50 protein-coding genes and 4 pseudogenes (1 of these 54 cut by a window edge) are annotated in these 57,671 nt (G+C 58.3%); 34 read left to right on the top strand and 20 right to left on the bottom strand.

Translation table 11 applies throughout. The features are described 5' to 3' along the window. The first annotated feature begins 6 nt into the window (after positions 1-6). Positions 7-936, top strand: a complete 930-nt coding sequence (locus tag GF108_RS19595; RefSeq protein ID WP_153670030.1) for a LysR family transcriptional regulator — start codon at positions 7-9, stop codon at positions 934-936. A 289-nt stretch (positions 937-1,225) separates the two neighbouring features. Continuing rightward, entirely contained in the window at positions 1,226-1,858 is a 633-nt protein-coding gene (locus tag GF108_RS19590; RefSeq protein WP_153670029.1) for a tyrosine-type recombinase/integrase, read from the top strand. 192 nt (positions 1,859-2,050) lie between these two features. Here GF108_RS19590 and GF108_RS19585 read toward each other — a convergent pair whose 3' ends face one another. The 3 genes from GF108_RS19585 to GF108_RS19575 all read right to left on the bottom strand — a co-directional run bounded on the left by GF108_RS19585 (position 2,051) and on the right by GF108_RS19575 (position 5,247). Further along, entirely contained in the window at positions 2,051-2,530 is a 480-nt protein-coding gene (locus GF108_RS19585) for a cupin domain-containing protein (protein ID WP_153670028.1), read from the bottom strand. A 47-nt stretch (positions 2,531-2,577) separates the two neighbouring features. Next, the gene (locus GF108_RS19580; RefSeq protein WP_153670027.1) at positions 2,578-3,807 is read right to left on the bottom strand and encodes a S9 family peptidase; all 1,230 of its coding nucleotides are present in this window, start codon (positions 3,805-3,807) and stop codon (positions 2,578-2,580) included. A gap of 93 nt (positions 3,808-3,900) precedes the next feature. Then, complete coding sequence (locus GF108_RS19575; protein WP_153670026.1) at positions 3,901-5,247, bottom strand: aspartate aminotransferase family protein; 1,347 nt, start codon at positions 5,245-5,247, stop codon at positions 3,901-3,903. 167 nt (positions 5,248-5,414) lie between these two features. Here GF108_RS19575 and GF108_RS19570 point away from each other — a divergent pair, with 167 nt between their 5' ends. From GF108_RS19570 to GF108_RS19545, 6 genes and pseudogenes are all read left to right on the top strand, one after another. Then, positions 5,415-6,080 (top strand): TetR family transcriptional regulator C-terminal domain-containing protein, encoded by a 666-nt coding sequence (locus GF108_RS19570; protein ID WP_153670025.1) that lies wholly within the window; start codon positions 5,415-5,417, stop codon positions 6,078-6,080. 187 nt (positions 6,081-6,267) lie between these two features. Further along, entirely contained in the window at positions 6,268-7,083 is an 816-nt protein-coding gene (locus GF108_RS19565; RefSeq protein ID WP_246664033.1) for a transporter substrate-binding domain-containing protein, read from the top strand. 1 nt (position 7,084) lies between these two features. Then, the gene (locus GF108_RS19560; protein ID WP_246664032.1) at positions 7,085-8,110 is read left to right on the top strand and encodes an amino acid ABC transporter permease; all 1,026 of its coding nucleotides are present in this window, start codon (positions 7,085-7,087) and stop codon (positions 8,108-8,110) included. A 22-nt stretch (positions 8,111-8,132) separates the two neighbouring features. After that, entirely contained in the window at positions 8,133-9,260 is a 1,128-nt protein-coding gene (locus GF108_RS19555) for an FAD-dependent oxidoreductase (protein ID WP_153670023.1), read from the top strand. 342 nt (positions 9,261-9,602) lie between these two features. Continuing rightward, positions 9,603-9,700, top strand: a pseudogene (locus tag GF108_RS22800) (integrase); the annotation flags it as partial. A gap of 924 nt (positions 9,701-10,624) precedes the next feature. Further along, positions 10,625-11,107: a hypothetical protein gene (locus tag GF108_RS19545; RefSeq protein ID WP_153670022.1), complete on the top strand. Its 483-nt coding sequence runs from the start codon at positions 10,625-10,627 to the stop codon at positions 11,105-11,107. Positions 11,108-11,887: 780 nt separating this feature from the next. Here the strand turns inward: GF108_RS19545 and GF108_RS19540 are convergent. Beyond that, on the bottom strand, positions 11,888-12,919 hold the full coding sequence (locus GF108_RS19540) for a hypothetical protein (protein ID WP_153670021.1): 1,032 nt from the start codon (positions 12,917-12,919) through the stop codon (positions 11,888-11,890). Between the two features lie 9 nt (positions 12,920-12,928). Continuing rightward, positions 12,929-13,312 carry a hypothetical protein gene (locus GF108_RS19535; RefSeq protein WP_172982669.1) on the bottom strand — a complete coding sequence of 128 codons (384 nt, stop codon included), beginning with the start codon at positions 13,310-13,312 and terminating at the stop codon, positions 12,929-12,931. Between the two features lie 301 nt (positions 13,313-13,613). Between GF108_RS19535 and mug the strand changes: the two genes are divergently transcribed. After that, on the top strand, positions 13,614-14,168 hold the full coding sequence (gene mug, locus GF108_RS19530; RefSeq protein ID WP_153670291.1) for a G/U mismatch-specific DNA glycosylase: 555 nt from the start codon (positions 13,614-13,616) through the stop codon (positions 14,166-14,168). Here the strand turns inward: mug and GF108_RS19525 are convergent. From GF108_RS19525 to GF108_RS19515, 3 genes are all read right to left on the bottom strand, one after another. Further along, the gene (locus GF108_RS19525) at positions 14,157-15,719 is read right to left on the bottom strand and encodes an MFS transporter (protein WP_153670019.1); all 1,563 of its coding nucleotides are present in this window, start codon (positions 15,717-15,719) and stop codon (positions 14,157-14,159) included. The two genes, mug and GF108_RS19525, sit on opposite strands and share 12 nt — an antisense overlap. An 18-nt stretch (positions 15,720-15,737) precedes the next feature. After that, the gene (locus tag GF108_RS19520) at positions 15,738-16,874 is read right to left on the bottom strand and encodes an HlyD family secretion protein (RefSeq protein WP_153670018.1); all 1,137 of its coding nucleotides are present in this window, start codon (positions 16,872-16,874) and stop codon (positions 15,738-15,740) included. A gap of 225 nt (positions 16,875-17,099) precedes the next feature. Beyond that, a complete protein-coding gene (locus tag GF108_RS19515; RefSeq protein WP_153670017.1) occupies positions 17,100-17,747 on the bottom strand; it encodes a TetR/AcrR family transcriptional regulator in 648 nt (215 codons plus the stop codon). A gap of 296 nt (positions 17,748-18,043) precedes the next feature. Between GF108_RS19515 and GF108_RS19510 the strand changes: the two genes are divergently transcribed. The 5 genes and pseudogenes from GF108_RS19510 to GF108_RS22555 all read left to right on the top strand — a co-directional run. After that, positions 18,044-19,804, top strand: coding sequence for an MOSC and FAD-binding oxidoreductase domain-containing protein (locus tag GF108_RS19510; protein ID WP_153670016.1), 1,761 nt, complete (start codon positions 18,044-18,046; stop codon positions 19,802-19,804). A gap of 50 nt (positions 19,805-19,854) precedes the next feature. Then, complete coding sequence (locus tag GF108_RS19505) at positions 19,855-20,451, top strand: redoxin domain-containing protein (RefSeq protein WP_153670290.1); 597 nt, start codon at positions 19,855-19,857, stop codon at positions 20,449-20,451. A gap of 67 nt (positions 20,452-20,518) precedes the next feature. Next, a complete protein-coding gene (locus tag GF108_RS19500) occupies positions 20,519-22,165 on the top strand; it encodes an acetolactate synthase large subunit (RefSeq protein WP_153670015.1) in 1,647 nt (548 codons plus the stop codon). Between the two features lie 35 nt (positions 22,166-22,200). Then, complete coding sequence (gene tehA / locus GF108_RS19495; RefSeq protein WP_153670014.1) at positions 22,201-23,184, top strand: dicarboxylate transporter/tellurite-resistance protein TehA; 984 nt, start codon at positions 22,201-22,203, stop codon at positions 23,182-23,184. A gap of 325 nt (positions 23,185-23,509) precedes the next feature. Beyond that, a pseudogene (locus tag GF108_RS22555) lies at positions 23,510-23,620 on the top strand (integrase); the annotation flags it as partial. Positions 23,621-23,793: 173 nt separating this feature from the next. Here the strand turns inward: GF108_RS22555 and GF108_RS22795 are convergent. After that, positions 23,794-24,416 (bottom strand): annotated as a pseudogene (locus GF108_RS22795) (class I SAM-dependent methyltransferase). Between the two features lie 218 nt (positions 24,417-24,634). Here GF108_RS22795 and GF108_RS19485 point away from each other — a divergent pair. Continuing rightward, positions 24,635-24,826, top strand: coding sequence for a DUF6494 family protein (locus tag GF108_RS19485; RefSeq protein WP_153670013.1), 192 nt, complete (start codon positions 24,635-24,637; stop codon positions 24,824-24,826). A gap of 271 nt (positions 24,827-25,097) precedes the next feature. Here GF108_RS19485 and GF108_RS19480 read toward each other — a convergent pair whose 3' ends face one another. Together GF108_RS19480 and GF108_RS19475 are read right to left on the bottom strand one after the other, a co-directional pair. After that, the gene (locus tag GF108_RS19480; protein WP_153670012.1) at positions 25,098-25,913 is read right to left on the bottom strand and encodes an oxidoreductase; all 816 of its coding nucleotides are present in this window, start codon (positions 25,911-25,913) and stop codon (positions 25,098-25,100) included. An 82-nt stretch (positions 25,914-25,995) separates the two neighbouring features. Further along, entirely contained in the window at positions 25,996-26,889 is an 894-nt protein-coding gene (locus GF108_RS19475) for an NAD(P)/FAD-dependent oxidoreductase (RefSeq protein ID WP_172982697.1), read from the bottom strand. A 219-nt stretch (positions 26,890-27,108) separates the two neighbouring features. On the opposite strand from GF108_RS19475, the gene GF108_RS19470 reads away from it, so the two are divergent. From GF108_RS19470 to metH, 10 genes and pseudogenes are all read left to right on the top strand, one after another. Continuing rightward, positions 27,109-27,756 (top strand): TetR/AcrR family transcriptional regulator, encoded by a 648-nt coding sequence (locus GF108_RS19470; protein WP_370462236.1) that lies wholly within the window; start codon positions 27,109-27,111, stop codon positions 27,754-27,756. Between the two features lie 34 nt (positions 27,757-27,790). Beyond that, positions 27,791-27,934 (top strand): annotated as a pseudogene (locus GF108_RS19465) (SAM-dependent methyltransferase); the annotation flags it as partial. A 251-nt stretch (positions 27,935-28,185) separates the two neighbouring features. Next, positions 28,186-29,202, top strand: a complete 1,017-nt coding sequence (locus GF108_RS19460; protein ID WP_153670288.1) for a LacI family DNA-binding transcriptional regulator — start codon at positions 28,186-28,188, stop codon at positions 29,200-29,202. A 26-nt stretch (positions 29,203-29,228) separates the two neighbouring features. Beyond that, positions 29,229-30,284, top strand: a complete 1,056-nt coding sequence (locus GF108_RS19455; protein ID WP_153670010.1) for a sugar phosphate isomerase/epimerase — start codon at positions 29,229-29,231, stop codon at positions 30,282-30,284. A 10-nt stretch (positions 30,285-30,294) separates the two neighbouring features. Then, entirely contained in the window at positions 30,295-31,467 is a 1,173-nt protein-coding gene (locus tag GF108_RS19450) for a Gfo/Idh/MocA family protein (protein WP_153670009.1), read from the top strand. A gap of 34 nt (positions 31,468-31,501) precedes the next feature. Then, positions 31,502-33,055, top strand: a complete 1,554-nt coding sequence (locus GF108_RS19445; RefSeq protein ID WP_153670008.1) for a sugar ABC transporter ATP-binding protein — start codon at positions 31,502-31,504, stop codon at positions 33,053-33,055. Beyond that, positions 33,052-34,065 carry an ABC transporter permease gene (locus tag GF108_RS19440; protein WP_027232300.1) on the top strand — a complete coding sequence of 338 codons (1,014 nt, stop codon included), beginning with the start codon at positions 33,052-33,054 and terminating at the stop codon, positions 34,063-34,065. The genes GF108_RS19445 and GF108_RS19440 overlap by 4 nt, the downstream gene beginning before the upstream one ends. Positions 34,066-34,176: 111 nt before the next feature. Beyond that, positions 34,177-35,121 (top strand): substrate-binding domain-containing protein, encoded by a 945-nt coding sequence (locus GF108_RS19435; RefSeq protein ID WP_027232299.1) that lies wholly within the window; start codon positions 34,177-34,179, stop codon positions 35,119-35,121. Positions 35,122-35,315: 194 nt separating this feature from the next. Next, positions 35,316-35,525, top strand: coding sequence for a hemin uptake protein HemP (gene hemP, locus GF108_RS19430; RefSeq protein WP_153670007.1), 210 nt, complete (start codon positions 35,316-35,318; stop codon positions 35,523-35,525). Positions 35,526-35,698: 173 nt separating this feature from the next. Continuing rightward, positions 35,699-39,487, top strand: a complete 3,789-nt coding sequence (gene metH, locus GF108_RS19425) for a methionine synthase (protein WP_153670006.1) — start codon at positions 35,699-35,701, stop codon at positions 39,485-39,487. Here metH and GF108_RS19420 read toward each other — a convergent pair. Beyond that, the gene (locus GF108_RS19420) at positions 39,472-40,296 is read right to left on the bottom strand and encodes a helix-turn-helix domain-containing protein (RefSeq protein ID WP_153670005.1); all 825 of its coding nucleotides are present in this window, start codon (positions 40,294-40,296) and stop codon (positions 39,472-39,474) included. The two genes, metH and GF108_RS19420, sit on opposite strands and share 16 nt — an antisense overlap. 128 nt (positions 40,297-40,424) lie before the next feature. Here GF108_RS19420 and GF108_RS19415 point away from each other — a divergent pair, with 128 nt between their 5' ends. The 3 genes from GF108_RS19415 to GF108_RS19405 all read left to right on the top strand — a co-directional run bounded on the left by GF108_RS19415 (position 40,425) and on the right by GF108_RS19405 (position 43,522). Continuing rightward, positions 40,425-41,639 (top strand): MFS transporter, encoded by a 1,215-nt coding sequence (locus GF108_RS19415; protein WP_153670004.1) that lies wholly within the window; start codon positions 40,425-40,427, stop codon positions 41,637-41,639. Positions 41,640-41,837: 198 nt separating this feature from the next. After that, positions 41,838-42,764, top strand: coding sequence for an ABC transporter ATP-binding protein (locus GF108_RS19410; RefSeq protein ID WP_153670003.1), 927 nt, complete (start codon positions 41,838-41,840; stop codon positions 42,762-42,764). Then, positions 42,761-43,522, top strand: a complete 762-nt coding sequence (locus GF108_RS19405; protein WP_027232293.1) for an ABC transporter permease — start codon at positions 42,761-42,763, stop codon at positions 43,520-43,522. Before GF108_RS19410 ends, GF108_RS19405 begins: the two co-directional genes overlap by 4 nt. On the opposite strand, the gene GF108_RS19400 is transcribed toward GF108_RS19405, so the two are convergent. The 3 genes from GF108_RS19400 to GF108_RS19390 are packed head-to-tail and all read right to left on the bottom strand — an operon-like array spanning position 43,519 to position 44,729. Next, a complete protein-coding gene (locus GF108_RS19400; protein ID WP_370462235.1) occupies positions 43,519-43,962 on the bottom strand; it encodes a TA system VapC family ribonuclease toxin in 444 nt (147 codons plus the stop codon). The genes GF108_RS19405 and GF108_RS19400 overlap by 4 nt on opposite strands. Beyond that, positions 43,959-44,189, bottom strand: a complete 231-nt coding sequence (locus tag GF108_RS19395) for a CopG family transcriptional regulator (protein ID WP_153670002.1) — start codon at positions 44,187-44,189, stop codon at positions 43,959-43,961. Before GF108_RS19395 ends, GF108_RS19400 begins: the two co-directional genes overlap by 4 nt. A gap of 21 nt (positions 44,190-44,210) precedes the next feature. Next, positions 44,211-44,729, bottom strand: coding sequence for a MarR family winged helix-turn-helix transcriptional regulator (locus GF108_RS19390; protein ID WP_153670001.1), 519 nt, complete (start codon positions 44,727-44,729; stop codon positions 44,211-44,213). A 73-nt stretch (positions 44,730-44,802) separates the two neighbouring features. Between GF108_RS19390 and hmgA the strand changes: the two genes are divergently transcribed. From hmgA to maiA, 3 genes are read left to right on the top strand one after another with little or no spacing between them, the layout of a single operon-like run. Next, a complete protein-coding gene (gene hmgA / locus GF108_RS19385; protein WP_153670000.1) occupies positions 44,803-46,131 on the top strand; it encodes a homogentisate 1,2-dioxygenase in 1,329 nt (442 codons plus the stop codon). Beyond that, the gene (locus GF108_RS19380) at positions 46,132-47,145 is read left to right on the top strand and encodes a fumarylacetoacetate hydrolase family protein (RefSeq protein WP_153669999.1); all 1,014 of its coding nucleotides are present in this window, start codon (positions 46,132-46,134) and stop codon (positions 47,143-47,145) included. Next, positions 47,135-47,788 carry a maleylacetoacetate isomerase gene (gene maiA, locus GF108_RS19375; protein ID WP_153669998.1) on the top strand — a complete coding sequence of 218 codons (654 nt, stop codon included), beginning with the start codon at positions 47,135-47,137 and terminating at the stop codon, positions 47,786-47,788. Before GF108_RS19380 ends, maiA begins: the two co-directional genes overlap by 11 nt. Positions 47,789-47,877: 89 nt before the next feature. Here maiA and hppD read toward each other — a convergent pair whose 3' ends face one another. Continuing rightward, positions 47,878-48,990 carry a 4-hydroxyphenylpyruvate dioxygenase gene (gene hppD, locus GF108_RS19370; RefSeq protein WP_153669997.1) on the bottom strand — a complete coding sequence of 371 codons (1,113 nt, stop codon included), beginning with the start codon at positions 48,988-48,990 and terminating at the stop codon, positions 47,878-47,880. 120 nt (positions 48,991-49,110) lie between these two features. On the opposite strand from hppD, the gene GF108_RS19365 reads away from it, so the two are divergent. After that, on the top strand, positions 49,111-49,572 hold the full coding sequence (locus tag GF108_RS19365) for an Lrp/AsnC family transcriptional regulator (protein ID WP_153669996.1): 462 nt from the start codon (positions 49,111-49,113) through the stop codon (positions 49,570-49,572). Here the strand turns inward: GF108_RS19365 and pdeM are convergent. Both pdeM and GF108_RS19355 read right to left on the bottom strand, forming a co-directional pair. Then, complete coding sequence (pdeM, locus tag GF108_RS19360) at positions 49,569-50,285, bottom strand: ligase-associated DNA damage response endonuclease PdeM (RefSeq protein ID WP_091951168.1); 717 nt, start codon at positions 50,283-50,285, stop codon at positions 49,569-49,571. The genes GF108_RS19365 and pdeM overlap by 4 nt on opposite strands. Then, positions 50,282-52,753 carry a ligase-associated DNA damage response DEXH box helicase gene (locus GF108_RS19355; protein ID WP_153670285.1) on the bottom strand — a complete coding sequence of 824 codons (2,472 nt, stop codon included), beginning with the start codon at positions 52,751-52,753 and terminating at the stop codon, positions 50,282-50,284. The genes pdeM and GF108_RS19355 overlap by 4 nt, the downstream gene beginning before the upstream one ends. Positions 52,754-53,070: 317 nt before the next feature. Here GF108_RS19355 and GF108_RS19350 point away from each other — a divergent pair, with 317 nt between their 5' ends. Both GF108_RS19350 and GF108_RS19345 read left to right on the top strand, forming a co-directional pair. Beyond that, positions 53,071-54,084 (top strand): ligase-associated DNA damage response exonuclease, encoded by a 1,014-nt coding sequence (locus GF108_RS19350; RefSeq protein WP_153669995.1) that lies wholly within the window; start codon positions 53,071-53,073, stop codon positions 54,082-54,084. Beyond that, positions 54,084-55,709 (top strand): cisplatin damage response ATP-dependent DNA ligase, encoded by a 1,626-nt coding sequence (locus GF108_RS19345; protein ID WP_153669994.1) that lies wholly within the window; start codon positions 54,084-54,086, stop codon positions 55,707-55,709. Before GF108_RS19350 ends, GF108_RS19345 begins: the two co-directional genes overlap by 1 nt. 4 nt (positions 55,710-55,713) lie before the next feature. On the opposite strand, the gene GF108_RS19340 is transcribed toward GF108_RS19345, so the two are convergent. Both GF108_RS19340 and GF108_RS19335 read right to left on the bottom strand, forming a co-directional pair. After that, on the bottom strand, positions 55,714-56,508 hold the full coding sequence (locus GF108_RS19340; RefSeq protein WP_153669993.1) for a DUF1295 domain-containing protein: 795 nt from the start codon (positions 56,506-56,508) through the stop codon (positions 55,714-55,716). Between the two features lie 143 nt (positions 56,509-56,651). Beyond that, on the bottom strand, positions 56,652-57,671 hold the 3' portion of the coding sequence (locus tag GF108_RS19335) for a TIGR02281 family clan AA aspartic protease (RefSeq protein ID WP_153669992.1). 165 nt of this gene lie beyond the right edge of the window; only the last 1,020 of its 1,185 coding nucleotides appear in the window; its start codon lies off the right edge, out of view; the stop codon is at positions 56,652-56,654.

The raw sequence follows: 57,671 nt of genomic DNA, 5'->3' as shown, positions 1-57,671 counted from the left end.
TGGACCATGATCGACTGGGATGACGTTCGCTACTTTCTTGCCGCCGCGCGTGGCGGCTCAGTGCGGGCTGCCGCCAAGAGCCTGGGAGTCAACCACTCGACCGTGCTTCGACGCATTGGTCAGCTCGAGGAGCATCTCGGGGCGCAAATGTTCGAAAAGTTGCCTTCGGGCTACCGCCTGACAGCCGCGGGCGAGGAGGTTCTCGAGTTCGCGAATCAGATGGAAGCCTCGTCGTACCATCTGGAAACGCGCGTCTTCGGGCGCGATCAGAGCGTACGCGGGCTTCTGCGTGTAACAATGCCTCCTTTCCTTGCGACACACCTGCTCATGCCGGATATCGCAGACTTTGCGCGTCTGCATCCGGACATCGAGATGGAGATCATATCGACCGGCGAGGTCGTGAATCTGACCAACCGGGAGGCGGATGTGGCGATCCGGATGGTCTCCGATCGCAAGACCCTGCCGCTCAATCTTCATGGCTTGAAAGGTCCGGATCTGCTCGCGGCTGTTTATATGTCCCGCGATAGACTGGCCGCGTGGCGTGCGGGTGCGCCGGATCCAGTCCGGCCCATCGTCATCGGCGGTCAGGCTGTTCCGGGCTGGGTCGACCAAGGCGAGTTTCGCGCGACAGGGGTTCCGTTCAGGACGCCGGACGCCGACGCCCAGATCGCTGCGGCAAGGCGCGGGATCGGTATGACCAAACTGCCCTGTTTCGTCGGAGATGCTGATCACCTGCTGGCGAGAGTTCCGGGCATCGATCTGAAATCTCCCGCCACGATCTGGCTTCTCACGCAGGGGGAGACACGCAAGACGAAGCGCGTGCGGCTTTTCACAGAGTTCATATCCCACCGACTCGCCGCGTACGCTCCGCTCCTCGCCGGGCGCGGACCATATCGCGCGGCTGACGTCCCGTGCCAAACGCCACTAATGAGCTAGGGAAACTGCTGTTGGAGATCTGCATTCCAAGGCGAACGGGCCGCGGAGTGGCCGCTTTCCATGAAATCGAAACGCACATGGTCCGCTCCCGGGTTTCAACAGCCCAAGAAGGGCTTGGATGGAATCCTGACGACCAAGTCGGGTGGCGCCGCTTCATAAGTGAGGCTGTGGGCTATTGGATGTCCGCTTCCTCGGTCAACCTTCCCCGATAGCGAACAGTCCGCAACCGGCCCCAACAGTGTTCTCATGAGTTGTTCTTGCGGCCAATGTTGGTCGAAGGAGAACAAAAATGGGCATTGCACAATATGATCCTAAGGCACTAGGACGTCCGGCATGGAACGCTGGCCAAAAGGTTGGCGTCAAGAAGCCGCTTAAACAGCGCCAGATTTGGGCGATCCGCTTCTTCCTCGACAGGGAGGGACGCATGAGAGATCGCGCCTTGTTTGATCTCGCGATCGACAGCAAGCTTCGTGGCTGCGATCTCGTTAAAATGAAGACGGGAACCCTCGTGACAGGAACGGAAATTCGAACCCGAGCCATGGTCGTTCAGCAAAAGACTGGCCGTCCGGTCCAGTTTGAAATCACGGCGGAGGTGAGGGCGAGCTTACTTGCATGGCTGGAGCGGCGAGGTGGAACTGTTGACGATTATGCCTTTCCCAGTCGAGTAGACCATGCAGATCATCTGAGCACTCGCCAATATGCCCGATTGGTCGACGAATGGGTGACCGCTATTGGTCTGCGACGCGAAGACTACGGCACGCACTCGCTTCGGCGCACCAAGGCCGCAATGATCTACAAGGCGACAGGCAATCTTCGCGCTATTCAAGTCCTGTTGGGGCACACCAAGATCGAAAACACGGTCAGGTACCTTGGTGTGGACATCGAGGATGCACTGGAGCTAGCGGAGCACACTGAGATCTGAGCGCGTGCGGCCCCGCTCACTGTGGGGCTGCACGTATTAATGGAATGTTTCCAATTTGAACGTTTGCAATTGAGCGGCTACGCGCCTTCGATGCAGACATTGTAACAAAATTGCAGAATGCCAAAAGCGGACGATCGAAAACATACCAGAAACTGACTCCTGTCAGAACCAAAGCGACTTGGGATCTAAAGCCTAAGTCGGTATGTCGGTAGGCTTCAGCGGTGCCCCAAGGAATTCCATCCCCCATTGCGCGCCGAAGCGGTTCAGCGCGGCCTTGTCGGGTATTCTGGTCGCCATGACTAACCCTAGCTCAGTAAAAAACGCGGCTGCATCCAAGGCAGGTGTGATGAGAACGTACTGCCGTGCCGGCTTGTGAGTGACATTTACAAATCCATGCTCGGCTCCGCCGGGAATGCTGACAACATCGCCCACCTCGGCGTAGAAGCGGCGTCCGTCGACCTCGTACAAGTAGCGCCCCTCCAGCACTCTGAATATTTCGGCCTCGCGATGTCGGTGTCGGGGTGGGCCAAAGCCAGGATCATTGATCGTCTCAATAATCGAGAAGGCGCCGTCGCTTGCAGAGGGTGGAAAGCGAACGTGAAGGACAAGTCCAATCGCGGGGATCGAGAGACCTGGTTCGGATGCATCGGAATGCCGAAATTCAATAGTCATGGGCGTACCTTCGTTTTCGTCAGCGAAAAGCGTCGCATGGTTGCAGTTTAACGCTTCAAAATGTGATGCAGCCAGTCGAAAATGCGCTGTTCGGTAAGTGCACGCGCCATCGGTTGGCAGTGAAAATTAGCGCCCTCCGCAGCTGTAAAAGATGAAAGCATTTTCTCGCCAGGCAGCATGGCAGCAAGCTGTTTGGCCTGACCCGGCCAGAACTGTTCGTCCTCCGGATCTGAGATGAACATCGGTGTCTGGATGCGACCAACGACCTCGGTCAGATTGTATTTCAAGACTTCCTGGAGTGTCTTGAAGTATCCGTCTTGCCGGTAAGGCCTGGCGCGGAAATTCCACATCCTGGGCGTGGCACCCGACAGTTTCATGCCGACGGACATCTCGATATCGAACAGCCGTTCGTTGCCTTCGGCAAGCAGCTTCTTCAGCCCTGAGGGCAGATGTTCTATCCAGGACGTCGAGACGTCGACGACACCAGGATCGACGACTGCTGCGGTAATTCGATGCTCGAACGCCAGTGCACGCGGTACCCAGTAACCGGCTTGGCTCACACCGTATATAGCAAGGCGATGCGAACCGACGTCGTCTCGTCCGAGAAGGAAATCAACCACAGGTGTAATTACTGCCTCCCAATCGAAACGGAAGGGCACGTCCTTTTCGAACAGGAGCGACTGCTGGCCTGGCCCGTCGAACATCAGGACCGTGTAGCCTCGAGCCAGGGCAGCCTTGGCACAACCCCAGAGGCCGCTGAGTGTGCCGTCACTACCATTCACGAGAATTATGCAGCATTTCAACTCCTTCCCAGTTGGCTTGAAGAGATACCCTGGCAAGGTCATCCCCTCATAGGGAATTTCCACTCGCTCCGTGTTTATCGATGTTGCGTCGATGAAATTGTCCCAGGCCTCGCGATGCAGCCGGAAAACCGGTACCAGTAGCTGATCACTTTCTAGTCGGTCTATGCAGCCAAGAGCGACACCGTAATATGTCGAGGCGCGCAAATAAGCATCGGCTGCACTGATATGATGACCACCTGCTACACTTTCATCTGCAATCGCCCGGACCCGATCGCCGAGTGCGATCCATCGCTCGAACCAATCCTGAGGTTCTCCCTGGTCGGCCTCTGCGATAGTAGACAGAATCTCTCCCGTATCCGCGGCGCCTGAAGTCACCTTTCCAAGGGTGGTGCGAACCTCGAAGTCGAGATCGGGATCCGTGTAAAATCCTGAGCTAAAAATACGATTGGGATGCGAAAACGGGTTTCCGATCATTCACTCCTCCTCGAATTCCGGAGAGTCGAGTTTCTCAGGTTCAGTGGAATGCTCAAGGGTATGAGAGCATTCCCATCGCAACTCTTTACAATCTCAGCTGACGGATTCCACGGCGCTGATTATAGAGCTCGTCAACGTATCGACAAGTTCACTCAGCTCGTCATCGCTTGCGTTGTAGGGCGGAGCGACAATCACCGTGTCGCCGCTGATTCCATCGACATTGCCCGCACAGGGATAAACGATCAGGCCACGCTCAAAGGCGGTCGAACCGATGCGGGCGTGAAGCTGCAGCTGATGGTCGAACGGCACCTTGGTTGCTGGATCGGCGACAAGTTCAATGCCGATGAAATACCCTCTTCCCCTGATGTCGCCAACCTCCGGGATATGCCGCATGGCTGCGCGCAGCTCATCCTGCAGGCGCGCACCACGGGTCGCGACATGTTCAATGAGGCCCTCGCGCTGGATCAGTTTTTGGACCGCGAGACCCGCGGCGCAGGCAGCGGTGTGGCCAGTGAAAGTATGGCCGGTCTGGGGTCCCCCATGGACCTGGTCGATGGCATCAGCAATCTTACGGCTGTAAAGTGTTGCGCCGAGCGGAATATAGCCTGCCGCAAGACCCTTGGCGATCGCCATGATATCTGGACGGACGCCCTCTGGCTCCAGCGCCCGGAATGTTCCGACGCGGCCAGAGCCGCACATCACCTCGTCTGCAATCAGCAGCACGTTGTGTCGATCACAGATGTTGCGGATCGCTTGGGCGTATCCAGCCGGCGCGGGAACAACGCCGCCAGCGGCGCCGACGACGGGCTCGAAGATAAAAGCCGCGACGTTGTCGGCACCAATGCGAAGAATTTCCGCCTCCAGCTCATCAGCGAGATAATGAGCGAGCCCTTCCGAGGTCACGCCAGCCGCCCGTCGATAGTCGTTGGCCGCGGAGACGAATGAAACGTCTAGCAGGCTCCCCTCGAAGGATGCGCGGCGTGACTTGAAGTCGGAGACAGAAAGGGCACCGAGCGTGTTGCCGTGCCAGGAGCGACGGCGGGCGATAAAGCGGCGCTTTTTTGGCTGCCCTACCGCGGACCAGAACTGCAGTGCGATTTTAAGACAGGATTCCACGGCCTCCGAGCCACTTGAGACAAAGATCACTCTTTCGAAGCAGTCATTGGTCTTGCGCAGCACGAGCTCCTGGAGTTCGTCGGAAGCGTCGCTGGTGAACGTGTAACGGTAGGCATGCGCAATTTGATCCATCTGCGTCCGGATAGCCGAGTTGACTTCCTCGTTGGCGTGACCGATCGCATAGACCGCCGGACCGCCGGAGCCATCGAGATAACGCTTGCCATCGACGTCATAAACGTAAGAGCCTCGGCCATACGCGATGCGCGGCATTTGCTCGACACCAAAACTGCTGACGGTTGGCTTCAAATTGGATCGAATGGACATTGCATTTCCTCTCATGCTCTCGCCGGATTGCAGCCGGCAGTGCTCAACAAGGCCGGGTGTTCGAACACCGTGGCCAAAACAAACTGCAAACGACGTCAGGCTGGCAAATCGTCCGTCCGCTTGGTATGAGCTAACAGAAACTGAACTATCGTTCAATAGTAGACGCATTGGAAGGCTGGCTTGAAATGGACCGACAAAACAAATTCGAAAGAAAGCTGCCAGACGACCGTCGTCGAATTCTGATCGAGGCGACGCTGAAGTGCCTGTCAGAGGAAGGCTGGGAGGGTCTTTCGGTTCGCAAAATCAGTGCCGCCGCCGGTATCTCGATCGGCCTCATTAATCATCACTACGAAAGCAAAGAACAGTTGGTTGTCCAGGCCTATGAGAGCTTGACGATGTCGCTGCTCGACGTCGCCCGGGATGCGGTTGAAACGGCTGGGAGCGGCGCTCGAGAGCAGGTGAGCGCAATGATAGGATCCTTGCTAGCCGCCCCTATGTTCGACCCGGGTACGCTCCGATGCTGGTTGGTGTTCTGGGGTATGATGAAGAAGGGTAACGTCTTCAGGGACGTTCACGACCGCACCTATGGCGAGTATCGCACCTTTGTCGAGGACCTCCTAAGCCGCCTTGCAACAGAGCGGGCGGTACCGCTGCTGGACGTCCGGCTCGCAGCCATTGGCCTGCTCGCGTTGATCGATGGCCTCTGGATCGAATGGTGTCTGAACGACGAGACATTCAGCAATGCCGAGGCCGTCCGGCTGTGCGAAACCTGGATCGATTCCCTGATCCTGCGAACGACGCCTGGCAGACCACCGTTGTTGAACGATCGTTAAGTTTCTCGTTGACAAGCGGTCGCATTTTTCTATTCTTCGTATTGTAGCGATCGGCATAGGCCGGTTGTGGGTCGGCTAGTACGCTTCGTCGCACTCGACTGAGATCAATCTTTCAAAACGGACGCCTCAAGCGCCCGAGCGACGGTTGATGCGCGCAGGCAGGGGCGAGCATATGAGGGGAATGGACATGCGCAGATTTGCATTGACGATAGCATTGATGACCCTCGTCGCGCCGGCCTTTGCCGGGGGGACGCTGGACCGGGTAATGGGCAGCAAGATACTGACCATGTCGTCGGACGCGGAATATCCGCCGCAATCCTTCCTCAACGACAAGAACGAGATGGATGGTTTCGACATCGACGTCGGCAAGGAGATCGCAAGACGTCTGGGTGTTGCGCTGAAAATCGTGACGCCGGGATGGGATGTCATCACCGCTGGCGGGTGGGCCGGTCGCTGGGACGTTTCCATCGGTTCAATGGCGGCGACGCCGGAGCGTGCGAAAGTCTTGAATTTTCCGGCTATCTATTACTTCACGCCAGCATCGTTCGCGGCCCACAAGGACTCCAACATCACTACAATTGGCGAGTTGAATGACAGGGTAATCGGTGTCTGCACGGGCTGCAGCTATGAATCCTATTTGCAAAAGAATCTGAAACTCGATGCGCCTGGGGTTCCCCCGTTCACCTATCAGGTGACGGCGAAAGAGATCAAATCCTACGAGACCGACACCAACGCATACGACGACCTTAGGCTCGGCCAGGGCGTGCGGCTCGAAGCCGTGCTGTCCGCGCTGCCGACACTGCGCGAAGCGATAAAAAAGGGGTATCCGATGAAGGTGATTGGCGATCCTGTGTTCTACGAGCCGCTGGCTGTCGCGACAGACAAGGGTGATCCTGAGTTCGATGCAAAGATCACCGAGGCTGTCGACGCCATGCGAAAGGACGGTGCGCTAAAGGCGCTGTCGGAGAAATGGTATGGCGTCGATCTGACTTCGGTGAAGTAATATGAGCATGGCTACGGGTCTGGCGACGGCGCGCCGAGAAGTGCACTGGCGCGAAATCAGGCCATCTCCAGGCGAGGCCGTTGTGGTTCTCGTGTTGGCAATGGCGCTTGCCGCACTGGGACTCGGCGATACGAACCTCGGGGCGCTAGTTGCTCCGTTGATCGGCGCTGGGCCCGGTAGCAACGCCGGGCTTCTGCTCGATGCCATGACCGGTTTGCTGATTGCTGGGGCGGTCTGGGCGAATCTGATTTTGCTTAGGCTCCTGCCCTTCACGGTCCAGGTCGGTGTGATCTGGATTGAGCTTGTCCTGCTGTTTGTGGCCTTCATCGGCAGTTTTGACCGGGACTTCGGAGTCTGGTTCCAGGTCAACGAGTCAGGCACGTCCAATATTGCCTTTCTGATAACCACGGGCGCCGTGACAACACTTTATGTTTCGCTGATCTCGATCATCTTCGCATCCTTCCTAGCCATGGCAGCGGCACTGGGGCGTCTCTCCAATAACGGCGCCGCCTATGGCGCCGCGGCTTTCTACATCTCCTTCTTTCGTGGCACGCCGCTCTTGCTACAGGTCTACGTGATCTATATCGGCCTGCCGCAACTCGGTCCCCAGTTCGCGCTTGATGCGGTACCCTCAGGCGTGTTGGCGCTCTCGCTCTGCTACGGCGCCTACATGGCAGAAATTTTTCGCGCCGGAATTCTCGGCGTGCCGCGAGGCCAGTCCGAAGCGGCGCTGGCGCTCGGACTGCCATCCGGGCTGATATTTCGCAAGATCGTCTTTCCCCAGGCAATGCGGCTGATCGTGCCACCCACGGGCAACCAGTTCATCGCGATGCTGAAAGATTCCGCCCTCGTCTCCGTCATGGGTGTCTGGGAATTGACCAAAACAGCACAGATCGTCGGCAAGCGTGACTTTAAGGTCTTCGAGATGCTGATCGCTGCGGCGCTTGTCTACTGGGTCATGTCCATCTGTCTTGAGCTCATACAATCACGCCTTGAAAGCTACTTTGGCAAAGGTAGCGAACGCTAACATCATTGAACGAGTAGACCGCATGACCTATGACATCATCATCGTCGGCGCCGGTATTTTCGGCCTCTCGACTGCTTACGAACTTGCGCGACGCGGACGTCGGGTCCTTGCAATCGACAGGTTCGGCAGCGGTCATCCAGCAACCTCCTCGACCGGCGCATCACGCAGCATTCGCATCGCCTATGATCATCCCTTCTATGTCGATCTGGCGCTCGAGGCGATAGACAGCTGGCATCGGCTGGAAAGCGAGACTGGACGGAAGATCCTTCATCTGACCGGCCAGATCGACATCGGACCTGAAGGCAAACTCGAAGACCTGGCGCGCACCGTTCGCTCCGCCGGAGCAGCGATCGAGAGTGTCGATTCAGCCGAAGTCCACCGACTTTTCCCAGAGATCGTGCTGGCTACGGGAGAGGTTGCACTCTTTCAGCGCCAGGCGGGAACGGTACTTGCGGACGCGGGCATGGCAGCACTCCTTCTTGCGGCCCAGCGTGCTGGCGTAACCTATCTCGCACCCATGCGGGTCACAAGGATCGAGATGGGCGAGACCGTGGTCAAGGTCCATACCGAGGGTCGACGCTTCGAGGCGGCGCAAGTGGTCGTGGCCGCGGGTCCCTGGGCCAAGGAACTTCTCGGCGAAGCCGGATTGAACCTTCCGCTCGCGCCGGCCGTGGCGCAGGTCACCTTTCTCGACGCGCCACTCCTCGTCGATCGCCCTGGGATCGCGGAATGGAGATCAAATGGCGAGACCGGCATCTACGGCCACCCTGTGCCGGGCATCGGCTACAAGATTGCCTTCGACGCGGGCGCCGAGGGATGGCAGCCCGACGTCGAGGAATGGCAGCCCGATCTTATAGAGGAGAAGCGCATCCTGAATTGGCTTACCCGGCGCATGCCGTCGGTGGCACCAAAAGTCAGCCGTACACAGCGGCATCCCTGGACGATGACGCCCGACGTCGATTTTATCGTCGACCGCCACGGTCCGATCATTGTAGCCTGCGGCTGCTCCGGTCATGCTTTTAAGTTCGGCCCGGCGCTCGGGCGCATGGTCTCCGACATCGTCGAAGGCGGCGACGCACCATCCATTACGCGCCTCGACCGACCCGGCCTAAAGCAAAGCGTGTCGGCCAGCGCACCGATCACGCGATGACGTCTGGGCTGTTCCTAGACAACTCTATACGAGCCGGCAGCAGCGTCGCGCGCTGGAGCGCAGGAGCGATCGCGATGAAGTAAGCGGCTATAGCCCGGCCGCTGAACGAACGATAACGCGCGTTCCGGACGTCGCTGGGGTCTGAGCTAACCGGAGGCTTTCAGGAACAGGCTGCGGGGATCTGAGCGTCAGAAATGGGGTCGGTTGCCGTACGGCGGCTTACTCAGTTTTTCGGACAGAACCGGACCGTCAGCAGACGGCCCCAACAGTGTTCTCATGAGTTGTTCTTGCGGCCAATGTTGGTCGAAGGAGAACGAAAATGGGCATTGCACAATATGATCCTTCCTCGACAGGGAGGGACGCATGAGAGATCGTGCCTTGTTTGATCTCGCGATCGACAGCAGCTCCGTGGTTGCGATCTCGTCAAAATGAAGACGGGAAGCCGTAATCGTGCATGACCGGCGCGTTCTGGATCAGGCCCTAGCTGTCCGCGTGAACGCGCAGAAATCCGGCACTTCCTTTAGATGCGCTCGTGCGGAATCGCGCTGGTCTCATCCATCACCAGGATCGAGCCACTGCGGGAGAAATTGGTGACAGGGCGCAAGCCACCAACCTGCCGGCGTGTCCTTTAACTGGTGCCAAACGTTCCACTCCGTAATGTTGCAATCCTTGAACCATAGAATGAAACTATCTCGTACCTGACTGAGCGTCGATCGAGACTCAAATCGAACGTTGTGGCTGGGCAGGAAGCACGTTATTGGGCATCTCCCGAGAATGTTGGTTGGAAGTTAACTTCGATCTCGATATGGCTTAGTCGGGATCGCACTAGGGGCACAAAATGGGTGAAACAACAAATTCCGACGGCAGACAACTTGTGCCGGCATTGCGGTTTAAGCAATGGCTCGATGAGTGGAACTCTTATGATTTCGATCCCTTACTACACCGCAGGAAGCCTGACCAACACATTTACGTTTTTACGATGTGGGCCGCTGAGCTTCGGCGCCTTTGCGATGTATATCGCCGGAAAAGAGACGGTTCAAACGTAGAGGGCATTCAAAGAATCCGCGATGAAAGCCGCACTATGTGCATTGAAATATTCAACGACGCTTCACGGCTCGGGACCGTTGAGGCGAGGTGGACTAAATTGAGCGCTGAGACCTCGGGCAGATAGCGCACAGACCGGTCGGTCTCGCGCACGAGTTCGTACCGCTGCCCTGTACGCCTTTAGCACAATGTCACCGGTGGAATTGTGACTTCCTATCAGTATTCCGCGCGTTTCTGCATGATTACCTGTTCTGTCCTTGCCAAAGATCGGCCGGCAGCAAATCCTAGCGTATTAGATATCGAAAGTGCTGTCGATGAGAATGGTGTCGATCGAGAGAAATAACGACCCGGACGAAGCTCCATCCTGGTGCTTGGTGCGCTACACTGACGCCCGACGATTAATCAATGATATGCTCAATACCTTTCCACCGCATTCTAAACTGGGCTTGAGTATTGTCGATGAAGCTGGAAATTTCGGCATAGCCCATGACACACAGGCGGATGCTATTCTGGTGTATGCAGCCGCTTATCTGATAGGCGACCATGCTCACTCTCTTGCCTATGATTGGCAGGAAGCCGTTATAGGACCTCTTTTATCCCTAGCATTTCAGTCCTGGGCTCACGATGTTCCAGATGGTCGAGCGTTCTGCGATCTCGAATTCAAATCAGGGGAGGTGAGACGGGTATATGTCAATAATCACGTTAATCCCTCGGAAACCCGCCAACTTATCATCGAGAGTGCGCGCAGCCTCATCATGACCCATCGCAATCATCTAAATCGACAATCGCGAACGAACCTTTGACATTCATTATAAGCGTCTTAGGCGGCTCGCTGTTTTGTCGGTAAGGGAGCAGTTTGGGCGCATTTTTGACCGCCCGACTGAAGCGAGCATGGCAGCACTTCACGTAGGTCTATTCCGCAGTCGCGGCGGCAGCCCCCGACAGTGGACCTTAACTGCCAGCCCACTCAACCTTGCCTGGATCAAGAGACGTGATGAAGTCGCCGCGAGCGCAGTTTGATGCCGAGCTTGTGAGGGTTAAGAAAAATTTTTACCAAAACACCGGATGATCCTTGCACGGATTTGTTCAGGAATCCTCGACAGTTAATTTGTCGACGGACACAGTCCTCTGGAAAAGCTTTGCAGCAAATTACACCCAATCTGAAAATTGGGTGTAATTGACTGCAGAACATGGTGGCAGGATCTGCCGACAGCAATGCGCTCGGAGCGGCAAAGTGACTCACCTGTGCGCTAGATCCTGAGTGGCAGCCGCGCCCATGACCACCGGTGCAAGAATCTGATCCGCCAAGACAGTTTGGCAGTTCATTTGGCGATACGGCGCACTGTTTTGTCTTTTGAGGCACACATTGGGTGAGATTCGACCATACTATGTGTCGTTTGATACATGCTATCAACTAACCCATTGTTGGCCGCATCGGCCCTAAAACATCAATAAAATCAATGCGCCTTTTCGAGGATTGCCTCACTATTAACCGTTTCAACCACAACAGTCCGCCTCAGTATCCGCGACCTCGGCATAGGGGCAAAATAGGCACACAAAAAAACCCGGCAGAGCCGGGCGGTTTAGCAATGAGATAATATTAGATCCAGGGAATTTCGGATCTCAAATAATAGCGTGATTTTACAATGTCCGGTTCGAAGGCGGGTTCGATACCATGCTCGCGACATTTCTTGACGACCTCTTTGCATGGAGTCCGAGACGGGTCCGATCTCGAAAGATCCGATATATTTGCGCTGAAATTCTTCCACATCCCTGGGAGCGACCAATGGGCGGACATAACCGGTTTTGGCATTCTTGTGCATCGTTGACGCAAGAAACCCGTGCCTGATCAGGGCCCGGACAGAAACACTGTTTGCGCCGAGGACACTATTCAGTTCAAGAGCGGTATAGCCCCGAGTTTCAGCTTCATGCAGCAGTGCGACGATCTCGTCTGACTTCACTAGAACGCTCAGAAAGCCGCGTGAGCTTTTAAGAAACCGGACATTCTTAAGTCTCCCCGCGAACAGGAGCTCGACGACTTCGACGACGGATGCGAACGACTGAAAAGCTGCGCCTGGAATATCGCTAAACCCTTCCTCCAACTGGTCGACGGGCAATGCATCCTGAAGAAGCTTGTTAAGGAATTGGTCCAGAACCTCCTTCTCGAAAAGGTGATGTCCGAGAGCATCGCCGCGACGTATGATGGGGGCCAGAAACCCGGACTTCATCATGCCCTGCTCGTGAGGGCGGGGGAGGTTGAGGTATTCCAGGGCCTCATCCTTCGAGACAGATCCGCGGATACGTCCGATATACGCATCAAACTTCTTTGCGTCGAAAAGGATGGTATTCTGGCTTTTTCGCACCTCAGTTTCCTCCACAAGCCCCGAGGCGACGGTCAGCTTCCGTGTCAACTTATGCGACAGTTCAAATTCGTCCGACGCCGTACGGATCGAATGCCACTTTCTGGGACGCGTGACCGTCCCGAACATTTCGTCCCCCGGCCCAAGCGGCAGGTTCTGCAGAGCGTACTCTTGCAGACGATCGTAGAATGGTTCGAAACCATCGTTCTCCGATTTTGTGTAGTACTTGCTCCACAAGAACCCGAATACATTCATGCCCGTCGGTTACAGGTTCTTGCGGGTACACTCCCTTTTCAATTCGTCGCACAGGTCGTTCAATCCGGACTCGGTTTGCAGCAACTGAAAGCCGCTCTGCGTGCAAGAATGAAGCTCCCGCTCGCTCAGTGATTGCGTTCCTCCTTGTGCAACTCGCGCCGCGGCAACGCCGACCATCTCACAGACGCGCATAGCGGCGTCCACGCGTACATCGTTCAGCCAGTGATCAATTCCGGCAACTCCGGCAAGCCGCGACAGAAGGTAGGTTTCCGCTTCAGAAAACTGCTGTTCTCCCGACGAAGTCTTGAGCTCGTCGAGGCCTGCGATCGTTGGCTCGATCACGGAGACGAAATCCTGGGCCAGCCGAAACGGCTGATTGCGGGAAACGGTCACAAGTTCAACTGAATGTCGCTGGCAAGTCCGGATTCCGGTCAAACCCCATTCGCCACGCAAGTATGGCCAATTGCAGGATCGGATCGCCGAACTCAACCATGGCGGCTGCAGTGACTTCAGTTGGGTCGAAACTATTGATGAAACTATGGTATCGTCGCAATGTCCTTCCACCTTAGTCATTTGTTCACATCGACAAGTGCATTTGGCCGCAGCTGTCTTCGATTGCGGCTGCGCGGGTCGCTGTCGGTGGCTCGATGAAAAATTGAAGTGCTTGGTCGGAAGGTTGAGTAGAGAAGCTCGAATGCGGGGTCGTGTGATTGCATCTGAAAGTTGTCCGAATGATCCGGAACAGCCGAAAGCTCGACTGGCCGATGTCCTGGCACCCGGGCTTGCTGTTGTTTTCTGTGGTTTGAATCCAGCGGTCTCTGCGGTTCGGGACGGGCATAACTTCTCTAACCCGAGTAATCGTTTTTGGCGTGCGTTGCACCTCGCGGGGTTCACGCCACGGCTATTGCGAGCCGACGAAGAGTGCGACCTATTGCGATATGGTTGCGGTCTGACGACCGCAGTTTCACGCGCTACCACAAGCGCAAGCGAGCTCAGGGCTCAGGACTATATTGACGCCGTCCCAGAGTTGGAGGTCAAGATACGGACGTTTGCGCCGGCCAACCTGGCGTTTCTGGGCAAAGCGGCATACGCCGCTATCAGCCGTCGAGGAGATGTCGAGTGGGGCAGGCAGCCCGAAAAGTTTGCCGGCGCCGCAGTATGGCTGCTACCCAATCCGAGCGGCCTTAACAGAGCCTTCAACCTGCCGGCATTGTCCGAACGCTACCGCGAGCTTCGACTACAGCTCTAGCCGTAATCGGGATGGCTTTCCTCCCGGCGTTCGCGTGAGAGGATGCCGCGGAGAGGGTGCCATAAGCGCCACGGCGAACAGGCCCACAATTGCTGCTAAAAACGCAACCCAAAAGCCATCGATGTAGGCTTGCACATTGGCCTCTCGCTGGATGACGCTTGCCAATACTCCAATACTGCGCTTCGCAGCATCGAATTGAGTGCCGCCCGTTCCTGGACCCACTCTGCCGCTAGTGACATGCAGCCCGATAAGATAGGAATGCAGTTGCTCACGCTGTCTGATCCAGGTCGCCATACTCGTTCCCGCGACCTCCGAACAAATCAGCCGCAAGACTTGCACATAGGCGGTAACGACCACGGCACGGGCCGGATTGGCGTTGCTGAATATTGTTGTCACAGCTGCGAGGAAAACGACTTCTTCCGCCACGGTCTGCAGCACAACGATTGGTTCGAACTCCTGCAACGACCAAAGGCTGGTCATCGAAGTTCCAAGCCAACAGGAAAACGCGAAACAGGCGAACCCGGCAATCATGGAAAGACGTGGGCCAACTGTCCTTACGAGGAATACGGCCGCGACTGTGGCGCACATGAGTAGCATGGCGGCATAAGGATCGGAAAAGTCACCAATCTGTTCAGGGCGCAAATGGGCGACCGAGATAAGGAAGTTGGGGGCTAGCAGCGAGCTGGCAAGGCTCGCAACCATGAACGAGAATATCGCCGCGAAACTCAGCGCGATGTTCCTGGAAAACATCGTGGAGAAATGTGCCCATGGGACTTTGACAACGGTTTCGTTCAGGACAAATGCGACTGCCAGAAAAGCCGAGGCGATTAGCATCGAGACGATGAAGCCCGATCGGAACCAGTCCAGGCGATTGCCCTGGTCCAATGCCACATAGAGCATCGTCAAGGATGTTCCGAAGAGCGCCATGCCACCCCAATCTGCGCGTCCCAGGGAATCCCGATCTGTTGCCACCGGTTTGGCACCGAACCAGACCAGGACACCGATCGCAGGTGCGATGATGGCGCCTTGCCAGTAGAGCCATTGCCAGCCTATGGTTTGAGAATAACTTCCGGCGGTGTAGACGCCCAGGTTTTGTGAGAAGGGGACCCTCATAACGTAGAACGCAAGCGCCACGATCCAGTATCTGCTGTCGAGATTGCGAAAGGCCGTCAAAAGTGTTGCACCGACAAAAATCCCAAGCAAAACCGCTCTGGCTGCATGCAACAGCATCAGGACTTCGAAGTTCTGGGAGCACGGGATAAGAACCGATATGGCAGAATAGAGGAGCGTCGGAGCAACCATCACCCTTCTGACGCCGAAGACGGCAATCAGCCAACCCACGCAGGGAGCGACAAGTATCTGAGGCGCGGTGGCGAACGTGCTCAACCACGAACCCTCATCAAAGCTAAGCCCGAAAGCACCACGCAGATCGGGAAGTCCGACGCTTACTGCGCGGACATCGAAAGCTGTGAGAAACGCCGCCATGAGCAACCCGACGGCCACCAATGATGGTCGCGAACGTTCGCGCTCTACCAAGACATTGTCAGACATAATGGGATCCTCTCAGTCTTACCGAGTCACAATGCTGGTAACGACTGACATACCGGGACGAAGCCGTGCGAAAGTCCGCTGACTGGGATCGAGCTCAACACGAACACTCAGTCTCTGCGCGACTTTTGTGAAGTTGCCGGATGCGTTGTCAGCAGGCAACAGTGCGAAGGTCGACCCACTTGCCGGCGCAATCTTCGAAACTGTGCCACGGAGATTTTCTCCTGGAAACATATCGACCGAGACGTCGACGGATTGCCCTTCACGGACGTTCGCCAACTGATTTTCCTTGAAATTCGCCAGGACATAAACGTGCGGGAGTGGGACGAGGGAGATCATGTTCGTCCCAGCGGTTACATACATGCCGAGTTGAACGTTCCGTTTTGCAACGACACCATCAAAAGGCGCCCGCACATAGCAATGGCTCAGCTCAAGCTCTGCTTCGGCCAGTTCCGCTTCCGCGGTGTCGACATTCGCACGTGCCCCGTCTCGCAGCTTCGCCAGGACATCGAGCTGTGCTTGCTGTGCAGCAACGGACGCTTGGCTCATTTTAAGGTTGGCGAGCGCCCGATGGTGAGCCGCCGTTGCCTTTTCAAGATTTTGGGCAGAGCTGGTGCCATCCACGGCCAGTCTGGCCTGACGTTCCAGCTCTTTTCCTGTTTGCACTTCATCGGCGGTCGCCGCTTGCTCCTGAGCAACAGCTACATCAATCTGAGCAAGTTGAAAGGTGCGCTGGCTGGCATTGTTCTGGAGCTGCGCGCGGGCGGCTTCAACCTTGGCCTGCGACGAGCGCACGGCGACCGCGTATGGCGCACGATCGATCAGGAACAGCATGTCCCCTGCTTTCACTTTTGCATAATCGGAGATTGAAACAGCTTCCACCGTGCCGCTGATGCGAGCACTTACGGTTGACATATCCGCATAAACTGCCGCGTCGTTTGTCGATTGAACTGATCGGTTTGCGATGACTGAGTCCCAGTTCGACGTCGCGCCAACCACAGCTGATATCGCGATCAGGATTGCAGACGTTGGTATCAGCAGTGCCTTGGCACGAGACAGTAAAGTTCCCGTCTGCTGAGTTGAAGGCGCCAATGCCGTTACATTTGTTGGATTGGCAGACCGGACATCCAACTGTTTGGTTTTGTTCAACCAAGCCATTTTCTTCATCCATTTTATAGGACCAAAAGGTCCACCTCGGCCATTTGTTTCAACCGCTCAGATTTCGGCGTATTGAGAATCGACGGATTTGCTTCCGGCCACAAACGAAGCGTAACGCATATAAACGGTACGTATCGTTTCGTCAATGGTAAAGCCGACAATTAATGGTGCCAGCCCGGAAGCAAGCAATTTGGTATTGCGCCAGTCTCTAACGAGGCGAGATGGTCACGGGGTCAAGGATGAAACGTGGTCCCCGGCCTGAACAGAGGGGGCGCGGACTTGCGCCGACAGAGCGATCTGCGTCATGGCTGATAGGGTAGGGCCGTCCGCGTCGAGTTCGTCAGTCAAAAGGCGAAACCAGCTGTAACCGACCCAGAGAGCAAGCTTGTCCTCTATTTCGTCAGTGCTTATCTCGTTGCGGGCTGCGGCGGTTGTGAGTATTCGTTTGACGTCAGCTGTGCGTTCCGGGAGAAACCTCTCACGCAGCGCCGCCAGGGCTTCTTTCGTGCCTTGGGCTTCGGAGATCAGTCCTCGCAAGGCAGCACCAGCAGAATTTGAACGCCAGAAATGCCACAGGCTGGTTGTATATCGCACGAGATCCTCGACCAGGCTGCCCGTATCAGGAACGGTCACGAAAGTTGTTCGTTCAGCGGTGTATATGGCAATGAACAGATCCGCTTTGGTCGGGTACCAACGATAAATCGTTGTCTTTCCCGCGCCAGCTCGTCGCGCTACTTCATCGACAGAAAAGCCAGCGTAGCCTTTTTCCTTGATCAAGCCCTTGGCCGCCGCGAGAACAGCTGACTCAGCTTCAGGGTTGCGGCGAGACCCAATGGAGGTTCGCCTTTGGACACGACGTGGTTTGGTTGTCATGCAATAGGCCTAGCGCAATGGCTGCGCCTGATCAACCGGGCCAGCAAAACCTGAGTATGGCCGGACTCAATTGGCGAATGGGTGAGAATGACGCGAAGGTATCGGCAATACCATAGAATGGCTGGAAAGACGGCGCCTTCAATCGTATCGTGAATTTTAGCGACAGTCCCAGGATCGCTTGGAGGATGTAATGCCGCGATTTCGATCTTTTGACGCCGATCAGTCTCTGCGTGCCGCTCGTCCTTCATCGGTCCATCAAGCCCTTAAATTGCACTGATCATTGCAAGGAGAGTACCATGGGGCGTTTGCTTTCGGTCAATGTTGGCCTGCCGCGAGACATCGTGTGGCAGGGCAATACGGTCAATACGGCCGTCTGGAAGACACCGGTCACAGGCAAGCGCATGGTACGGCGGCTCAACATAGACGGCGATGGTCAGGCGGATCTCGCCGGCCATGGTGGCGAACGACGGGCTGTATTTGTCTATCAGACGGATTCATACCGGTACTGGCAGGACCATTTGCGTCGGGACGATTTCGTTTACGGGCAGTTCGGAGAGAATTTGACTGTCGTAGGATTGGCCGACGCTGAGGTGTGCATCGGCGACCGCTACAGGATCGGCAGCGCTCTGTTTGAGGTGACACAGCCGCGCGTCACTTGCTATCGGCTGGGCATACGCATGGACGAGCCGGAGATGGCCGCGCTCGTCGTCAAACACGGCAGGCCCGGCTTTTACTTCCGTGTGCTGGTAGAAGGTGAAGTGCAGGCCGGCGACGAGATCATGCAGTTCGCATCGGGACCCGGCGGCATGACCGTCAGCGAAATCGATGCGCTGTTGTATATGCCGGATCATCCCCGCGACAAGCTCGAACGTGCCTTACGCATTCCTGCGCTGAGCCTTGGCTGGCAAAATTCTTTCAAAGCGCTGCTCGCCCAGGAGGACGTGGACGGCGCGACAAAAGGCAACGCCGGGCTGACTGGCCTGTCCGGCCCGCCGCCGGCGTGGAGCGGTTTTCGCCCGCTTCGCGTGGCACGCAAGGTGCGCGAGAGCGGCAGTGTCGTGTCCCTCATCCTTGAGCCGGCAGACGGACAACCTGTTGCTGCCGCACTTCCCGGACAGTTTGTAGTGCTGCGGCTCGGCTCGGGTTCTCATCCAGTTCTCACGCGCAGCTATTCACTGTCAGGGGAACCGAGCACGGTCTCCTATCGCGTCAGCGTCAAGCGCGAACAACATGGCGCTGCCAGCGGCTATATCGTCGATGAGGTAAAGGTTGGCGATATCGTTGAGGCAAGCGCGGCACGCGGCAGCTTTACTCTGGCGCCAGGGGAAACGCCGGTTGTGTTGTTGAGTGCCGGGATTGGAGTGACGCCGGTGCTCGCCATGCTCCATGCATTGGCAGCCGAAGCGTCATCCAGGGAGGTCTGGTGGCTGCACGGAACCCGCAATGGTCGCGAACACGGCTTTGCCGATGAAACGCGGGGTTTGCTGAAAGAGCTTGCGCATAACCATAGCTACATTTGCTATAGTTCGCCCGATCCTGGCGATCGGCCCGATGTGGATTTCGACGCCACGGGCCATTTGAATACGCAAACACTCAAGTCACTTGGCCTGCCCATCGATGGCGATTTCTATATTTGCGGACCATCGAGCTTCATGAGCGATCTGACCGAAGGGCTTGCAGCCCTGGGCGTGTCATCAGATCACCTCCACACCGAAATTTTCGGCTCCGGTCCTCCCATTACCCCCGGCGTCGCTGCCACGCCAAAACTGCCGCCGCATTTGCCCGCCAACATGCCGGGCACCGGCGCGTTGGTGTCCTTTGCGAGGACCGGCCTCAACGTCCGCTGGGATGCGACGTTCCAGAACCTTCTGGAGCTGGCAGAAGCGTGCGACGTGCCGGTGCGGTGGTCTTGCCGAACCGGGGTCTGCCACACCTGCGAGACCGGACTGGTGGCGGGAACGGTGGGCTATCGTCCTGACCCGATCGATGCACCGGCGGATGGCAATGTGCTGATCTGCTGCTCACAACCCAAAGGCGACATCGTTATTGATTTGTAGCGCAATGAAAACCTGACGACTTGACCGCACCAGCTAAACGAGGACTTGATATGCGATCCGACATGATACCGGGAGCGATCTTCCCTGATTATGAGCTCAGCGACCACACCGCCAAGCATCGAAAACTTTCCGAACTCCAGGGACATCAACCGATGGTTCTGGTGCTTGGCAGAGGCGCCTTCTGTCCCAAGGATCGCCGTCAGGCCGAAGGGCCGTTGCAGCTCCACCGGGAGATGGAGGTTGGCTATTGCGGGCTGGTCACCATCACCACCGACGATATCGTTAGAACCAACGAATTCCGCAGCGGGGTAGGGGCTCATTGGCCCTTCTTGTACGATCCCCGGCGCATTGTGCAAAAAGACCTGGACATTGCCGAATATACCGACCCCATCAACAAGCCGATGATACCGCATGTGATCGTGCTGGAACCCGAGCTTGTCATTTACAAGATTTACGATGGATACCGGTTCTTCGGTCGGCCAACGGTGGAGGAGCTTCGCCAGGATCTCCGAGCGGTCAGTAAAAAATGCCGGCCGGATTGGGATATCACCAAGCCCGAGCTCAAGGCTCAGTGGAAGAAAGGCCGCAAGGAGCTATTCTATCCTTACGGCAGATCATATGTCGAAACGTTGGATGACGAGGGCTGAACGCTCGCTTGGACAATAGCGGATATCACCTGAGGCTTACTCTGGTATATAAAAGGCTCAACTATCCATGACCAAAGGCTCCGATCTTCTAATAGCAGCGCTCGAGAACGAAGGCGTCACCCGCATCTTTGGTATTCCGGGCGAAGAAAACCTCGACGTGGTAGAATCAATCCGCACCTCATCGATTGAGCTCGTCCTTACCCGGCATGAACAGGCGGCAGCGTTTGTGGCCGCGACCTATGGCCGGCTCACGGGAAAGCCCGGCGTCTGCCTGACAACACTCGGGCCCGGCGCATTGAACCTGTCGACGGGTGCTGCATACGCACTGCTGGGTGCAATGCCGATGGTGATGATCACCGGTCAGAAAGGCATCCTTTCTTCTCGCCAGGCTCGCTTTCAGGTAGTCGATGTCGTGGCTTCGATGAGGCCACTGACCAAACTCGCAAGGCAGATTGCGTCGCCACTGATGATCCCGACGATGGTCAGGGAGGCGTTTCGCATAGCCCAAGAAGAAAGACCCGGGCCGGTACATCTCGAACTTCCAGAAGACATTGCCGCGGAGGAGTGCGAGGAAGTGCCGTTGATCGCGCCGCATCAGCTCGACCTGCCGACAGCCAATGATGCTGCGCTCGACCGTGCCGCCCAGCTAATCATTGCAGCCAAGCGGCCTTTGCTGATGTTCGGGGCCGCCGCTTCACGCCCCCGGTCTACATCCGATATTGCGCGATTTGTGACGCGAACCCGAATTCCATTTTTCACGACGCAGATGGGCAAGGGTACGGTTGCTGGCGGAACCGAACTTTACATGGGAACCGCCGCGCTCTCGGAGCGTGACTATGTCCATGAGGCCATCGAGCAGGCGGACCTTATTATTACGATCGGCCATGATACAATTGAGAAACCTCCGTTCATCATGGGTAAGGATGGTCCGCATGTCGTCCATGTCGGATATCAGCCGGCGACCGTGGAACAAGTCTATTTCCCGCAATCCGAGGTGATAGGCGACATCGGCCCATCGTTAAATGCTTTGGCAGATCGCCTCGAGGGCAAGGTTCCGAACGCACAGGCACTCCTCCATCTGCGGGAGCGCATTCTCGAACGCGTTGGGGCGCGAGCGACGGAGGACCGCTTTACACCGCAGCGTCTGGTTCACGATATTCGGGAGGTCATGCCGTATGATGGTATCCTTGCGCTCGACAACGGCATGTACAAAATCTGGTTTGCCCGGAACTACCGGACGCAGATGGCCAACACGCTCCTGCTCGACAATGCTCTTGCATCCATGGGGGCCGGGCTACCGTCCGCGCTGGCTGCGTCGATGCTGTACCCGCAGCGGCGTGTTATGGCGGTCTGCGGCGATGGCGGATTCATGATGAATTCGCAGGAACTCGAAACCGCAGTGCGTCTGAAACTCAACCTCGTTGTGCTCGTGATTGAGGACAATGCCTATGGAATGATCCGCTGGAAGCAGGCGGTGGACCAGTTTCCGGACTTTGGCATGACGTTCGGTAATCCAAACTTTGTTAAATACGCCGCGTCATATGGCGCAAAGGGCACCAGGGTCGACGACATAGGCCAGTTCAAGCGGATTCTTGAAGACGCATTCTCCGGCGGCGGTGTCCATCTGGTCAATGTGCCAGTCGACTATTCAGAAAATGAACGCGTACTTGTGAGGGAACTTCGCGAACGGCTTCCGGTCATTCTGGATGGCTGAAGTCAACTTCGCCAGCAGATCAACGAGGGACGAACATGCACGACAGGATATCACCGTCCGCAGCGCGTCTGCCCCGGATACCGGCGTCATTCTTCGGGATCGTGCTAGGGCTGGCAGGACTTGCAAATGCGTGGCGCTCGGCCTCGACCATCTGGGCGGTACCGGCGATTGTCGGCGAGGTTCTGAGTTTCGCGGCGGTAACCGTATGGGTGCTCGTCGCTTTGCTCTTTGCCCTGAAGTGGCTTGTCGCACGCGAACATGCTGTGGCAGAAGCGAGGCATCCAGTAGAATGCTGCTTCATAGGCCTTGCCGGCGTATCCGCCATGTTGATTGCATTGGTGTTGCAGCCTTACGCGGTGACCCTCGCGTGGTCACTCTTTCTAGCAGGCGCCGCATTCACCATACTTTTCGCGACCTGGATCACCGGCCGGCTTTGGCATGGATCGCGTGAGATCGCGTCGACAACTGCTGTTCTCTATCTGCCTGCCGGGGCGGGGTCGTTCGTTACGGCCATCGCTCTAAGTTCATTCGGCCACGCAGACTGGGGTCAACTTGCTTTCGGGGCTGGATTTTTTACGTGGCTGGCGATTGAATCGGTATTGCTTCACCGGATGCTTCTTTCTCCCGAGATGCCCGCTGCAATTCGCCCGACACTTGGTATCCAGCTTGCGCCTCCGGCCGTAGGCTGCGCCGCCTATCTGAGCGTGACGACGGGCGCACCGGATATCTTCGCCCACGCGCTGCTTGGCTACGCGATACTCCAGGCGCTTCTTCTTGTGCGCATGCTCCCATGGATATTGGCGCAGCCGTTCGCGGCCTCCTACTGGGGTGTAACGTTCGGCGCCACGGCGCTCGGTACAGCGGCAATCAAAATGGTGGGGCGCGGCGATGTGGGAGCACTGCCGCTGCTTGCGCCTTATCTTTTCGGATTCGCCAATTTGATCGTGGCCACCATTGCCGTCGGGACCTTCTATCTGATTGTCAAAGGTCGGTTGGTCCCAGTCGCCAAGTTCAGCTAATCAGCGAAAAGCGACCCAAGTCACCGGCTCATTCCCATGGCGGTTGAACGGAAGAATTCATACCCAGGCGTCGGCATCCAAACCGGCTGCGCGCTTGCGGCGCCTCTTGCGGAAGGGTTGGGACGAATGCCGCCTGATATGAGGGGGCATGGATGCCTAGCCTTTTTGAGCATATGAGCTCGCGTCGGGATGAGGAGCCCCCGTTGGCGTTGCCCTCCAGCGCAATTGGGGGGAATGGAGATCCGGACCCGTTGCCAGTTTCGCGTCGCGCTTTTCGAACCTTGACTCCAAGTCGCCACCCATAATTTTGGACGACGACCTCCGCCTTCGCGCTAGTCAAATCCTGTTGGGGCACACCAAGATCGAAAACACGGTCAGGTACCTTGGTGTGGACATCGAGGATGCACTGGAGCTAGCGGAGCACACTGAGATCTGAGCGCGTGCGGCCCCGCTCACTGTGGGGCTGCACGTATTAATGGAATGTTTCCAATTTGAACGTTTGCAATTGAGCGGCTACGCGCCTTCATAATGGTCATAGATGCGATCTTTGCCTGCGCCCGGAAGCAGACATTGGCGACCATCTAGCCACGACCAGCCATTCCCTGTGCGTCACGCCCGACTCGCTCGAACGCTCAGCCACCGATCATGGGCTTTCCGACGCACCGACGTACCTCGCTGACGATCCAGCCGGCGTCTGTATGTTCTGACCGCAGCGCCGACCCGCGCCAGTAGGTTCGACGTAGCGCCGCGGCGCTGCAGCATTGCCGTTTGTGGACATATGCTCACCGTCGCCTTCTCTAACCGAGGCGTGCAGTCGGCCACCGGTCCGGGGCGCCTCGGCAAGCCGTCCAAGCACCTTGCCGAAGTCCTCGCGCGCGATGTGAATCAGGCAGGCACAGGCCCAGATCCCGTCGTACGGCGTGCGAGGACGCTGCGGGTCGGCCAAATCTTCGGTGAGCGGGTCCAAAGGTCGGCCTGGAAGCCACTCTCGCGGAGCAGTTCGACGAAACCCTTCGAAATGTCGGTGCGCCAGACGCTAATCCCTCGCTTCTCAAGCTCCAGTGCATCTCGCCCACCACCGCTTCCGATCTCCAGCACCCTGCCCGAGCCACCCAGCTCGGTCACGAACGCATCGATGTCTGTCGCGACCATTCGGGCATCGCCGCGGCCTCGGCAGCGTACTCTGCCGCGGCCATATCATAGGACCGCACGGTATTCCGATCGGTGCTCATTCTAGCGCTCCTCCTTCAAGACAACAGGCTCGATGAGCGAGAGCCCATCAACCCGTTGCGCCTTTCACACTTCGGCAGTTGGTGACATCGCAGAAATACGATCTGGGACACCACCGACCGATTGCACATGCTGTCGGGCGGCAATGCAGCACCACTGCCTGCTTCCTTTACGATCTACCTTCCATTACAATTACTTTCGCACCTAAAGGAGTTCCTCCATGAGCGAAGACGCCTTCAACATGTCGATCCGCAAGTTCCTGAAGGAAGTCGGCGTCACGTCTCAGCGCAAGATCGAGGAGACGGTGCGCAAGGACCAGGTCGACGGCAAAAAGTTGAAGGTCCGCATAAGGCTCACGGCCGAAGGCACCGGCCTCAACCACGTGGTGGACGGCGAGATCGACCTGCCGTAGGCCGGGCGAAGCAACGTCCGGCTGCCCCAAGTTCATGGCCCACCCCTACGCGTAATCGAACCATGGCCGCTCTCAGCAGGGCGGAACATTGGCTCTTAAATACAGAACTTTAGGTCTCCCACCCGTTGGGATTCTCGCGAAAACTAAGGAGTAGGCTGACTTTGGAGACGGTACTGACTTCGGCCTGGGCGAGCAATACACTACTCGGCCCACGCCGCGATCCGTTTCGCGATCGCCTCCGGGCCCCCGATGTGCGGGATGTTCACCGTCGTTAGACCGGCAGCCCGAACCGCTTGCGTAGACTCTTGTCGAATGCGGACGCGGGGACGAAACGGCGCAGGAAACTGATCTGACGCGCTGTTCTCCCAGCCGTATAGCGCCTCTTCGGAGCCGGATCAATCGCAGCCGCCAATACGGTCTGGGCTACCACCTCGGGCGCATCGCCTTTCTCCATCTCCTTCCGTACCGCTCCATTCATTGCTGCGCGCGCCGTGTCATAGATATGCAGAAACTGGTCCGGCTTCGCGAGATTCTCTTCGAAAGACGTTCGGGTATAGGCGGGCTCGATCAACGATACACGAATTCCGAACGGGCGGAGTTCATGGTCGAGCGATTCGGAATAGCCTTCAACGGCATGTTTGGTCGATGAATAAAGCGCGAAATAGGGACCTGGGATGAACCCCTGTACCGAACTCACATTGACGATTCTGCCTTTCCCCTGATTGCGCATGGCCGGAAGCAGCGCTCTGGTCATGCGCAGAACGCCGAAGACATTCACGTCGAACAGCGCCTGCGCCTGGACCGTCGAGGACTCCTCCGCGGCACCGAGCAGGCCCATGCCGGCATTGTTGACGAGCAGATCGATGCGGCCGGCCTCGGCAAGGACCCGCTCGACGAGTTTCGCCACGGACTCATCGTCGGTTACGTCACAGGCCAGCATAGTGATACCGTCGGCTCTCTCCGCCGCGGCGCGGCGGCTGGTTCCGAACACCCGAAAGCCGGCATTCCGCAAGGCTTTGGCGGTGGCGCGACCGATGCCGGAGGATGCGCCGGTCACCAGGGCGACGCCAGAACTGGTCGTATTCATGAGGATCACTTCCCTTCTTGCTTTAGATTGGAGCGCCGCCGCTCGGCTTGCTAATTGGGACCGGAGAACGGAAATTCTGCTCTCAAACCAGCATCGACTGCTGGGCGAAGATACCCGCCATCGCGCCTTGCCATGATGCGGTGGTGACCGACGGGATTGCGGGGTTGGTGAGGTCGCCGGCGGCGTAGATGCCGGGCATGCTGGTTTCGCGGCGCTCGTCGACCTTGAGGACGATGCCGAGGGGCGTCTCGACCGTGGCGAGACCCAGTGATTCATGCAGGCTTGCGGACGGCTTGTTGCGCGGATGCGCGAACAGAATGTCGACCGCGACATCGGGACCGGTATCGAGCTTGACGGTGGCGCCATGCCCCCCGCGACGGGCGATCCCAATGATCCGGCCATCGACAGCAGGTACTTGGCGGCCCGCCAGATCGGCCCGCATGTCAGGTGCGATGTCGTGACCCTCAGCGAAGACGGTCAACCTGTCGGTCCAGTCGTGGAACAGCCTGACCTGATTCATCGACTGCGGGCCGGACCAGACGAGGCCCCAATGCTGGCCGGCGACTTCAAAGCCGTCGCAATAGGGGCAGGGCACAATGGATGTGCCCCAGCTCTCGGTAAAGCCCGGAACAGCAGGCATCTGGTCGACAACGCCATAACTCAGGATCAGGCGGCGTGCGCCAAGGCTTTCGCCATCGCCAGTGAGGACGGAGAAATTGTCGATGGTACCGGAGATGCTGTCGGCTCGGGCATTGACCAGCTTGATCGCGGGATAACGCGCCAGTTGCTGTCGCGCCTCAGCTAGGATGTCCAGCGGTGGCTTGTGATCGTGGCCGAGCATACCATGCGAGCGGCCCGCGAAACGATTGCGCGGCAGGCCGGTGTCGAGAACGGAGACCTTGCGGCGGGCACGGCCGAGCTGAAGGGCGGCGGCGAGGCCGGCAAAGCTGCCGCCGATGATGATGACGTCATCCATGGTGATTGGCTCCGTGTTGCGGATAGAGGGGGTTGGGTTGGGCTGTGCGCTGGCCTGGGCACGGGGGACGCCGAAGCTGGAAAGCGCGGCCAGCTTCAGCAGTGTTCGTCGTTGCATGACACCCTCGTGTTTTTCGATTCGCTCTATGGCTTGCTTATTTCTGAAACTGCATGGTATCCTAATTCACGAATAACGATACTGTCAAGGACTGGAATTGTCGTGAGCGAAAATAGTCAAAGCCGGCGCGGCCGGCCCGCCAACGAGGCACTTGGCCAAACGATAATCGACGCCGCGTCCGAACTCTTTGTGGAATTGGGTTTTCAGGCGACGACCTTGGACAACGTCGCTAAACGAGCGAAGATTTCAAAGCTCAGCATCTATCGGCACTTCGAGAACAAGGAGGCGCTGTTTAGCGCGGCGATCGCGGCCCGCTGCCATCAGTTCGCGCCTCAGGCCGTTATCGAAGGCGTTGACGGTTCGGCCGAAGAGCAGCTGATGGCGGCGGGATCGTCCCTGCTTCGCACCCTGTTAAGCCCGGACGTCCGCAGTGTCGAAGCCATGGTCATGGCGGACAAGACGAACCAAAGGTCGTTAAGCAAGCTCTTTTACGAAGCCGGCCCCGCCAATGTCATCGACCAGATTGAGGCCCTGTTGCGCCAGTTGCACGCGAAGGCCGTTCTGAACGTGCCTGATCCTCTCCAGTCCGCTCGCTTGTTTGCCGCGCTTATTAAAGGTTCCGATCTTCTGATGATCGCACGCTTCGATGAGGCGAGAGCAGAGGACGACAAGGAAGTCGAATCCTATTGCCGGTCGGCCGTCGCCATGTTCATCGCCGCGCACGGTAACAACAATCATACGGGCGGATAGCCTGGTTAAGATCGGATCAGAACGAGGATTTGGTATGACAGAGGAAATTGTTTCTCAGATTGCCGACTGGAAAGGCCAACGCGGAGAACGGTGGGTCGCTTACCAGGCCCGGCTAGATGCCATGATGGCGGTGTTTGGTCAGGCCGCAATCGAGGCCGCGCCCGCCACGGGCGAACAGTGGCAGCCGCGCCCATGACCACCGGTGCAAGAATCTGATCCGCCAGAAAGATTTATTAGCTCATCTGGCGATACGGCGCGCTGTTCTGTCGTTTGAGGCACAGATTGGGGGAGATTCGACCATACTATGTGTCATTTGATAACTTGCAACGCTGTGGACATCAAATAGCCCATCAAAACAAGTCAAAAAGAGTTGCACACCTCAGCGGGTTCATCTAAGACTTTAGCCGGAGGAGAATTCTCGTGGGGAAAATGACGCTTGAAGACGTCGCCCGAGAAGCCGGTGTAAGTCTCGCAACGGTTGATCGCGTCGTGAACGGGAGGATGGGCGTGCATGCACGCACCATCGAGCGCGTCAATGCGGCCATAAAACAGCTTGGTTTCCTGTCGGACCCACATGCCTCGCGCCTTGCACGCGTGCGTGACTACGACTTCCGCATCATTCTGCCGACCGGCGAAAACGAATTCATGCAGAGCCTCGCCGCCGAGTTTCGCGCAACACGCGAGCGCCAGCTGCAGGAGCGCGTGCGACTTTCGATCGAGCATGTCGATACCTTTGACGGCGTCGCCGTTGCAGCGGCGCTGGAAAGCCTTCCTTCCGGAATAGATGGCGTCGCCGTCGTCGCGCTTGATCATCCGGCCGTGACAGAGGCGATCAACGCGCTCGCCGATTCCGGGGTCGTTGTACTGACACTCGTATCGGACGTTCCGAATTCCCGCCGCGCCCACTATGTCGGGATCGACAATTTTGCTGCCGGTCGCACGGCAGCCTCGCTCATTGGCCGCTTTGTCGGGCCGCGCAAGGGCAAGGTCGGCATGATCGCGGGGTCGCTCGCCCTGCGCGATCACATCGAACGCCAGTTTGGCTTTGAGCAGATCATTTCACGCGAGTACCCGAACCTCGAAGTATTGCCGGTGCGCGAAGCCCGCGACGAGAACGCCCGCGTCGAAGCGGCGGCAGGCGCGCTTTTGAAGGACCATTCGAATCTTGTCGCAATCTATAATGCCGGCGGCGGACAGGCGGGCGTGATCAAGGCGCTTGAGGCAAGCGGCCACGTCTCCGACGTGATATTCGTTGCCCACGAACTGACGCCCTCGACGCGGCGGCATCTGGTGCGCGGCACCGTCGATGCGCTTATCAACCAGGATGCAGGCCATATGGCGCGCAGCACCGCACGCATCCTGACGGCGCTGCGCGAGGGACGCCCCATCGTTCCGGGGCAAGAGCACATTCGCATCGATATTTTTCTCAGGGACAACATGCCCTGACGGCAGGAGACTTAAGGGAGGAATTCATGAAGACGATCAAAGGACCAGCCATTTTTCTCGCACAGTTCGCGGGCGATGCGGCGCCATTCAATTCCTTCGATGCCATCTGCGGATGGGCCGCATCCCTCGGTTATAAAGGGGTGCAGATTCCGGCTTGGGATGCGCGTTTGATCGACCTGAAGAAAGCGTCGGATTCCAAGGATTATTGCGACGAACTCGCCGGTACGGCGTCGGCGCATGGCCTGACCATCACCGAGCTTGCCACCCATCTTCAGGGGCAGCTCGTCGCCGTTCATCCCGCCTATGACGAAATGATGGATGGCTTTGCAGCACCGGAAGTGCATGGCAATCCCAAGGCGCGTCAGGAATGGGCGGTTGATCAATTGAAGCGCGCTGCGCGGGCGTCAAAACATCTCGGCCTGAAATCCATGCCGACCTTCTCCGGCGCCCTTGCATGGCCGTATATTTATCCGTTTCCGCAGCGTCCGGCCGGTCTGGTTGAAACAGCGTTCGATGAACTTGCCAGACGCTGGACCCCCGTCCTCAACTATCTCGACGAGCAGGGTATCGACGCCGCCTATGAGATTCATCCTTCGGAGGATCTCCATGACGGCATCAGCTACGAGATGTTCCTTGAGCGCGTGAACAATCATACGCGTGCCAATCTGCTCTATGATCCCTCGCATTTCGTACTGCAGCAGCTCGACTATCTTGACTACATCGACATCTATCACGAGCGGATCAAGGCGTTCCACGTCAAGGACGCAGAGTTCAATCCGACGGGACGCCAGGGTGTCTATGGCGGGTTCCAATCATGGGTCAACCGCGCCGGTCGCTTCCGTTCGCTGGGCGACGGTCAGGTGGATTTTGGCGCGGTGTTCTCGAAATTGACTGCCCATGATTTTGATGGCTGGGCTGTTCTGGAATGGGAATGCGCGCTGAAGCACCCCGAGGACGGTGCGCGCGAGGGCGCCGAGTTCATCAATGCGCATCTCATCCGTGTGACCGAACGCGCGTTCGACGACTTTGCCGGAGCCGGCACCGATGAGGCCGCAAATCGCCGCATACTTGGCTTGAAGTAAGGGGAACGAGATGGTCATCGGAGCATCGAAGGAAAAGCCGGCGTCACGCCGCATTCGCATCGGCATGGTCGGCGGCGGGCAAGGTGCCTTCATAGGGGCGGTGCACCGCATCGCCTTGCGTATCGACGACCAATATGAGCTGGTCGCCGGCGCGCTGTCGTCCGATCCGGAACGAGCCAAGGCTTCGGCACGCGAGATCGGCATCGCCGAGGACCGCGCCTATACCTCCTTCGAGGATATGGCCAAGCAGGAGGCCAAGCGGCCGGACGGCATCGAGGCGGTTTCCATCGTCACGCCCAACCACATGCACGCGCCAGCCGCCAAGGCATTCCTGAAGGCCGGCATTCATGTCATCTGCGACAAGCCGCTGACGACGACGGTGAAGGAAGCCAAGGAACTGGTCTCGCTTGCCGGCAAGAGCGGCAAGCTGTTCATCCTCACCCACAATTACACCGGGTACCCGATGATCCGACAGGCGCGGGCCATGGTGGCAAAGGGTCTGCTCGGCGACCTGCGCGTGGTGCAGGCTGAGTATCCGCAGGACTGGATGACCGAAAAGACCGAGGCCACGGGTTCCAAGCAGGCCGAATGGCGCGTCGATCCGAAACGCTCGGGGGCTGGCGGAGCCATCGGCGATATCGGCACGCACGCGTATAACCTTGCCTGTTTCGTTTCGGGGCTGAAGCTCAAGCAGCTATGTGCCGAGTTGACCAGTTTCGGCGAGGGCAGGGTGCTCGACGATGACGTGCAAATCCTGCTCCGCTTTGACGGTGGAGCAAAGGGCATGATCTGGGCAAGCCAGGTGGCGCCCGGCAACGAAAACGGGCTGAAGCTGCGCGTCTATGGCACCAAGGGCGGTCTCGAATGGACCCAGGCCGACCCGAACTATCTCTGGTACACGCCATTCGGCAAGCCCAAGCAATTGCTGACCCGGGGCGGGGCGGGGGCTTCGCCCGAGGCGGCGCGCCTGACTCGCGTGCCAAGCGGCCATCCTGAAGGCTATCTGGAAGGTTTCGCCAATATTTACAGCGAGGCGGCGCAGGACATCATCGCTGCGCGCACCGGCAAGAAGGCGCCAAAGGATGTAGTATTCCCAACCGTGGAAGATGGTCTCATAGGCATGGAATTCATCGAAGCCGCGGTGAAATCGTCGAAAGCCGGCGGCGTCTGGACGAAGGTGTGATGGGCAATCGGCAGGGCAGAGGGAGGTGCCAATTATGAGCGTGGCACCCACAGGAGAGACCAGCACTTCGCTCCCCGTCCTCGAGGCGCGCGGCATCGCCAAGGCATTCGGCCCGGTCGAGGTCCTGACCGATATAACCCTGTCGGTCATGCCGGGCGAGGTGCATGCCATCATCGGCGAGAATGGCGCCGGCAAGTCGACCTTGATGAAGCTCCTGAGCGGCCATCTTGCACCGACGCGTGGAACGGTAGCGATTGACGGAGAGCCCGTCATATTCAACGGTCCCGTAGATGCTGAACACCGCGGCCTCGTGCTCGTCCACCAGGAGATTTTGCTCGCGCCAGATTTGACGGTTGCCCAGAACATCTTCATGGGCCGGGAACTGAAGCGCGGTCTAATGGTCAACGACCGCGAAATGAACCGCCAGTCCGCAGAGGCGGTTCGCAGCCTCGGTGCAGAAATTGAGCCGACGACGCAGATTGCGCGGCTATCGATTGCCCGCCGCCAGTTGGTCCAGATCGCGCGCGCCCTGCAGGTGCCGCATCGTGTCGTCATCTTCGACGAACCCACTGCCTCGCTGACGCCCTTCGAGACGGAAGCCCTGCTCAAGGTCATCCGCGATCTGCGCGACAAGGGCGTCGCCGTGCTCTATATCTCGCATCGCCTGCCGGAAGTCGCGGCAATCGCCGACCGGATCACCGTGTTGCGCGACGGCAAGCTGATTGCAACCCGCAATGCGGCCGAACTGCAGCCAGTCGACATGGCACGGCTTATGGTGGGGCGCGACATGTCGAAGCTCTATCCCGAACGGGAGGATACTGCTACGCGGCAAAACGTTCTCGAGGTAAAGAATTTTGACGTGCCGGGCTATGCAAGCGATGCGAGCTTTGTCTTGCGCAAGGGTGAAATCCTCGGCTTTGCAGGCCTGATCGGCGCCGGGCGCACGGAATTGTTCGAGGGTCTTGTCGGCCTGCGCACTGCCCATGGCGAGGTCAAACTCAATGGCAAGCTGGTCAAGTTTCACAGCGTGCGCGACAGCATGGCAGCGGGCATCGTTTACCTGAGTGAAGATCGCAAGGGCAAAGGCCTGTTGCTGGCGCAAGACCTGCGCACCAACCTGACGCTGGCGACGCTCGGCAAATTCACCAACGGGCCGCTCATCGAGCGCAAGCGCGAGGACAAGAGCCTCGACAAGGCAATCGCTGATTTCGACATCAGGGCGCGCCGGCGCGACCTTCTTGCTGGACAGCTTTCAGGCGGCAACCAGCAGAAACTGCTCCTTGCCAAGATGATGCTGCTCGAGCCGAGCATCGTCATTATCGACGAGCCGACGCGCGGTATAGACATCGGTACCAAGGAACAGATCTACAGGTTCATTGCCGAGCTCGCGAAGGCAGGCAAATCCGTCGTCGTCATATCCTCCGAAATGCAGGAACTCATCGGCATCTGCCACCGCATTCTCGTCATGCGTTCATCGCGCATTGTCGGCGAGGTTACCGGCGACGCTATGACGGAAGACGAGATCGTCGTCTACGCCACCGGCGTCAAGATCAACGAAGCAGAGCTTTACAGTGCGGGGAACGCATGAGCGACACCAAGGTAATCACCGACACACGCGGTTTTGGCCGCAAACTGGCGGATCTCGACAAGACGGCGGTTGCGCCATTCCTGGCGTTGGCGGCGCTGTTCGTCCTCGGCGCGCTCGTCAATCCGAACTTCCTTTCGATCGACAATTTGCTCAATGTCTTAACGCGCTCGTCCTTCATCGCCATCATTGCCGTTGGCGCGACTTTCGTGATTTCCGCGGGCGGGCTCGATCTTTCGGTCGGCTCGATGGCGGCGCTCGTCGCCGGCATCATGATCCTGTTCCTGAATTCAGGTGCGGTCGATGGCGACATGGCGATGCTTGCGGCAGGCGTCGTTGTTGCCATCGGCGTCGGTGCGCTGGCGGGTCTGCTCAATGGTGCTGTCATCACCATCGGCAAGATCGAGCCCTTCATCGTAACGCTTGGCACCATGGCGATCTTTCGTTCCGTGACCGTGTGGCTGGCGGATGGCGGCTCGATCGCAATGAAATCGATCGCGATGCGCAACATGTTCCGGCCCGTCTACACCGGCGTGTTTCTCGGCCTGCCGATACCGGTCTGGATCATCATCATCGTCGGAGTTCTTGGCGCCTTCATTCTCTATAAGACGTCCTTTGGCCGCCACGTGATTGCTGTCGGCTCGAACGAAGACGTCGCGCGCTATTCGGGCATTCACGTCAACCGCGTACGCGCCATGACCTATATTCTTCAGGGTATTTGCGTCGCCATCGCGGTCGTCGTCTATGTGCCGCGTCTCGGCGCAGCGACGACGACAACGGGCATGCTGTGGGAATTGCAGGCGATCACTGCCGTCGTCATCGGCGGTACGGCGCTGCGCGGCGGCGTCGGTCGCATCTGGGGAACGATCTGCGGCGCCTTCATGCTGGAAGTCGTCGGCAACATCATGGTGCTCTCCAATATTGTCAGTGAATACCTGATCGGTGCCGTTCAGGGCACGATCATCATCATCGCCATGCTGGTGCAGCGCACGCTGCAGAAGAAAAAGGCGTGACGCTGGCAGAGGCAAACCGGTGGCAGGGCCACCGCAACGAGACCGGACGGGGGAACAGGGCCACCCACCGCGCCGCAATCAAGGCCCGAGCAGAAAATTGGGAGAAGACAAATGCGTAAACTATTGATCGGTCTTGTTGGAGCGGCGCTCGCTTCGACGATGACCTTCGCCTACGCGCAGGACAAGAAGGTCAATATCGCCGTCTCTATACCTGCGGCCGACCACGGCTGGACCGGCGGCGTCGTCTATCATGCAGAACGGGCCGCCAAGCTTCTAGAAGCCGCTCACCCAGGCCTGAAGATCACCATCAAGACTTCGCCGGACGGTGCTGCGCAGGCAAACGCGCTCGAAGACCTGACCACACAGGGCATCGACGCGCTGGTAACGCTGCCGCACAATTCGGACGAACTGACAGATCCGATCCGTGCGGTAAAGGAAAAGGGCGTCTTCGTGACGGTCGTTGACCGCGCTCTTTCCGATCCGACGATCCAGGATCTCTATGTTGCCGGCAACAATCCGGAGCTCGGCCGCGTCGCCGGCGAATACCTCAAGGATACGTTGAAGACCGGCGACGTCGTTGTCATCCGCGGCCTCCCGATCGTCATTGACGAAGAGCGCCAGAAGGGTTTCGACGATGCGATTGCCGGCAGCGGGATCAAGGTTCTCGACAAGCAGTTCGGCAATTGGTCGCGCGATGACGCCTTCAAGATCATGCAGGACTATCTGACCAAGTTCCCGAAGATCGACGCCGTATGGTGCCAGGACGATGACATGGCAGTTGGCGTGCTCGAAGCCATCGATCAGGCTAAGCGCACTGACATCAAGATGGTCATCGGCGGCGCCGGTATGAAGGACATGATCAAGCGCGTTGCCGACGGCGACAAGATGACCCCGATCAACGTTCTCTATCCGCCATCAATGGTTGCAACGGCGATGGAACTGACGGTTGCGAACTTCTACGATCAGGTTCCGGTGCGCGGCAAGTACATCCTCGACGCAACCCTTGTGACGAAGGACAACGCCAAGGAATTCTACTTCCCGGATTCACCGTTCTGATTAAGGCTGGTCTGTCCAGCTTGCGATCGAAAGGCCCGCAAGGGCCTTTCTTTTTGACTGAAATCCGGTTCCAGCGATGTTGTCTGACTTTCGATTGATTGACTTGATCTGAGTGTTCGGATTAAATATGAATATATTTATCAAGTTTATTGAACGGCGGCCGACGCGGGTTGCCGTTCAACGAAAGGCCCAAAATGTCCCGCCGCCAGATCATCGACCTTCAGGTCCGCCTTCCAAATCCTGTCTCGCGACCTGCCGCGCCTGTCCAGCCATCAGCGCCTGAATTCCGCGTTCTAGGTAGTGATGTGCTTTTCAAAGGCGATAAGGAAGTTGGTATCGAACATGGCGGCTCCTTGTACCGGTTGAAGATCACGCGCCAGGGCAAACTCATTCTCAACAAGTAACCGAGCGATTCCTATGTCTCGGACGAGCCTCGGGAGGGCCGCGTGGCAGGGTGTGGTGTGCGCCTGCGGCGTTGCGACATTATTTGCCGCCATCAGAACTGACTTGTTGACATAAAGATATCTTTATGTGACCTTGGCGCCTCTCTAAAAATCATTGTGAGGCATTTCGAGTCATGGGTATTGCATCTGGAACCATTGGCGAAAAATTGCTCGGCCCGGAAGCGGCACCCCGCGACGGCTCCGAGGTTTTTGCAGCGCTGACGCAGGCAGCAAAAGAGCGAATCCTTATCCTTGACGGCGCCATGGGAACGCAAATCCAGGGCCTCGGCCTGAAGGAGGAAAACTTTCGCGGCGAGCGTTTCGCCGATTGCGCCTGCCACCTCCAGGGCAACAACGATCTTCTCATCTTGACCGAACCGCAGGCGATTGAGGACATCCACTACGCCTACGCCATGGCCGGCGCTGACATCATCGAGACCAATACTTTTTCCTCAACCACGATCGCCCAGGCCGACTACAGCATGGAGGACGTGGTCTATGAGCTCAATCGCGATGGTGCCCGGCTTGCCCGCCGCGCCGCGCTGAAGGCGGAGCAGAAGGACGGCAAGCGCCGCTTCGTTGCGGGCGCGCTTGGACCGACGAACCGCACGGCATCGATATCGCCCGACGTGAACAATCCGGGCTACCGCGCGGTGACGTTCGATACCCTGCGGGCGGCCTATGCCGAACAGGTGAGGGGGTTGATCGACGGTGGCGCCGACATCATCCTCATCGAGACGATCTTCGACACGCTGAATGCCAAGGCTGCCATCTTCGCGACGCAGGAAGTCTTCGAGGAAAAGGCAATCACCCTGCCGGTCATGATCTCCGGGACCATCACAGATCTTTCCGGACGCACCCTGTCGGGACAGACGCCGACCGCCTTTTGGTACTCCGTACGTCATGCCAGGCCATTCACCATCGGTCTCAATTGTGCGCTTGGGGCCAGTGCCATGCGCGACCATCTGGCCGAGATCGCGGCAGTCGCCGATACGTTCGTGTGCGCCTATCCCAATGCAGGGCTCCCGAATGAATTCGGTCAATATGACGAGAGTCCTGAAGCGATGGCGGCGCAGCTCGAAGAGTTTGCCAAGGACGGCCTGCTGAATATTGTCGGCGGCTGCTGTGGCTCGACTCCGGAACACATAAGAGCCATTGCCGAAGCGGTCGGCAAATACCGGCCGCGCGCCATTCCCGAGACTGAGACCCATATGCGGCTATCGGGCCTGGAGCCATTCACGCTGACCAAGGATATCGCCTTCGTCAATGTCGGCGAACGCACCAACATTACCGGCTCGGCGAAGTTCCGGAAGCTGATTACCGCAGGCGATCTGCCGGCGGCGCTCGATGTTGCGCGTGACCAGGTCGCAAACGGCGCGCAGATCATCGACATCAACATGGACGAGGGACTGATCGACAGCGAGAAGGCCATGGTTGACTTTCTCAATCTGATCGCCGCCGAACCCGACATCGCACGGGTGCCGGTAATGATCGATTCGTCGAAATGGGACGTGATCGAAGCCGGGCTCAAATGTGTCCAGGGCAAGCCGCTCGTCAATTCGATCTCGATGAAGGAAGGTGAAGACGCCTTCATCGCTCATGCAAGGAAGGTTCGCGCCTATGGGGCGGCTGTCGTCATCATGGCGTTCGATACCGAGGGCCAGGCCGATACGCTCAAGCGCAAGGTCGAGATTTGCACGCGCGCCTATGAACTCCTGATACGGGAGGCTGGGTTCGCGCCTGAGGATATCGTGTTCGACCCGAATATTTTCGCGGTCGCTACCGGTATCGAAGAGCACAACGGTTATGGCGTCGCCTTCATCGAAGCCACACGGCAGATCACGCGGACCTTGCCGCACGCTCATATTTCCGGCGGCGTTTCCAATCTTTCCTTCTCGTTCCGTGGGAATGAACCGGTGCGCGAAGCGATGCACGCTGTTTTTCTCTACCATGCCATTCAGGCCGGCATGGACATGGGCATTGTCAACGCCGGACAATTGGCGGTTTACGAATCGATCGATCCGGAACTGCGCGAGGCCTGCGAGGATGTGGTCCTCAACCGGCGCGACGATGCGACTGAACGCCTGCTAGACCTTGCCGAGCGCTACAAGGGCTCGGCCGGCAGGGAAGCACGCGAGCGCGATCTTGCCTGGCGCGAATGGAGCGTCGAAAAGCGGCTCGAACACGCGCTCGTCAATGGCATAACCGAATTCATCGAAGCCGACACAGAAGAAGCGCGTGCACGGGCCGAGCGCCCGCTTCATGTCATCGAGGGGCCGCTGATGGCCGGCATGAATGTCGTTGGCGACCTGTTTGGTTCCGGCAAGATGTTCCTGCCGCAGGTAGTGAAATCCGCCCGCGTCATGAAGCAGGCCGTCGCCGTGCTGCTGCCCTACATGGAGGCGGAGAAGCTTGCCAATGGCGGATCGGGAAAACGCGAAAGTGCCGGCAAGGTGCTAATGGCGACCGTCAAGGGCGATGTCCACGACATCGGCAAGAACATTGTCGGCGTTGTCCTCGCCTGCAACAATTACGAGATCATCGATCTCGGGGTCATGGTGCCGTCAACGAAGATTTTGCAGACAGCGCGCGACGAGAATGTCGATATTATCGGCCTTTCGGGCCTTATCACGCCCTCGCTCGACGAGATGGTGCATGTTGCGTCTGAACTCGAGCGCGAGGGCTTCGATGTTCCGCTGCTGATCGGAGGCGCAACCACGAGCCGTGTCCATACGGCCGTCAAGATCAATCCGCGCTACAGCAATGGCCAGACCGTATATGTGACCGATGCAAGCCGGGCGGTGGGTGTCGTTTCGAACCTTCTGTCGATGGATGCGAAGCCCGGCTATGTCGATACGATCCGCGCGGAATATGAGAAGGTTGCGGAAGCGCATGCCCGCAACGAAGCCGACAAGCAAAGGTTGAGCCTAGAGAAGGCCCGCGGCAACGCTCATAAGGTTGACTGGTCGTCCTATGTACCGCCCGAGCCGCAATCTACGGGCACTCGCGTTTTTGAAGATTACGATCTTGCGGAAATTGCCCGTTACATCGACTGGACGCCATTCTTCCAGACGTGGGAGCTCAAGGGTCGCTACCCGGCTATCTTGCAGGACGAGGCACAAGGCGAGGCGGCGCGCCAACTCTTTGCGGATGCGCAGGCGATGCTGACAAAGATCATCGATGAGAAATGGTTCAATCCAAAGGCCGTCATCGGGTTCTGGCCCGCAGGGTCCGTCGGGGATGACATTCGCCTCTTTGCCGACAACGCCCGCGATGAGGAGATCGCAACGCTGTTCACGCTGCGCCAGCAGCTTTCAAAACGCGATGGCCGGCCGAATCTCGCTCTTGCTGATTTTGTCGCGCCGGTGTCGAGCGGTGCACAAGACTATGTCGGTGGCTTCGTCGTCACGGCAGGCATTGAGGAAATCGCCATCGCCGAACGGTTCGAGCGGGCCAATGATGATTATTCCTCGATCCTCGTCAAAGCGCTCGCCGATCGCTTTGCCGAAGCCTTTGCCGAACTCATGCACGAGCGCGTCCGCAAGGAATTCTGGGGCTATGCGCCGGAAGAAACATTTGCGGCGGATGAGCTTATCGGCGAGCCCTATCGTGGCATCCGTCCCGCTCCCGGCTATCCGGCGCAGCCTGACCACACAGAAAAGGATACACTGTTTCGTCTGCTTGATGCGGAAGACAAGATTGGCGTGCGGCTGACGGAAAGCTATGCGATGTGGCCGGGCTCCTCCGTGTCGGGCATATATATTGCCCACCCGGAATCCTATTATTTCGGCGTTGCGAAGGTGGAGCGCGACCAGGTGGCTGACTATGCGAACCGCAAGTCCATGCCGGTTGAAGAGGTTGAGCGTTGGCTGGGTCCGATCCTCAACTATGTTCCGGGCCCCCGCGTTCAGGCGGCGGAGTGAAGATAATGGCGCGGCGGGGCGCCCAGCATGCGTTTGAACATGGTGGTGAAGGCGGGAACGCCGTAGCCGAGATCGAGTGCGACGCTGGTCACAGGTTCGCCCTCGGTAAGGCGGGGCAGGGCCGCGAGCAGACAGGCCTGCTGACGCCACGTCGAGAGGCTTAATCCTGTTTCGCGGCGGAACATACGGGTAAACGTGCGCCGGCTCATGCCGAGCCGGTCCGCCCAATTGTCGATATTGGTGTGCGGCGAGGGATCTTTCAGGAAACCCCGACAGAGCATGGCAAGCCGCCGATCCTCGGGAAACGGCAGGCCAAGTGGGCGCTCCTCAAGGTTCGGAATCTCATGCAACAACAGTCCCATGACGAACATCGTGCGTTCTTCCGCCTGCCTCTCGGGCGCAACGGCGACTGCTTCGCGAATGAGATTGTCCATCAGCGGTGTCAGGCCGACGACGTGCAGGTGATCCTTCAATCCCGCCACGGCATCCGGCCGCACATAAATCGAATGCATCGAAACATCGCCAAGCATGTCAACCGCGTGTTCGACGCCGGCCGGCAGCCACAGCGCGTGGTGCGGAGGCACCATCCAGCGGCCGAATTTCGTGGTCACCATCGCGACCCCGGAAATTGCGTGGAGCAATTGCGCCTGGATATGATGGTGGTCGGGAATGTGGTGGCCTGACGGATAAAGCGTGGCCAGCGCGAAAACATCGCCTTCGGCCTGCTCCAGCCATTGCAGCCGCAACCGGTGCAACTGTTCGAGCTCCAATCCGGCGGCATTACGCGCAACAAAGGTTTGGTAACGCATGTTTTGGCCCACTTGCGAAAGAATTGGACCAAACCACGAAAGCAGGTTGATGGCAACCGATATATCAGTTTGGAAAAGGGTGGGGCAATCCTTGCGACAACGCCCTAATTTTTCGATGGAACGCCTTGATGACCGATACGACCTTGCCCGCACAGCGGACCTCCGCTGACACGACCGTCTTTGCGATAATTTTCGCCGTCAGCTTCTGCCATTTGCTCAACGATATGATGCAGTCGCTGCTTGCCGCGATCTATCCGATGCTCAAGCAAAATTACGGTCTCGATTTCAAGCAGATCGGCTTTCTGACGCTGACCTTCCAGGTGACCGCCTCGCTGCTGCAGCCGATTGTCGGTACTTATACCGACAAGCGGCCCATGCCGTATTCGCTCCCGGTTGGCATGGCGTTTTCGCTCGTCGGCCTCGGACTTCTTTCGGTGGCAACCCACTACGCCATGCTTCTTGCCGGCGCAGCCTTCATCGGCATCGGTTCATCCATTTTTCACCCGGAATCCTCGCGGGTGGCGCGTCTTGCCTCGGGCGGCCGCCACGGTCTTGCGCAATCCTTCTTTCAGGTGGGCGGCAATTTCGGTACCGCACTCGGTCCGCTGCTCGCAGCTTTCATCGTGCTGCCTCGCGGCCAGCAGAGCATTGCGTGGTTTTCCGCCGCGGCCCTCATCGGAATGATCGTCCTTTATCAGGTCGGCAACTGGTACCAGCGCTATCGCAGGGCCAACGCGAACAGGCCGGCTGCAAGCAAGCAACTCAAACTGCCGCGCGGCAAAGTTGCCATGTCGCTGATCATCCTGACCTTACTTGTCTTTTCCAAGAACATCTATCTCGCAAGCATATCGAGCTATTACACATTCTATGTCATCCACAAGTTCGGGATCTCGGTGCAGCAGTCCCAGATGATGCTGTTCCTGTTCCTTGGCGCAGCGGCAGTCGGCACCATTGTTGGCGGGCCGATAGGCGACAAGATCGGCACGAAAGCCGTGATCTGGTTCTCGATTCTCGGTGTCTTGCCCTTCACGCTGATCATGCCTTATGCGGACCTCTTCTGGACAGGCGTCCTCACGGTCCTGATCGGCCTTATCCTGTCGTCAGCCTTCCCTGCGATCGTTGTCTTCGCTCAAGAACTGGTACCGGGCCGTGTCGGCATGATTGCCGGCATCTTCTTCGGCTTCGCCTTTGGCATGGCCGGCATAGCGGCGGCGGTGCTCGGCTTCGTCGCCGACAACAAGGGCATCGACTACGTTTACATGATCTGCTCGTTCCTGCCCTTCCTCGGCCTGCTCACAATCTTCCTGCCGAGCATGAAGGAAGTGCGCGGCGAACAGGCTTAACAATTGAAGGCCCGACATTATCCGGGCCTTTTTCTCGATTAGCCAGATCCTGGGCTCTGCTGACGCCGAATGTCAGGAGAGGTGGTTTGAAAATCCCGGCTTAACCCCATATAAGGAACACCATTCCCCTGGCGGCCTCCGCAAAGGGTTTCGTTTCGCTCGCCGCATTCAGACCCAAAGTCCTCCCCGGGAAGCTTCATGTCCTCAGCCATTTCCGTCTCCAGCCTCAACAAAACCTATGAGTCCGGTTTTGAAGCGCTGAAGAATATCAATCTCGATATCCGCCACGGCGAAATCTTCGCACTGCTCGGGCCGAATGGCGCAGGCAAGACGACGCTGATCAGCACCATTTGCGGCATCGTCAATCCGACCTCCGGCACGATCCTCGCCGATGGTCACGATATCATCAAGGAATACCGGGCGGCGCGTTCCAAGATCGGTCTCGTGCCGCAGGAGTTGACGACGGATGCATTCGAGACCGTGTGGGCGACGGTCAGTTTCAGCCGTGGCCTTTTCGGCAAGCCGGCCAATCCCGCCCACATTGAGAAGATCCTCAGGGAACTTTCGCTATGGGACAAGAAGGACAGCAAGATCATGACGCTCTCGGGCGGCATGAAGCGGCGCGTCATGATTGCCAAAGCGCTGTCGCACGAGCCAGAAATCCTCTTTTTGGACGAGCCGAGCGCTGGCGTCGATGTCGAATTGCGGCGCGACATGTGGAATGTCGTCCGGGCGCTGCGCGAATCGGGCGTCACCATCATCCTCACGACGCACTATATCGAGGAGGCCGAACAGATGGCCGATCGCATCGGCGTCATCAGCCATGGCGAGATCATTCTCGTCGAGGAGAAGGACGCATTGATGCGCTCGCTCGGCAAGAAGGAGTTGCGCCTGCTTCTCCAGGAGAAACGCGAGGAAATACCCGAAGCTTTGGCGGCCTACGGGCTTGAACTTTCGCCCGACGGGAGCGAACTCGTTTATCACTACGATACGCGCAAGGAACGAACGGGCATTACGGCGCTCCTGAAGGATCTCGACAAGGCGGGTGTACGCTTCAGCGATATTCAGACGCGGGAAAGTTCGCTCGAGGAAATTTTCGTCAACCTGGTGAGGGAACGCAAATGAACCTTTACGCGATCAAGGCGATCTATCTCTTCGAAATGCATCGCACCTGGCGCACGCTCATGCAGAGCGTCATTTCGCCGGTTCTGTCGACGAGCCTTTACTTCGTGGTTTTCGGTTCGGCGATCGGCGGCCGTATCCCCGAGATCAACGGCGTAAGCTACGGTGCGTTCATCGTGCCGGGTCTGATCATGTTGTCGCTGTTGACGCAGAGCATTTCCAACGCGTCGTTCGGCATCTATTTCCCGAAGTTCGTCGGCACGATCTACGAACTCCTCTCGGCACCTGTCTCGTACGTGGAGATCGTGATCGCCTATGTCGGGGCTGCTGCGACGAAGTCTATCATTCTCGGGGTGATCATCCTTGCGACTGCGGCGCTTTTTGTACCGCTGCGCATCGAACACCCCTTCGTGATGCTGCTGTTCCTGGTGCTGACAGCGGTAACCTTCAGCATGTTCGGTTTCATTATCGGCATCTGGGCGGATGGCTTTGAGAAGCTGCAGCTCGTGCCGCTGATGATCATCACACCGCTGACGTTTCTCGGCGGTAGTTTCTATTCGATCGATATGCTGCCGCCATTCTGGCAGACCGTGACGCTGTTCAATCCGGTGGTCTATCTTATCAGCGGGTTTCGCTGGAGCTTCTTTGGCCTTTCAGATGTGCATATCGGAACGAGCCTTGTCATGACAGCCGTGTTTCTCCTCGCATGCATTCTGATCCTGCGCTGGATATTCAGGACGGGGTACAGGCTGAAGAGCTAAGTGGTTCGTTCGCCAATGACATGCAGACAATTTCGGCCATCCCGTACTGCATCGGTTACGAGGCGCCGATCAAAGGTCGCCAATTTCCCCTGGTGTGCCTGAGCAAGAGCCAGGAGGTATGTATCCGTGACCTGACCGGCATTCAACAGCCGCGACGGATCGATGGAATTGTCCATCAAGCTGATGTCATCTGGCCAAAAGATATGACCCGGAATGGCACGTAATCCCGCCAGAAGCGCAACAACCGCGGCTGGCGTGCCCGGTGAGTTAGGGTAGCGGGCGCTGCTGATAATACGGATCGCACCGTTCTCGGTTATTGGGCAAGTGGCCCAACTGGACCGTCCTATATCAGCAAACCACTCATGTGCAGGATCGTGATGGACATGTGCGGGATCGAATAGGGCAATCAGCACATTGACGTCCAGGAGATATGGCGTCACGGCAATTCATCGCGAAGTTGGTTCACCTGTTCCATCGTTACCGGCATGGAATTGGTGCCTGCCGGGAGGAGCGGCACGCCGTTTCGCGTCGCTTGACGTGCCGCTGGAGCTTCCAGACCTTTGCGGGCGAGTGTCGATATGACTTCACCTACAGTTTTGCGCTGGCGCTCCGCAAGGCCCTTGGCCGCCGCGAGGACGTCATCATCAATTGCAAGCGTTGTTCGCATCGTCTTGCCCCTCATCACGCATCAAACATCACGCATCATATATGCGAGATCGTTGCCCAAATCAATTGCGGCGCCGCTTCCGGCGGTCTGTCCCGCGAGTTGCTCCAGCGCCTCGAGGCCATGCTTCAACGCTGCTGCTCCACGCGGTCCCAGTTGCTGCAGCAGTTCAGCCTCGAAGTCATGCGCAACTTTCACAAGGTCGAGATAGGCCTTCCGCCCGGCCGGCGTCAGCACAAGATTTTCGACACGGCGGTCGGTCTCATCGCGCTTTCGCAACAGCCAGCGCCGCTGTTCGAGGGCGAGCACGGCACGCGAGACTTTTGTCTTGTGCATTGACGAATGAGTCCCGATCGCCGTGGCGGTCATGGTGCCAAACTGGCCCAGCGTTGCAAGTGTTCGCCACTCCGGCCGTGTCAGTCCATACTGATCTCGGTAAAGGCTCGCGAAACGATGGCTCACGGCTTCTGCCGCCTTGTTGAGACGGTATGGGGTGAACGCCTCCAGTATAAGCGGCGGGTCGATGTCGATGTTGTTGTCCATGTCCACAATCCCGATTGTCATTGATAGTTACAAAATAGATCGTCACAATTGCAACTAAATTGGAGGTTCGATCATGGCTCTTCACTATATGCCGGGCTTCGGCAACGACTTCGAGACGGAATCGCTTCCAGGCGCCCTGCCGCAGGGACAAAACTCGCCGCAGCGCTGCGCTTACGGCCTCTACGCCGAGCAACTCTCCGGCTCCCCCTTTACCGCGCCGCGCGGCACGAACGAGCGATCCTGGCTCTATCGCATTCGCCCATCGGTCAAGCATAGCGGGCGATTTTCGCCGGCAAAGCGCGAGCACTGGAAGACCGCGCCAAACCTCGATGACCATGAATTGCCGATTGGACAGCTACGCTGGAATCCGACGCCAATGCCGCGCGATTCTGTCAACTTTATTGATGGCATTCGCACCATGACCACGGCTGGCGATGTCCACGGTCAGGTGGGCATGTCCGCACATGTCTACGCGTTCAATACTGCCATGGAGGACGACTACTTCTTCAATGCGGATGGCGAAATGCTGCTTTTGCCCGAGAAGGGCAAGCTCAACGTTTTTACTGAGATGGGCATCATCGAAATCGAACCTTCGGAAATCTGCGTGATCCCACGCGGGATGATGTTCAAGGTCTCTGCGCCTGACGGCGAGGCCAGGGGCTATATTTGCGAGAATTACGGGGCGAAATTTGCCCTGCCGGATCGGGGTCCAATTGGTGCCAACTGCCTGGCCAACCCGCGCGATTTCAAGACACCGGTTGCAGCCTTCGAAGACAAGGAAGTACCTTGCCGTCTTCACGTGAAATGGTGCGGCAAATTCTATCAGACGACACTCGATCATTCTCCGCTGGATGTCGTAGCCTGGCACGGGAATTACGCACCCTACAAATATGACCTGCGCACGTTCTCGCCTGTCGGGGCCATCCTGTTCGACCATCCAGATCCGTCGATCTTCACCGTGCTCACCGCGCCGTCGGGCGAGGAGGGAACGGCCAATGTCGATTTCGTTATTTTCCCGCCGCGCTGGCTGGTTGCCGAGCACAGTTTCCGGCCGCCCTGGTACCACCGCAACATCATGTCCGAATTCATGGGGCTGGTGTATGGTCAATACGATGCCAAGGAGGAGGGGTTCGTGCCTGGGGGCATAAGCCTTCACAACATGATGCTGCCGCATGGACCGGACACGATGGGGTTCAACAAGGCATCCACGGTGGAGCTCAAGCCGCAGCGGCTGGACAACACGCTTGCCTTCATGTTCGAGACGCGCTTCCCCCAGCACCTTACCCGCTATGCAGCTGATACACCGACGCTGCAAGACAATTACGCCGACTGCTGGAAAGGTCTCCGCAAGCGGTTCAACGGGACACCGGAAGGCGACTGGTCGGAGGAGATCGTAAAGTAAATGAAACTTGCCTCTCTCAATAATGGAACGCGCGATGGCAAACTGGTCATCGTATCGAGGGATCTGACCCAGTATACCGATGCCTCGTTCCTTGCGCCGACGCTGCAGTCCGCGTTTGACGACTGGTCGCGTATTGCCCCGCACCTCGCGGCGCTTGCCTCCAGCCTTGAACTGCGCGCCGTTCCCCTGGAGCGCTTTCACGAACATGATGCGCTGTCGCCCCTGCCGCGCGCCTACCAGTGGGCCGACGGTTCAGCCTATGTCAATCATGTCGAACTGGTCCGCCAGGCGCGCAATGCGCCGATGCCCGAGAGCTTCTGGACTGACCCGCTCATCTATCAGGGTGGGTCCGACAGTTTCCTTGCTCCGCGCGAACCCATCCGCATGGCCGACGAAGCCTATGGCATCGACATGGAGGGAGAGGTTGCGGTCATCGTCGACGATGTGCCGATGGGCGCGGGTCTCGACGAAGCGCGGGCCGCGATCCGCCTGATCATGTTGGTCAACGATGTCAGCCTGCGAAACCTCATTCCGGCCGAGCTTGGCAAAGGGTTCGGGTTTTATCAGTCAAAGCCGTCGTCGGCCTTCTCGCCCGTGGCGGTCACACCCGATGAACTCGGCGAGGCTTGGGATGGCGGCAAGGTGCGCCTGCCGCTCTGCGTCGATCTCAACGGCCGGCCCTTTGGCCGCGCCAACGCCGGCATCGACATGACGTTCGATTTTCCGACGTTGATTGCCCACGCGGCGAAGACACGCCCGCTTTGCGCCGGCACGATCATCGGATCGGGGACGGTGTCGAACAAGCTTGACGGAAATGCGGGCAAACCCATTGAAGAGGATGGCGCCGGCTACTCGTGTATCGCCGAAATCCGCATGATCGAGACGATCGCCACCGGCAGTCCGCGAACGCCATTCATGCGTTTCGGCGACACAGTTCGCATAGAGATGAAAGACGCATACGGCCATTCGATCTTCGGCGCCATCGAACAGCAGGTGACCCGCCATGAGCGCTAAAGCCATCCTCTATGATTATTGGCGCTCGTCGGCGAGCTACCGCGTGCGCATTGCCCTTAACATGGCCGGGCTTGAGTATGACAGGGTGCCGGTCGACCTCTTGAACCAGGAGCATAAAGGCATCGATCACCTCTGTCGCAATCCGCAGGGGCTCGTGCCGACGCTCGCCATCGACGGGCATATGATGACGCAGTCGCTTGCGATAATCGAATACCTCAACGAATCCCACCCCGAGGCTCGCTTCCTGCCTGACGATCCTTTGGGGCGACAACGGGTTCGCGCGCTTTCCTACGCAATCGCGATGGAAATCCATCCCGTCTGCAATCTGGGTGTGGCATCGCATGTCATGCAGCTTGCAGGGGGCGATGAAGCGGCGCGGCGCAACTGGATGCGTAAGTTCATCTCTGAAGGTCTGGGCGCATTCGAGACCATGCTCGATCACCCCGAAACCGGGCACTTTTGCCATGGCGATACCCCTACCATGGCCGATTTCTGCCTCGTGCCGCAAGTCTTCAATGCGAGGCGCTGGGGAGCCAAAATCGAAAGTCTGGAGCGCGTCAATGCCATCGCTGCCCGTTGCGATGCGATCGGTGCTTTTGCCGCGGCGCATCCTGATCGGCTGCGGCCGGGATTACCTGGTTAAATCGCCGGGCGGGTCTCGCGGTTACTTGTAGCCATCGGTTTCGGGATAACGTTGGGCAAAGTGTCGGGAGTTCCAGCCCAAATCTATACCTACTCTGCCGCTTCGATCTTGATGACGCCGCGCCGGATCTGGTCTTCCTCGATCGATTCAAACAAGGCGCGGAAATTGCCTTCGCCAAAGCCTTCGTCGCCCTTCCGCTGAATGAACTCGAAGAAGATCGGGCCGATCACGGTCTTGGAAAAAATCTGCAGAAGGATCTTCGTCATGCCGCCATGGACGACACCTTCGCCGTCGATCAGAATGCCGTGCGTTTTCATGCGCTCGATCGGCTCGTCATGGCCCTGAACACGCTCGTGCGACTTCTCGTAATAGGTTTCAGGCGGGCCGGGCATGAATTTGAGCCCGTTTAGGGACAGCTTGTCGGTAGCTTCGTAAATCGCCTCTGTCCCGACCGCGATATGCTGAATGCCTTCACCCTTGTATTTCCGCAGATACTCCTCGATCTGGCTCTTGTCGTCCGTCGATTCATTGAGCGGGATGCGGATCTTTCCGCAAGGCGACGTGATGGCGCGGGAGACGAGCCCCGTCAGCTTCCCGGCTATATCGAAGAAGTGGATCTGCTTGAAGCCAAAGAGCTCGCGGTAGAATGCCCACCATTTGTCCATATGGCCGCGATAGACATTGTGGGTGAGGTGGTCGAGGTAATAGAACCCGACGCCTTCCGGCTTCGGATCGCGTTCGCCGAGCCATTCGAATTCGCCGTCGTAAGCCGATCCGCGCTCGCCATACGTTTCGATGAAGTACAAAAGGCTACCCCCGATCCCTACGATGGCAGGGACGTCTAGGGTCTTGTCCTCGCCCTCATAAGGGGTCGCACCCTTGGCGACCGCGTGATTGAAGGCGTGATTGGCATCAACCACGCGCCAGGCCATGGAGGGCGCGCAAGGGCCGTGCTTCGAAACGAAATTTGTCGCATGAGAATCTGGTTCGGCATTGAGAACGTAATTGATGTCGCCCTGCCGCCAAACTGTGATGTTCTTGCTCTTGTGGCGCGCAACCGGCACATAGCCCATGCGTGCGAACAACTCTTCGAGCTTTGCCGGCTCGGGATGGGCAAATTCCACGAACTCGAAACCGTCGGTGCCAGCGGGGTTGGCCTTGGTGATTTCGGCTTTCGGCGTGTCGTGCGGAAACGGTCCCATATCATCCTCCATGTACCACCCGCATTATCGCGCAAATCAGCCGCATGGTGCTTGCATTTCAACGCCGTCTGGACGTAAATAATGCACATTGTATGCATATTCACATTACAAGGCGCACGAATGGATCATCTTGACGCATTTGACCGCAAGATACTGTTCAGCTTGCAGGAAGATGGACGGCTGACAAACAACGAGCTTTCGGAAAAGATCAATCTCTCGCCCTCGCAATGTTCGCGCCGCCGGTCGCGCTTGGAGGAGGAGGGCTATATTCGCGGCTACCGCGCGGAGATCGACCGCGAAAAACTCGGCCTTGGCATCGTCAACATTATTTCGGTGACGCTCGCGACACACAATCGCGACAACGCCCGGCGCTTCTCCGACCTTATCTCGAGATTGCCGCAAGTGATGGAGGCCCATGCGCTCACAGGCGAAATGGATTACTTTATCAAGGTAGTGACGCCTGATCTGCGAGCGCTCTCCGCCTTCGTCAATGATGTATTGCTGCCGCATGAATCGGTGCAGAATGTCAAAACCGCTATCGTGCTCGACACGCTGAAAGAGGATGGGCGGTTGCCAATCTAAAGATAAAGCGCCTTGCCGGCCATCGCGTAAACGCGGGCGCGCCCGAGCATATAGGCGGTGAGAGCATGGATATCGAATAGGCCGTGGAATGCGCGGCTCATGATGTTCATCCCGCCCGTATAGGCCCCGAATGCCGGCATGATCAGCCGCGAATGATCGCTGACGAAGCAACGCCGCTGCACTGACTGGCCGCGGTGCACCACCTTGGCTGCCGGGTGGAGGTGTCCGGCAATTTCGCCGCGGCACGCGAATTTCGAGGGCTCATGGCGGAAAATGAGATTGCCGAATGCAAGTTCCGTGAAGGTTTCGCCCGGAAGGTCGGCCGGATGTTCGGGGTCGTGGTTGCCTGTGATCCATATCCATTCGCGCCCCGCCATCAATGCGGCAAGCTGCGCCGCATAGACCGCTGGCAGTCGCGCCGCGGCCTTGCCGTCATGAAAACTGTCGCCGAGGCTGATGACGCAGGCCGGATCATAGCGCGCCATCACCTTGGCAAGCGCCGCGAGCGTCGACGCTGTATCATATGGCGGCAGCATCATGCCGCGCCGCGCGAACGACGATCCCTTCTCGAAGTGCAGATCCGAAACGATGAGGACACGGTCGTCTTCTAGATACAGCGCGCCTGAGGGATCCCCGATCGCCGGATGTCCCGCAACGGCAATCTGCGCCGAGCCGTGCAGTGCTGTCTTCGTTGTGTGGAATGCCGGATTCACTTCTGTTCCATCTCGCGGGTAAGCTCGTCGGCAATCTCCTCGAGGATCCTTTCATGCGCCTCGCCCGGAACGCGTTCCCTGCCGATTTCCAGCATGACGGGAACGGCAAGCGGCGAGATCTGATCAAGATCCTTGTGAACGATATTGCCCTTGATTCGCCCAAGCATATCGGCAAGTCGGCGAATGTCGAGAAGGCCGGTCGCCGCATCGGCCCGCGTGGCCTGAATAAGTATGTGATCCGGCTCGTGCTCGCGCAGGACATCGTAGATAAGATCGGTCGAAACCGTCACCTGCCTGCCCGTCTTCTCCTGCCCGGGATGACGCTTTTCGACAAGGCCCGATATCAGCGCGCAGTTGCGAAACGTGCGCTTCAGCATCCAGCTTTCCGCCAGCCAGGCTTCGAGGTCATCGCCCAGCATGTCCTCATCGAAAAGCTCGGCCAGCGGCAGTTCGCCCTTCTTGAACATGCGGCCCATGTCGCGCATGCCCCAGATGGTCAACGCATAGTCCGTTGCAACAAAGCCGAGTGGACGCGCCTTGGCCCGTTCAAGACGCCGGGTCAAAAGCATCCCGAGCGTCTGGTGCGCCAGTCTTCCTTCGAAGGGATAGGCCACCATATAGGAGCGCTCGCCGCGCGGGAACGTCTCGACAAGCAGGCTGCCGGGTTGTGGAATGATCGACCTGTCCCTCTGGATGCGCAGCCAGTCGCTCACCTGATCCGGGAGCGCGCCCCAACGCTTCGGGTCGGCGAGCATTCCTCGCACCTGATCCGCGAGATAGGTGGTCAGCGGGAACTTGCCACCGGCATAGGAGGGAATCTTTGCGTCGAAGCCGTCCGCTTTCGATACGAGGCACTCGTTTTCGCGAATGCCTTCGAACCGCAGCACGCGCCCGGAAAAGAAGAAGGTATCGCCCCGCGACAATGCTTCGATAAACGATTCCTCCACCTTGCCGAGAACCGGCCCGCCGCGCACAGCGCCCTTGCTCCCTTGCCGGACGAGCCTGACATTGAGCGCCGGAGCTTCGATGATCGTGCCGACATTGAGCCGATATTGCTGCGCGAAACGCGGATGCGTCACCCGCCATGTGCCGTCGGCGGTCTGCCTTATCTTGGCGAAGCGCTCATAGCTCTTGAGGGCGTAGCCGCCGGTTGCCACGAAATCGATGATCCGGTCGAAGGTTTCGCGCGCCAGTTCGGCATAGGGAAGGGCCGTGATCACTTCAGCATAGAGATCGTCGGCGCGGAACGGCGCGGCGCAGGCCATGCCGAGAACGTGCTGCGCCAGCACGTCGAGCGAACCCGCGCCAAGCGGCGGGGTATCCTGTGCGCCGATATAGTTCGCATCGAGCGCGGCCTGGCATTCCATCACCTCGAAGCGATTTGCAGGAACGAGGATCGCGCGCGACGGCTCGTCCATGCGGTGATTTGAGCGGCCGATGCGCTGCGCAAGGCGGCTGGCGCCCTTCGGCGCGCCGACATGGATGACGAGGTCGACGTCGCCCCAGTCGATGCCCAGGTCGAGGGTCGAGGTGGCAACGACGGCACGCAGGGTATTAGCGGCCATCGCCTGTTCGACCCTGCGGCGTTTGCTGACATCGAGCGAACCGTGGTGTACGGCGATTGGCATGTTGTCTTCGTTCGCCATCCAAAGATCATGGAACAGCCGCTCAGCCTGACTGCGGGTATTGACGAAGATCAGTGTTGTCCGGTGCGCCTTGATCGCCTCATAAATACCGGGGATCGCATAGATCGCCGAATGTCCGGCCCAAGGCACGTGGTCCTCGGTTTCGAGGATGGTGATATGGGGTTTGGCGCCGCCCTCCACGGTCACGAGGCTCGCTTTTGGCGCATCCTCAGTCTGTGGCAGCAGCCATCGTCGCAATCCGTCTGGGTCGGCGACGGTCGCGGACAAGCCCACCGTTTGCAATCCGGGTTGCAGTTGCCGCAAGCGCGCAAGGCCGAGGGCAAGCAGATGGCCACGTTTCGAGGTGACAAGCGAATGAAGCTCGTCGAGGATGACGTAGCGCAGGTCTTCGAAGAATTTGCCGGCATCCTTGCCGGATATGAGCAGAGCGAGCTGCTCGGGGGTGGTCAACAGAATGTCCGGGGGCGCGAGTTTCTGCCTCTGGCGCTTATAGGCGGGCGTATCCCCGGTGCGTGTTTCCAGCGAAATATCGAGGCCCATCTCGTCGATCGGCTTTTCGAGGTTGCGGTGGATATCGACGGCAAGGGCCTTCAGCGGCGAGATGTACAACGTATGGACGCCGCGGCTTGGCGCATTGCTCTCGCCGCGGGTGGACAGGTCAACGAGAGCGGGCAGAAATCCTGCGAGGGTCTTGCCGGCGCCGGTCGGGGCAATCAGAAGCGTCGATCTTCCCGCCTGCGCCTCCTCGAGAAGTTCGAGCTGATGCGCGCGCGGCGACCAGCCCTTCGACTGGAACCAGTCGAGAAAGGCCGGCGGCAGCATGGGTGTGCCGGTCTCGGCTATGGCGGCTTTGCTGGTGCTCACTTGCGCGAATGTAATGGCGCGGTGTCGATGCGCCAAGTTTTCTTTGTCAGGATTGTACGGAGCCAAATGCGACCTATGTTCGTTCATGCCAATATTGGAAAGGTGGCGATGAATTTTTTCCGATCAAATGTGGCGCTGGTCTTGCCCTCCCCCTTGTGGGGGGGGTCGACGCGCAGCGTCGGGGAGGGGTTTTGCGATGGTAGAAGTGCCCCTCCCGGCTGCTGCGCAGCCACCCTCCCCACAAGGGGGAGGGAAACCATCGGCATCGTTGCGTCATGTTAACTCGCCCCGAAGCACTCCTTTGCTCAACCCCCGCCGGGCTCTACTCGCCCGCCGGTGATTTCTATATCGATCCGGTACGCCCAGTTGACCGCGCGTTGATTACTCACGGACATTCCGATCATGCCCGCTCTGGACATGCGAAGGTCATGGCCACAAGGCAGACGCTCGATATCATGGCCCTGCGCTACGGTGCGGGCTTCGCCGGCCAGACCCAGGCAGCAGAGCTTGGCCAGACCACGGAAATCAATGGCGTGTCCGTGAGTTTCCATCCGGCGGGGCATGTGCTTGGTTCCGCCCAGATTGCTGTTGAAAAGGAAGGAATGCGGATCGTTGCCTCGGGTGATTACAAGCGGCGTCCTGATCCGACCTGCCTCGGTTTCGAGCCAGTTGCATGCGATGTTTTCATCACCGAAGCAACCTTCGCTTTGCCGGTCTTTCGCCATCCATACAGTCGCGATGAGATCGCCAAGCTGTTGAAATCTGTCGAGCAGTTTCCCGAGCGTTCGCACCTCGTCGGTGCCTATGCGCTCGGCAAGGCGCAGCGGGTTATCCGTTTGCTCCGAGATGCTGGCTATGACCAGACGATCTACATTCATGGCGCGCTGGCAAAGCTGTGCGACTATTACCAGTCGCAGGGCATCCACCTCGGCAAGCTTGCGCCCGCGACGGTCGAGAACGGAAGTTCCGATTTTCGCGGAGCCATCATTGTCGGGCCGCCATCGGCGTTTCTCGACCGCTGGGCCCGCCGCTTTCCTGATCCGGTGTCATGCTTCGCCTCGGGCTGGATGCGCATCCGCCAGCGGGCGCGTCAGCAGGGCGTCGAACTGCCGATCATCCTTTCGGACCATTGCGACTGGGATGAGCTCACGCAGACCATCGGCGATCTCGGGCCGAAGCAGGTTTGGGTCACCCATGGCCGCGAGGAGGCGCTGGTGCGCTGGTGCGACCTCAACCATATCGCGGCGCGGCCGCTGCATCTCGTCGGCTATGAGGACGAGGGCGACTGATGGAAGAATTTGCAGAACTTCTCGACCGGCTTGTTCTTACCCCGGCACGCAACGGCAAGATCACCTTGCTGGTCGATTACTTCCGCGTGACGCCGGACCCCGATCGCGGCCTTGCGCTCGCGGCGATCACTGGCGATCTCGACATTGCCAACGTCAAGCCGGCGATGCTTCGCGCGCTGGTAAACGAGCGCATCGATGAGCAGCTCTTCGCCTATTCCTACGACTATGTCGGCGACCTTGCCGAGACCATTTCGCTTGTCTGGTCGGCGGATGAGGGGGTGCGCGCCAATGCGGCGCCTTCGCTTGGCGATGTCGTCGCATCTCTCGCTCGGGCATCGCGCAGCGACGCCCTCCGACTGGTCGAGCGCTGGCTCGATCAGCTCGACGCTTCGGCGCGCTATGCCCTGATCAAGCTCGCCACCGGCGGCCTGCGTATCGGCGTGTCCGCGCGCCTTGCCAAGCAAGCGCTGGCGCAGTTCGGCAATGTCGATGTCGTAGAGATCGAGGAGCTATGGCACGGCTTGAAGCCGCCCTATGAAGAGCTGTTCGCCTGGCTGGAAAATACCGCGGAGAAGCCGCAAAGTCTTGCCGCCGCTCCCTTCCGTCCGGTCATGCTCTCGACCCCGCTGGAGGAGCCAGACTATGCCCGCATCAATGCTGAAGACTATGCGGCGGAATGGAAATGGGACGGTATCCGTGTTCAGTTGACGGCGGAGGGCGGGCAAAGGCGCATCTACTCGCGCACGGGGGACGATATTTCCCATGCCTTCCCGGATATCGCCGATGCCATGGATTTCGAAGGCACGCTCGACGGCGAACTTCTCGTCGGTCGCAGTGCCGAAGACGGTATCGAGATTGGTGCATTTGGCGACCTGCAGCAAAGGCTGAACCGCAAGGCGGTCTCGGTCAGGCAACTTGAAACGCATCCGGCCTTCGTGCGGGTCTATGATATTCTTTTCGACGGACCTGATGATGTCCGCGCTTTGCCCTTTGCCGAGCGCCGGGCACGCCTCGAGACGTTCGTCCAGAAACTCGACACAACGCGCTTCGATCTATCACCCCTCGTTCCATTTGCTGGTTTTGAAGATCTTGTCGAACTGCGGCGCAACCCGCCACATCCGATCATCGAAGGACTTATGCTCAAGCAGCGCACGTCATCCTATGTTCCCGGCAGGCCGAAGGGGCCGTGGTTCAAATGGAAGCGCGACCCGTTCATCATCGACGCTGTGCTCGTTTACGCGCAGCGCGGCCATGGCAAGCGCTCGAGCTATTATTCAGACTATACTTTTGCGGTCTGGACGGGTCCGGAGACGGAGCCGCATCTCGTGCCTGTCGGCAAGGCCTATTTCGGTTTCACCGACGAGGAATTGAAACGGCTCGACGCCTATGTGCGCAACAACACCACCGAACGCTTCGGCCCGGTGAGATCGGTGCGGGCCGAGCCCGAACATGGACTCGTGCTTGAAGTCGCCTTCGAGGGGCTCAATCGTTCGAAGCGCCACAAGTCCGGCGTCGCCATGCGGTTTCCGCGTATCTCCCGCCTGCGCTGGGACAAACCGCCCATCGAGGCGGATCGGCTCGAAACCCTCGAAGCCTTGCTGCGCGATACCGAGGCGGTCGACTGAGTGGTCAACGCGGCGGGCGCGGGAAGAAAATGCTGGTGCGCCGTTGATAGTCGCGAAAGGCACTGCCCCGTGTTGCAAGCATGTGCTGCTCGAGTGGCGGAACCCCGGAAACATGGCGCAGAAGCACATACATCAGGACGGGCGCGACCAACGTCAGCCAGCCATGGGCATAGTCGCCGTCGAAATCGGCGCCGATAAAGACATAGGAAGTCCATCCAAGCCACTCGAAGAAATAGTTGGGATGGCGTGACCATGACCAAAGACCGACATTGCAGACCTTGCCGTAGTTAGCGGGATCGCTGGCAAACTTTCTTAGCTGCCAATCGGCGACCGCCTCGCCGAGGAGCGCAACAAGCATGATCAGCGCGCCGAGATAATCCGGAAATTCGAGTTCGGCATCGGGACGTGATGCTGCTACGTAGACGCAGATTACCAGCATCGCCCCGGCGAACGCCTGGCTTTGCAGGAAGAAGAACATGCGCGAGGCGGCATTGGGTCCCCATTCGTGCCGCAGCCTGGCATAGCGGGGATCGTCGCCATTCTTCAACGTCCGGACGAGAATGTGGCCGCCGAGCCGGAGTGACCAGATGAGGACGAGGGTAATGACCAGATATTTGCGGTCGGCAGAAACCATATCGCTTGAGACATAAACGGCGAGCGCCGCTATCGTTCCGACACCGAAGGACCAGAATACATCGGCCCATCCATCGTTGCCAGTTACCCGCTGCACCAGCCATGCCACCGCCATAACCGCCGAGAAGGCCATCGTCGCGATAACTAGAATGGCAACTGCCGACATTGGAACCACAACCCCTTTCCAACTTGCGCGTGAAGTGAAGCTCGCACTGGAAGGAGCGACTCACCGCTCATGAGTATACGTCACGCCGGACAATTCGGACTACCGGCCGCAAGCGACATGGCCGCTTTGTCTGGCCAGGGAAATCAGTCGCGCTGCTTCTTGCTCTCGATACGCCATTCCTTGGCGCCGAACGTTACGTCGAAGCGCGAAAGGAACGAGCGCCCGAGCAAGCCGTCGGTACCGTCGCCCAAGGCATGGTCGTCTGCATGAACAACAGCCGCTACATCGTCGGCCTCGACTTTTCCAAGCTTTACTTTGTCCAGCGAAGTGCGCTGCGCCATAGCGATCCCGTTCGCCGTTTGCAACCGGACCGTGTGATCGCGTCCAAGACGTATCTTGGCCCTTTCGGCAAACGACTTGGTCAGCGAGACTGAGCTTGCACCTGTGCCGACGACGAATGTTCCGGTCACGCCGTTTACACTGACCTGGGCGGTGATGACATCCTTGCCCTGTGTGGGAAATCGATCGCTGCCCGTGGCATAGCTTTCGGCACATTTGCCCTTGCGGCTATAGTCCTTGATGATCGATTGGGTGCGCGGAGTATCGTTTTCGGATGGATCGATGGAGATCCATGTCTGGATCGGCGTGATGGCCTGGCAATATTGACCGAGAGCAGCGTAGCTCAACGACAATCGACGAAAAACCGTGCTGTTGAGCGATTTCAGATCATCGGTCAGTCCAATGGTCGAGTCATACTCGTCTATGGCTTCCTGGTAGCGCTTGGCGTCCTCGAGAATTTGTGCCCGCATGAAATGGTTTTGGGCAAGGTCGGGCGACATAACGATGAGATCGTTCGACACCTTCAACGCCGCGTCGAGATCGCTCAAGCCGTACAATATGTCCGCGGCATTGTAGAGCGCGACGTCCGAGGGATTGCACTTGGCGGTAAACGCCAGAAAGACCTTCGCTGCCTCGCGGCGATAGCCTGCTTCGCGAAGGTCGTCCGTAAACTTGTAAGTGGCTTGCCAATCGCACGGTTCTCTTACGAGAATGGCGAGATTCCTGGCCATGGTACCGCTGCCCGCAACCTCGGCAGGCAAGGGCTGAATATCGAAGCGCGCGTAAAATTCCGGTGAAATCCCGTTCTGAGCTTGGCTTGCAAC

Origin of the sequence: Phyllobacterium sp. SYP-B3895, from assembly GCF_009647635.1 — a bacterium.
GTDB lineage: Bacteria > Pseudomonadota > Alphaproteobacteria > Rhizobiales > Rhizobiaceae > Phyllobacterium > Phyllobacterium pellucidum.
This window is presented reverse-complemented; position numbering and strand designations above follow the sequence as displayed.

What these genes read in the sequence shown, in the direction of transcription:
- GF108_RS19595 (WP_153670030.1), top strand. Translation starts at nt 7, where the DNA reads ATGATCGACTGGGATGACGTTCGCTACTTTCTTGCCGCCGCGCGTGGC.
- GF108_RS19590 (WP_153670029.1), top strand. Translation starts at nt 1,226, where the DNA reads ATGGGCATTGCACAATATGATCCTAAGGCACTAGGACGTCCGGCATGG.
- GF108_RS19585 (WP_153670028.1), bottom strand. Translation starts at nt 2,530, where the DNA reads ATGACTATTGAATTTCGGCATTCCGATGCATCCGAACCAGGTCTCTCG.
- GF108_RS19580 (WP_153670027.1), bottom strand. Translation starts at nt 3,807, where the DNA reads ATGATCGGAAACCCGTTTTCGCATCCCAATCGTATTTTTAGCTCAGGA.
- GF108_RS19575 (WP_153670026.1), bottom strand. Translation starts at nt 5,247, where the DNA reads ATGTCCATTCGATCCAATTTGAAGCCAACCGTCAGCAGTTTTGGTGTC.
- GF108_RS19565 (WP_246664033.1), top strand. Translation starts at nt 6,268, where the DNA reads ATGCGCAGATTTGCATTGACGATAGCATTGATGACCCTCGTCGCGCCG.
- GF108_RS19560 (WP_246664032.1), top strand. Translation starts at nt 7,085, where the DNA reads ATGAGCATGGCTACGGGTCTGGCGACGGCGCGCCGAGAAGTGCACTGG.
- GF108_RS19555 (WP_153670023.1), top strand. Translation starts at nt 8,133, where the DNA reads ATGACCTATGACATCATCATCGTCGGCGCCGGTATTTTCGGCCTCTCG.
- GF108_RS19545 (WP_153670022.1), top strand. Translation starts at nt 10,625, where the DNA reads ATGGTGTCGATCGAGAGAAATAACGACCCGGACGAAGCTCCATCCTGG.
- GF108_RS19540 (WP_153670021.1), bottom strand. Translation starts at nt 12,919, where the DNA reads ATGAATGTATTCGGGTTCTTGTGGAGCAAGTACTACACAAAATCGGAG.
- mug (WP_153670291.1), top strand. Translation starts at nt 13,614, where the DNA reads ATGCGGGGTCGTGTGATTGCATCTGAAAGTTGTCCGAATGATCCGGAA.
- GF108_RS19525 (WP_153670019.1), bottom strand. Translation starts at nt 15,719, where the DNA reads ATGTCTGACAATGTCTTGGTAGAGCGCGAACGTTCGCGACCATCATTG.
- GF108_RS19520 (WP_153670018.1), bottom strand. Translation starts at nt 16,874, where the DNA reads ATGGCTTGGTTGAACAAAACCAAACAGTTGGATGTCCGGTCTGCCAAT.
- GF108_RS19515 (WP_153670017.1), bottom strand. Translation starts at nt 17,747, where the DNA reads ATGACAACCAAACCACGTCGTGTCCAAAGGCGAACCTCCATTGGGTCT.
- GF108_RS19510 (WP_153670016.1), top strand. Translation starts at nt 18,044, where the DNA reads ATGGGGCGTTTGCTTTCGGTCAATGTTGGCCTGCCGCGAGACATCGTG.
- GF108_RS19505 (WP_153670290.1), top strand. Translation starts at nt 19,855, where the DNA reads ATGCGATCCGACATGATACCGGGAGCGATCTTCCCTGATTATGAGCTC.
- GF108_RS19500 (WP_153670015.1), top strand. Translation starts at nt 20,519, where the DNA reads ATGACCAAAGGCTCCGATCTTCTAATAGCAGCGCTCGAGAACGAAGGC.
- tehA (WP_153670014.1), top strand. Translation starts at nt 22,201, where the DNA reads ATGCACGACAGGATATCACCGTCCGCAGCGCGTCTGCCCCGGATACCG.
- GF108_RS19485 (WP_153670013.1), top strand. Translation starts at nt 24,635, where the DNA reads ATGAGCGAAGACGCCTTCAACATGTCGATCCGCAAGTTCCTGAAGGAA.
- GF108_RS19480 (WP_153670012.1), bottom strand. Translation starts at nt 25,913, where the DNA reads ATGAATACGACCAGTTCTGGCGTCGCCCTGGTGACCGGCGCATCCTCC.
- GF108_RS19475 (WP_172982697.1), bottom strand. Translation starts at nt 26,889, where the DNA reads ATGGATGACGTCATCATCATCGGCGGCAGCTTTGCCGGCCTCGCCGCC.
- GF108_RS19460 (WP_153670288.1), top strand. Translation starts at nt 28,186, where the DNA reads ATGACGCTTGAAGACGTCGCCCGAGAAGCCGGTGTAAGTCTCGCAACG.
- GF108_RS19455 (WP_153670010.1), top strand. Translation starts at nt 29,229, where the DNA reads ATGAAGACGATCAAAGGACCAGCCATTTTTCTCGCACAGTTCGCGGGC.
- GF108_RS19450 (WP_153670009.1), top strand. Translation starts at nt 30,295, where the DNA reads ATGGTCATCGGAGCATCGAAGGAAAAGCCGGCGTCACGCCGCATTCGC.
- GF108_RS19445 (WP_153670008.1), top strand. Translation starts at nt 31,502, where the DNA reads ATGAGCGTGGCACCCACAGGAGAGACCAGCACTTCGCTCCCCGTCCTC.
- GF108_RS19440 (WP_027232300.1), top strand. Translation starts at nt 33,052, where the DNA reads ATGAGCGACACCAAGGTAATCACCGACACACGCGGTTTTGGCCGCAAA.
- GF108_RS19435 (WP_027232299.1), top strand. Translation starts at nt 34,177, where the DNA reads ATGCGTAAACTATTGATCGGTCTTGTTGGAGCGGCGCTCGCTTCGACG.
- hemP (WP_153670007.1), top strand. Translation starts at nt 35,316, where the DNA reads ATGTCCCGCCGCCAGATCATCGACCTTCAGGTCCGCCTTCCAAATCCT.
- metH (WP_153670006.1), top strand. Translation starts at nt 35,699, where the DNA reads ATGGGTATTGCATCTGGAACCATTGGCGAAAAATTGCTCGGCCCGGAA.
- GF108_RS19420 (WP_153670005.1), bottom strand. Translation starts at nt 40,296, where the DNA reads ATGCGTTACCAAACCTTTGTTGCGCGTAATGCCGCCGGATTGGAGCTC.
- GF108_RS19415 (WP_153670004.1), top strand. Translation starts at nt 40,425, where the DNA reads ATGACCGATACGACCTTGCCCGCACAGCGGACCTCCGCTGACACGACC.
- GF108_RS19410 (WP_153670003.1), top strand. Translation starts at nt 41,838, where the DNA reads ATGTCCTCAGCCATTTCCGTCTCCAGCCTCAACAAAACCTATGAGTCC.
- GF108_RS19405 (WP_027232293.1), top strand. Translation starts at nt 42,761, where the DNA reads ATGAACCTTTACGCGATCAAGGCGATCTATCTCTTCGAAATGCATCGC.
- GF108_RS19395 (WP_153670002.1), bottom strand. Translation starts at nt 44,189, where the DNA reads ATGCGAACAACGCTTGCAATTGATGATGACGTCCTCGCGGCGGCCAAG.
- GF108_RS19390 (WP_153670001.1), bottom strand. Translation starts at nt 44,729, where the DNA reads ATGGACAACAACATCGACATCGACCCGCCGCTTATACTGGAGGCGTTC.
- hmgA (WP_153670000.1), top strand. Translation starts at nt 44,803, where the DNA reads ATGGCTCTTCACTATATGCCGGGCTTCGGCAACGACTTCGAGACGGAA.
- GF108_RS19380 (WP_153669999.1), top strand. Translation starts at nt 46,132, where the DNA reads ATGAAACTTGCCTCTCTCAATAATGGAACGCGCGATGGCAAACTGGTC.
- maiA (WP_153669998.1), top strand. Translation starts at nt 47,135, where the DNA reads ATGAGCGCTAAAGCCATCCTCTATGATTATTGGCGCTCGTCGGCGAGC.
- hppD (WP_153669997.1), bottom strand. Translation starts at nt 48,990, where the DNA reads ATGGGACCGTTTCCGCACGACACGCCGAAAGCCGAAATCACCAAGGCC.
- GF108_RS19365 (WP_153669996.1), top strand. Translation starts at nt 49,111, where the DNA reads ATGGATCATCTTGACGCATTTGACCGCAAGATACTGTTCAGCTTGCAG.
- GF108_RS19355 (WP_153670285.1), bottom strand. Translation starts at nt 52,753, where the DNA reads ATGCTGCCGCCGGCCTTTCTCGACTGGTTCCAGTCGAAGGGCTGGTCG.
- GF108_RS19350 (WP_153669995.1), top strand. Translation starts at nt 53,071, where the DNA reads ATGTTAACTCGCCCCGAAGCACTCCTTTGCTCAACCCCCGCCGGGCTC.
- GF108_RS19345 (WP_153669994.1), top strand. Translation starts at nt 54,084, where the DNA reads ATGGAAGAATTTGCAGAACTTCTCGACCGGCTTGTTCTTACCCCGGCA.
- GF108_RS19340 (WP_153669993.1), bottom strand. Translation starts at nt 56,508, where the DNA reads ATGTCGGCAGTTGCCATTCTAGTTATCGCGACGATGGCCTTCTCGGCG.